Source organism: Kutzneria buriramensis (assembly GCF_003387475.1).
Classification (GTDB): domain Bacteria; phylum Actinomycetota; class Actinomycetes; order Mycobacteriales; family Pseudonocardiaceae; genus Kutzneria; species Kutzneria buriramensis.
The window spans coordinates 1-54,841 of sequence record NZ_QUNO01000003.1 but is presented as its reverse complement, the minus strand read 5'-3'; the positions used below and the strand labels follow the sequence as shown (position 1 = coordinate 54,841).

Here is a 54,841-nt window from a genome sequence, read left to right as displayed (position 1 = left end):
GGCGGCGGGGCCGGTGGCTCGAACTCGATCAACGTGCTGATGGTGAACAACCCGCAGATGGTTGACCTCCAGAAGCTCACCGCCGACAACTTCACCAAGCAGACCGGCATCACGGTCAACTTCACCGTGCTGCCGGAGAACGACGTCCGCGACAAGATCAGCCAGGACTTCTCCAGCCAGGCCGGCCAGTACGACGTCGCCACCATCAGCAACTACGAGATTCCCTTCTACGCCAAGAACGGCTGGCTCGCGCCCCTGGACGACCACATCGCCAAGGACACCGCGTTCGACCAGAACGACATCCTGGCCCCGATGCGGGTCTCGCTGACCGCCGACGACGGCAAGGTCTACGGCGAGCCGTTCTACGGCGAGTCCTCCTTCCTCATGTACCGCAAGGATGTCTTCGCGGCCAAGGGGCTGACCATGCCGGCCAACCCGACGTGGCAGCAGGTCGCCGACCTGGCCGCGCAGGTCGACGGCGCGCAGCCGGGCATGAAGGGCATCTGCCTGCGCGGCCAGCCCGGCTGGGGCGAGGTGATGGCCCCGCTGGACACCGTCGTCAACACCTTCGGCGGCGCCTGGTTCACCAAGGACTGGCAGGCCCAGCTGACCAGCCCGGAGTTCAAACAGGCCACCCAGTTCTACGTGGACCTGGTCAAGGCGCACGGCGAGTCCGGCGCGCCGCAGGCCGGCTTCTCCGAGTGCCTGAACAACCTGGAGCAGGGCAAGGTCGCGATGTGGTACGACGCCACCTCGGCCGCCGGATCCCTCGAGGCGTCGGACTCCCCGGTCGCCGGCAAGCTCGGCTACGTGCCCGCGCCGGTGATGAAGACCAAGTCCTCGGGCTGGCTGTACACCTGGGCGTGGGGTGTGCAGAAGGCGTCTTCAAAGCAGGACAACGCCTGGAAGTTCATCTCGTGGGCGTCGGGCAAGGACTACGAGAACCTCGTCGGCAAGCAGCTGGGCTGGTCCCGGGTGCCGGCGGGCAAGCGGTCCTCCACCTACGACAACCCGGACTACGTCAAGGCGGCCGGCCCGTTCGCGTCGCAGACCAAGGACGCGATCAGCAACGCCGACCCGAAGAACCCGGGCGTGCAGCCGCGTCCGACGCTGGGCATCCAGTTCGTCGACATCCCCGAGTTCACCGACCTGGGCACCCAGGTGTCGCAGCAGATCAGCTCGGCGATCGCCGGCTCGACCACCGTGGACGCCGCGCTGACGGCGGGACAGGCGCTGGCCGAGAAGGTCGCGACCAAGTACCAGGGCAAGTGACATGACTGCCCAGACCCTGGAACGACCGGTCGCCGGTGTTGTCCGTGGCGGGCCCAAGCGGGCCGCGGAGTGGGCCCGCCGGGCGCCGCTGCTGCCCGCGCTGGTCTTCACGATCATCATCACCCAGCTGCCGTTCGTGGTGACTCTGATCATCTCCTTCCTGCGCTGGAACGCGTTGGATCCGACCAATCGCGGGTTCGCCGGTCTGGGCAACTACACCGCGGTCGCCACCGACAGCGCGCTGCGCTCGTCGGTGGTGTCCACGGTGATCCTGACGGTGTCCGTGGTCGTCGTCAGTCTGCTGCTCGGGCTGGGGCTGGCCCTGCTGCTGGACCAGAAGTTCCGCGGCCGGGGCTTCGTGCGGACGATGCTGATCGCACCGTTCCTGGTGGTGCCGGTGGCCGCCGCGCTGCTGTGGAAGCACGTGCTCTACAACCCCGAGTACGGCCTGCTCAACGGCGCGCTGTCGTGGATCTGGGGGCTGTTCGGCGGGGCGAACCCGCCGCAGCCGGACTGGATCTCGACCATGCCCAAGATCGCCGTCGAGGCCGCCCTGGTGTGGCAGTGGACGCCGTTCATGATGCTGATCCTGTTGGCGGGCCTGCAAAGCCGGCCGGGCGACGCCATCGAGGCGGCCCGGATGGACGGGGCCACGCCGTGGCAGGTCTTCCGCTACCTGACGCTGCCGCACCTGCGGCAGTACCTGGAGCTGGGCGGGCTGCTCGGGTCGATCTACATCGTGCAGAACTTCGACGCGGTGTTCACCATCACCTCGGGCGGGCTGGGCACCGCCAACCTGCCGTACACCATCTACCAGACCTTCTTCCAGGCCCACGACTACGGGCAGGCGTCGGCGGCCGGCGTGATCGTGGTGATCGCGTCGATCATCATCGCCACCTTCGCGCTGCGCGTGGTGTCGTCCTTGCTGCGTAACGAGGTGAAGCGATGAGGGCCCGCAAGGCGTGGCGGCCGTGGGGCGTGTTCGCCTGGCTGGCCGGGATCCTGTTCGCGCTGCCCGTGCTGTGGATGGTGCTGACGTCGTTCCACAGCGAGTCCGACGCGGCGACCAACCCGCCGTCCCTGCTGGCGCCGCTGACTCTCTCGGGCTACCAGGAGTTCTTCGGCGCCGGCAGCGGGGCCAGCCCGTGGCCGCCGCTGATCAACTCGGCCAGCGCCAGCATCGGGTCCACCGTCATCGTGCTGCTGCTGGCCATTCCCGCCGCGTACGCACTGTCGATCAAGCCCGTGCGCAAGTGGTCGGACGTGCTGTTCTTCTTCCTGTCCACCAAGATGCTGCCGGTGGTCGCCGGCACTCTGCCGATCTACCTGTTCGCGCAGTTCTCCGGGCTGCTGGACAACATCTCGTTCCTGACCATCCTGTACACGTCGATGAACCTGCCGATCGCCGTGTGGCTGATGCGGTCGTTCCTGGCCGAGGTGCCGGTGGAGATGCTGGAGGCCGCCGCGCTGGACGGGGCCGGCCTGATCACCACGCTGCGGCGGGTGGTCGCCCCGGTGGCCATGCCCGGCATCGCCGCGACCTCGTTGATCTGCTTCATCTTCAGCTGGAACGAGCTGCTGTTCGCGCGGGTGCTCACCGGCGTGGTCGCCGGCACCGCGCCGGTGTTCCTCACCAGTTTCGTCACCAGCCAGGGGCTGTTCCTGGCCAAGGTGTGCGCGGCGGCGACGGTGATCTCGTTGCCGGTGCTCGCCGCGGGGTTCGCCGCCCAGGACAAGTTGGTCCAGGGCCTGTCGTTGGGAGCCGTGAAGTGAAGGCAGCCGTCATCAGCGGGGTCGGCCAGGTCGAAGTGACCACCGTGGACGATCCGGCGCCCGGGCACAGGCAGGTCGTCGTGGACGTGTCCGCCTGCGGGCTGTGCGGCACCGACCTGCACATCCTCCAGGGCGAGTTCGCGCCGACGCTGCCGGTGATCCCCGGGCACGAGTTCGCCGGCGTGGTGGCGGAGGTCGGCTCGGACGTCACGGAGGTCTCGGTCGGCGACCGGGTTGCGGTGGACCCGTCGCTGTACTGCTTCGAGTGCCGGTACTGCCGGTCCGGGCGGAACAACCTGTGCGAACGCTGGGGCGGCATCGGGGTCTCCACCGCCGGCGGGGCCGCCGAGTACGCGTTGGCACCCGTCGCCAACTGCGTCAAGCTGCCCGATCACGTCCGGACCGAGGACGCCGCCCTGATCGAGCCGCTGTCCTGCGCCGTACGGGGCTACGACGTGCTGCGGTCGCAGCTCGCGACGTCCGTGCTGATCTACGGCTCCGGGACGATGGGGCTGATGATGCTGGAGCTCGGCAAGCTCACCGGCGCCGCGTCGATCGAGGTCGTCGACCTGAACGAGGAGCGCCTGGCCACCGCCCGTCAGCTCGGTTGCACCGGGGTCGCGACCAGCGCCGACGAGCTGGACCGCCCGGCCGGGTGGGACGTCGTCATCGACGCCACCGGCAACGCCCGGGCCATCCAGGACGGGCTCGGCCGGGTGGCCAAGGGCGGCACCTTCCTCCAGTTCGGCGTCGCCGACTACGCGGCCCGGGTGGAGATCGACCCGTACAAGATCTACAACCAGGAGATCACCATCACCGGCTCGATGGCCGTGCTGCACAGCTACGAACGCGCCGCCGACCTCTTCGCCGCCGGCGTCCTGGACCCCGAGGTCTTCATCAGCGACCGCCTCCCCCTCGACGACTACGCCGCCGCCCTCGAACAGTTCAAAGCCGGCAAAGGCCGCAAAATCCAGGTCCTCCCCTAACCCCCAGGAAGGCCTGAACCCCCGCGAGTCGCGCTCTGGGGCACACCGAATGTCAGGCTCAGGCAGAACGAGACGCCAGGCTCGTTTCTGCCTGAGAACGTGTTTCGGTGTGTCTGTGAGCGCGACTCGCGGGGGTTTCTCACGGGGCGGCGGGTTCGGTTGTGGGGGTGGGGGTGGGGGCCCGGCGAGTGGTGCGCATGGCGAGGGCGGCGAGGGCTCCCAGCAGGAGAAAGGCGGCCGGGAGCCAGAGGGTTTGGCTGGCGGCGATGGTGAGTCCGCTGTGGATGGCGTCGGTGACCTGCTGCCGGATGGGCTCCGGCACGGAACTGAGGTCGGGAGCCCCACCCTCGACGTTGGCGCCGCTGGAGATGCCGGCCCGAACCTGCGCGGGCAGGTCGGCGGTGGATGCGGTCAGCGCGGCGGTGATCCGCGCCTGGAGCAGCACGCCGACGGCGGCGCTGCCGAGCACGCCGCCGACCTGACGGGCGGTGTTGTAGATACCGGAGGCGGAACCGGTCAGCTCCCGCGGCACGGCGCCCATCGTGACGGTGCTCATCGGCGAGAAGATGAACCCGATGCCCAAGCCGCACAACAGAAGCGCGGGGATCAGCGCCAGCGGCGGGGTGGACGGCGTGACCTGCAAGGCGATCCATCCCAGCCCGGCGGCCAGGGCGACCAGACCGAACGTCAACAGGTACTTGGCGTTCACCTTGTCCGACAGGCGACCCGACACCGGCGCCACCGCCCCGGACAGCAGCGACATGGGCGCGGTGAGCAGGCCGGCGTGCAGCGGCGTCATCCCGAGCACGGTCTGGAGGTAGATCACGATCGGGAAGAACATGCCGGTCATGGTGAAACCGACCGTCACGGACGCGAGCACGCCGCTGGAGAAGTTGCGGTTGCCGAAGATCCGCAGCGGCAGCAGTGGCTCCCTCTTGTTGAACCACTGCCACACGGCGAACGCGACCAGCAGCACCACCCCGGCCGCGATGATCTCGTAGACGGTGATGCCGCCCCACACCTCGCCCCAGTTGTACTGCTGGCCGTTCTGCAACCCGAACACCAGCAGCAGCAAACCGGCCCCGGACAACAGGATTCCCGGCACGTCGAACGAGTGCGCGGCCCCCGGCCGCCAGTCCGGCACCAGCGCCATCGTCATCACGACCGCGACCGCGCCGATCGGCACGTTCACGAAGAAGATCCACTGCCAGCCGAAGTTGTCCACCAGCACGCCGCCCAGCAGCGGTCCGGTGACGGTGGCCAGGCCGGCGATGCCGCCCCACACGCCCATCGCCGCCCCGCGCCGCGCCGGCGGGAACAGGAAGCTGATGAACGCCAACGTCTGCGGCGTCATCAGCGCCGCCCCGATGCCCTGCACGCCACGCGCGGTGATCAGGGTGCCCACGTCGCCGGCCAGCCCGCACCACAGCGACGCCAGCGTGAACAGCACCAGGCCGACCAGGAACACGCGCTTGGGCCCGAACCGGTCGCCGAGCCGGCTGGTGAACAGCATCGGCACGGCGTAGGTGAGCAGGTAGATGCTGGTCACCCAGACCACGGCGTTCAGGCTGGCGTTCAGCCCGCGCAGCATGGCCGGGATCGCGATCGACACGATGGTCGCGTCCAGCAGGATCATGAAGAACCCGATGCACAGCGCGGCCAGCGCGCCCCACGGGTTGCCAGGTCTCTCGTTCACGCCTCGTCCTCGGATACGGCGGGCACCCATGCGACCCTGCCGGTGGTGATGTCCTCGATCAGCCGGTTGGTCCACGCCAGCTCGAACGCCCGCCGATCGGCGAGGAACTTGACGTCCAACCAGTAGATGGCCGGCAGGGGCTTGGCCGCCAGGTTCTCCATGATCACCTGGTCGGCCGCGTCCTCGGCCCGCAGTCGCAGCGCTCGGGTGCGCAGCTCGTCCAGCGCCTCCTCGCGGTCCAGCTCGTTCAGCGCCGACAGGCCGCTGACGTATTCGGGGAACTCCGGCGCGATCGTGCCGATCATCGCCTTGGCCCGCTCGACGAAGGCGTCCCGGCCGGCCTCGGTCACGCCGTACACCGTGCGCTCCGGCCGGCGGCCCTCGCGCTGGGTGTCCACGACCTCGATGTGGCCGTGCGCCTCCAGCCGCTCCACCGCGTGGTAGAGGGAGCCCGGCTTGACGTTCGCCCTGGCCTCGATGTTCCGGGTGCGCAGCACCTGGGCCATCTCGTACGGGTGCATCGGCTTCTCGATCAGCAGCTCCAGCACGGCCATGGCCAGCGGGGTGAGCTTCACGTCGTCCTCTCGGGTGACCTCGCTTTGATTGTTCAAGCGTTGACTATAGCTGACCGGCGGGGATGAATTTGACGGTGTTCCGCGTTGCAGAATGGAAGAGCGTTTGTACGGCTGCGTGGGAGGTAGCGGTGGCACGGGATCCGGAAGACCTGGTCGAGGTCGACTCGGACACGCCCGACCTGGACGGATCGGTCCTGCTGGTCAACTTCGACGGCTTCGTGGACGCGGGCGGCGCCGGCAAGCTCGTCGTCGACCACCTGCTGGAGCGGTTCGAGAACCGGGTGGTCGCGACCTTCGACGTGGACCGGCTGATCGACTACCGATCGCGCCGGCCGCTGATGACCTACAGCACGGACCGCTGGGAGAGCTACCAGACGCCGAAGCTGGAGGTGCGGCTGCTGCACGACACCGCCGGCACGCCGTTCCTGGTCCTGTCCGGCCCCGAGCCGGACCACGAGTGGGAGCTGTTCGCCGAGGCGGTCATGGCGCTCATGGACCGCTGGGGCGTGCGGATGCTCGCCAGCTTCCACGGCATCCCGATGGGCGCACCGCACACACGGGCCCTGGGCGTCACCGCGCACGGCACGCGGCCCGAACTGCTCGGCGACCACCAGCAGATGCCCAACACGCTCCAGGTGCCGGCCAGCATCGCCGCGCTGCTGGAGTTCCGGATGGGCCAGGCCGGCCGCGACGCCATCGGCTTCGCCGCGCACGTGCCGCACTACCTGGCCCAGACCAGCTACCCGACGGCCGCCGTCACGCTGCTGGAGAACGTCGCCAAGGCGACCGGCCTGGCACTGCCCGACGAATCGCTGCGGGAGGCCGCGCGCCGCGCCGCCGTGGAGATCGACCGCCAGGTCAACGAGTCCGCCGAGGTCGCCGACGTGGTGCGGGCGCTGGAGCGCCAGTACGACACGTTCGCCGAGGCCGCGGGCAAGCCCAGCCTGCTCAGCGACGTGCTGGAGCAGATGCCCACCGCCGACGAGCTGGGCGACCAGTTCGAGCAGTTTCTCGCCGAACAGCGTCCCAACGACTGAGGGGCTCCACCGACCGATGGCCACCTTCGTGACCTTCCAGGCCCATCCCGACGACGAGTCGATCACCGTCGGCGGCACCATGCGCAAGGCCGCCGACGCCGGGCACCGCGTGGTGCTGGTCGTCGCGACCGGCGGCGAACTCGGCGAGATCCCCGAGGGGCTGCTCGCCGAGGGCGAGACCCTGGTCGCCCGCCGCGCCGCCGAGACCCGCGCCGCCGCCGACGTGCTCGGTGTGAAGCGCCTGGAGTTCTTGGGGTACAAGGATTCCGGCATGATGGGCTGGGAGCAGAACAGCGCGCCCGGCTCCTTCTGGACCGCCGACGTGGAGGAGGCCGCGGCCAAGCTGGCCGCCATCCTCGTCGAGGAGCGGGCGGACGTGATCACCTTCGACGACGACAACGGCGGGTACGGGCACCCCGACCACATCCAGGTGCACCGGGTCGGCAAGCGCGCCGCCGAACTCGCCAGCACGCCGCGGGTGTACCAGCACACGTCCAACCGCGACGAGTCGTTCGCGCTCTGGAAGCGGTACGCCGAGGCAACCGGCGCCGAGATCCCCGACTTCGACGGCTTCGAGTTCGGCAAGCCCGCCGAGCTGCTGACCGGGCGGGTCGACGTGCGCGACGTCATCGAGGCCAAGCGAGCTGGCATGCGGGCGCACCTGAGCCAGATCCCCGAGGAGTCCTGGTTCCTGTCCATGCCCGACGAGTGGTTCGCCCAGGCCTTCGGCACCGAGTGGTTCATCCGCGAGGGCCAGGGGCCCGGCATCACCGAGACCGATCTGCTGGCCGGCCTGGACTGAGCAGCAGGCCGTCGAGCGCCTCGGCCGTGCCGGTGCCCGGCACGAAGGTGAACAGGTGCTGGCCGTTCGCCCCCTGCACGACGTGGAAGTTCAGCTCGCGCAGCATGCCGATCGCCTCCTCGACGATGCCGGCCCGGTCGTCGTGCAGGGCGCGCGCGGCCGGGTCGAACAACAGCCAGCGGATGACGATCCGGTCGCGCGCGCGCATCGCAGGGGAGTCCGCGAATGCCAGGCGGGCGTTGCGGTTGGTCGCGAGCACCTCGTCCGATGCGGTCAGCTGGCGGCCTTCGGGAAATCGCCGAGTCCGGAGCCCGTCATCCGACGCCCTTCCGTTGTGTGCCAAGGCTACGACAGCGGAGCCGTCGCGGTACCCGGGCGCGGACCGCCGGCCTGGATTCGGCTGCCCCTTCGACCGGCCGATCCCAGGAAGGACAGCTCCTGGCTGAGCCGATTCCGGCGGCTGCGGATGTGCTTGTCATGAGATACGACTACGTGGGCGGCGGCACGGCCGGCTCGATGCTCGCCTCGCGGCGAATTGTCAGCCCCCGGTGGTTGGATTGCTGTGTTGAATCTTGTGGGGGAGGCTGCTCAGCACCCAGGATCATCCTCATGGACGCCGTCTTCCGCCTGGCCGGACCGGCCGACACCGGCCAGGTCCGGAGCGTGCTCGACGACGCCACCGCCTGGCTGTACGCCCGGGGCATCACCAAGCAGTGGCCGGAGCGCTTCGACGCCGACTGGGTCGCGAAACAGGTGGCCCGGGGAACAACGTGGCTGGTGAGCGTGAACGGCGTCGTGGCGGGCACGGTCGCCATCGAGTCCGAGGATCCCCTGTGGCCGGACGGCGAACCGGCGGCGTACGTGCACCGCCTGGCGGTCCGCCGCACGGCCTCCGGCCTTGGCACCCGGATCCTCGACTGGATAGCGCAAAGCGCCCCGAGGATCCGCCTGGACTGCGTGCGGTCGAACGAACGGCTCCGCCGCTACTACGAGGGCCGCGGTTTCGAGCACCGCGGCGACGTGCAGTTCCACACGTACTGGATGAGCCGCTACGAACTCGCCACCAACTCCACCTCGAACCCGTCCTCGTCGACGAGATAACCGGCGTAGTGCGCGGGTCCGCCGGCATACGGGTGCTGGTCGGGAAACAGCAGCGTCCAGCCGTGCGAAGGCGCGGCGGCCACCAGCGAATCCACCCGGTCACCGACGTGGAAGGCGAGGTGGTTGAGCCCGGGCCGCCGGCGGTCGTGCACGTCGGACGTCAGCGCGGGCGACTCCTCGACCACGATGTACGTCTCGCCGAGCCGCCAGCTGCGGCCGGCCCGCGCCAGGTCGGGCACCCACAGCTCGACGTGGTGCAGCCCGCCGATCACGTGCGCCGCAGCACGACGACCGGGATCTCCCTCGCCCCGGCCTTCTCCTGGAAGTCCCGGAAGAACGGCCGCGAGCCGGCGATCGCCTCCCACAGCCGGGCCCGCTCGGCGCCCTGAGCGACGACCGCCGTCGCGGCATAGGTCGACTCGCCGTCCTCGACCGTGACGGACGGGTTCGCCACCAGGTTGTGGTACCAGGACGGGTGCCGCGCGCTGCCCCGGTTCGCGGCGACGACCACGACCTCGTCCCCGACCCGGAAATGGCCCAGCGGCGTGGTCAGCGTCCGGCCGGTCCGCGCCCCGGTGTGGGTGACCAGCACGAGCTCCGCGCCCGCCAGCGGCCCGCCGACGCGGCCGCCGTTGGCCCGGAACTCCTCGATCACCGACCGGTTGAAGTCCTGCTGCTCCGACATGCCCGTTGTCTACCACGCCGAGTTTGTTCACCAGCCGGTCGCCTGCCGGACGAGCGACGTCCACCTGGCGTGATGAGACTGCCGCGGTGAATCGCAACCGGATCGCCGCGACCGCCGGCGTCGTCGCCCTCAGCATGCTCGCCGCCGGGGTCGCCGACGCCAGCCCGGACAACGGCTACCGCACACACCGCGGCCACCCCGTGACGGTGAACGCGAGACAGACGGTCGTCTCGCACACCGCGCCCGCGCACGGCACCGTCACCCGCAACCAGGACGGCTCGCTGCGCTACACCCCGGCCGCCGGCTTCACCGGCACGGACTCCTTCACCTACACCGAAACCGACGCGGTACGGCTGTACGACACCACACTGCCGCCGTTAGCCGTGATCGGCGGCGTGCCGGTCACGGCCGGCGGCTACGGCTCCTCGCTGGCCCCGGCCCCGGGCAGCTGCGACGAGTACTACGGGCTCACCGACCGCGGCCCGAACGTGGACGGCCCGGGCGGCGTCAAGGTCGAGCCGCTGCCGACCTTCGACCCGGCGATCGGCAAGTTCCGCCTGGTGAACGGGAAAGCGGTGCTGGAGCGCGCGATCCCGCTGCGCGCCGCCGACGGCACGCCGTACTCGGGCCGGGTCAACGCGCAGGCCGGCACCGGCGAGAAGATCGTCGACCTGAACGGCGACCCGCTGCCCGCCGACCCGAACGGCTACGACTCGGAGGGCCTGGTCGCGCTGCCGGACGGCACGTTCTGGGTGTCCGACGAGTACGGGCCGTTCATCACCCACTTCGACCACAACGGCCGTGCGCTGCAACGGCTTTCGCCGTTCGACGGCTCGCTGCCGGCGGAGCTGGCCAACCGCGTGCCGAACAAGGGCATGGAGGGCCTGACCGTCACGCCGGACGGCCGGACGCTGGTCGGCATGATGCAGTCCGCGCTCCAGCAGCCGGATCTGACCAAGAAGCCGAGCAACGTGACCACGCTGCGCATCGTCACCTACGACCTGCGCACGCACGCCACCCACGAGTACCTGTACCTGCTCGACGACCCGAAGACCAACAGCGGCGCGGTCAGCGAGATCACCGCGCTGACCGACACCACGTTCCTGGTGGACGAGCGGGACGGCAAGCCGGAGCCGGGCGCGTACAAGAAGCTGTTCAAGATCGACCTGACCGGGGCGACCGACGTCGGCCCGTCGGCAGCCGGCTACAACGGGGCCAAGGGCGGCCTGCTGGTCGGCCCGAACAACGCCACTATCGACGCCTTCGTGGCGTCGGACGACACGAAGACCGCACTCGCGGACCTCGCCAAGGTCGGCATCACCCCGGTGAGCAAGGCCCTGGACGTCGACCTCGGCGGCCTGCTGACCGGCCTCGACCCGACCGGAGGCTTCTTCGGCCACGACAAGATCGAGGGCGTCGCCACCACCGACGGCGGCCGCACGATCGTCGTCAGCAACGACAGCGACTTCGGCATCGACGGCGTCACCAACACCGCGCCGCCGTTCCAGCTGCACGCCAAGACGACGCCGGCCGGTGTCCAGGACGACGGCGAGTACCTGGCGATCGACACGCGCAAGCTGCCGGCGCAGACGCGAACGGTCACCGTGAACGTGGTCGTGCGCTAGGGGCCCGCGTTATGCAGGGAAGGACGCCTTACCCGCGTTCAGCGAGGGTAAGGCGTCCTTCCCTGCATTCGGGGTTGCCCGATCATCCCTCGGGTTGCAACCAAGGCGGCTACCCGGACGGGAGTTGACGCCGGATTCGGACGGGATGTGGCCGGATGCGTGGTGTGGCCGGGATTTCCCGCTTGCCGCCGCCTAGGGTCGCCGCCATGAGACGAAGAGCAGGCGTGATCGCCGCCCTCGTGCCGCTCGCCCTGCTGGCGCCGCTGCCCGCGGCCGCCAGCACCGGGACGTGTTCGTCCCTGCCCGTGGCGGCACCGGCCGGCACCACCGTGGAATCGGTGACCGCCGTGCACAAACCCGGCGGCACCGTCACCTTTCCCGACAGTCCACTCGGTCCGCAGCCGCCGATCACCGGCGTGCCCGCCTACTGCGAATTCACCGTCACACTCAACCACCCCGGTGCCGACGACCACGTGCACACCACGGTCGACGTGCCGGACACCGGTTGGACCGGACGGTTCCAGGCCGTCGGCGGAAGTGCTTACGCCGCCGGCGATTTCGTCGGCAACGGCCTCGTGCAGGCGGTGAAGGACGGTTACGCCGCCGGCACCACCGACGCCGGCCTGCCCGGCAATCCCATCGACGCCGGCTGGGGCCGAGCCGTCAACGGCAAGGAGTTGCTGACCGACTTCGCCTACCGGTCCGAGCACGACCTCGCCGTTGTCGGCAAGGACCTCACCGCGCGGTACTACGGCCATCCCGTGACGTACTCGTACTGGAACGGCTGCTCGACCGGCGGCCGCCAGGGGTACGCCGAGGCACAGCGTTATCCCGGTGACTTCAACGGAATCAACGCCGGCGCGCCGGCCGTGTTCTGGGCACAGTTCGCCGTGGCCACGCTGTGGCCGGCGGTCGCGATGAACCAGGAGCACGACATCCTCAGCGGCTGCGAGCTCGCCGCGTTCAACGCCGGGGCGGTCAAGGCCTGCGCCGGGCCGGACGGCTTGATCGACCGGCCCGACCAGTGCGGCTTCGACCCGCGCAGCCTGATCGGCACGCAGATCGTGTGTGACGGCAAGCAGATCACCATCTCCGCGCGCGACGCCGACGTCGTCCGCAAGATCTGGAACGGCCCCACCGACGAGCACGGCCGGCGCCTCTGGGGCGGCCTGCCCAAGGGCGCCGACTTCGCCGGCATCGCCGGGACCGTCGCCGCTCCCGACGGCTCGCTGACCGCCCCCGGCTTCGTCGTCGCCGACCAGTGGGTGCAGAACTTCCTGCTGCGCCAACCGGCCCTGGACGTAACCAAGATCACCTACGCCCAGTTCGACGCCCTGTTCCGGCAGTCCGTGGCCCAGTACGACAACATCATCGGCACCGCCGATCCCGACCTGTCCCGGTTCCGCGCCGCCGGCGGCAAGCTGCTGACCACCGTCGGCACCGCCGACCAGCTCATCCCCACCAGCGGCCTGTTCGACTACCGCCGCCAGGTGGACCGGCTTTTCGGTGGCACGCAACGGGTCGACGACTTCTACCGGCTGTTCGTCGTGCCCGGCGGCTTCCACTGCGTCGGCGGCGCCGGCGCGACGCCCACCGACCCGCTCAAGGCCCTGGTCGACTGGGTCGAGCACGGCAAGGCGCCCGCCACTCTGCCCGCCGCCAACGCGGACGGCAGCGTCACCCGTGACCTCTGTCGCTTCCCCAAGGTGTCGCGCTACCTCGGCCACGGAGACCCCGCCGCCGCCAGCAGCTACCGCTGCGCCTGACCGGTGCCGGCCGTGCCCCAACCCCTCGGGCGCGGCCGGCGCCTCCCGTCCTGAGCACGCAGCTCATCGCGAACATTGCGCACGGCTTTGCCCCCCGACGATTCGACCCAGCCAGCGGGAGCGGTCCGCATGCTCGGCGAGCAGTCGGGGGTCGTCGCCGAGTCGCTCGACCATCGCCGCCATCACCTCCTGGTCGAATTCCGCCAGCGCGGCCAGGAACTCCTTCAGCGGCACGGCCGTGACGACGTCGGTGCCGTCCTCCCGCCACCAGATCTTGACCCGGTTGTGGATCCGGTGCAGCCGCAGCGAAGGCGCCCCTCGGATGTAGCCGAGGTTGAAGTTGTGCGGGACGCCGGCGAGCAGGTCGTGGGTCGCGTCGAGGAGGTCCTCCCAGAACCGGGCCACGTAGTAGTCCATGTACGGGACATCGTTCTCGCACAACAGTTTCTCGCCGAAGAGCTCGATCCAGTAGGTGCCGTCGCTGAGCCCGAACCAGTGCGGCCAGTATTCGCTCGCCCACGGCCTGACCTGATCCAGTGGCGTCAGCGCGAAGTGGAACCTCATGGCGGTTCACGCCGCCGGCATCATGGGCATGCTGACCAGTGAAACAGGACCCACCAGCGATTTACGCAAGGTGAAACCTCCGGGTTGCACTCGCGGTCGATTAGGTGCAACCTGTAGGTAGCACCTGAGGAGGAGAAGCGAGTGGACGACATCGAGCGCGAGATCGTCATCGACGCACCCGTCGCGAAGGTCTGGGGCCTGGTCAGCGAGGCCGGCTGGTGGATCGGCGACGGCGATCGGAGCAAGCAGACGCGCACCCGCGAGGCCGACGACGTCGACGTGGTGACCGACCCGAAGTACGGCAGCTTCCGCATTCGCACCGAGAAGAGCGATCCGCCCCGCTATGTTGCGTATCGTTGGCTGGACGACGGCGACGAGCGGGCGACCACGCTCGTGGAGTTCTGGCTCAGCGAGGCCGATGGGGCGACCACGCTGAAGGTCGTGGAGAGCGGCTTCGTCTCCGCGGATCACCGGGAGGGCAACGTCAAGGGATGGCGCATGCAACTGGACGTCGCGAAGGCCGAATGTGAGCGTTGACGCCGTGCTCGGCGCACTGGCCGACCCGACCCGCCGCGAGCTGCTGGACGTGCTCGCGGAGCTCGGGCAGGCCAGCGCGACCACCCTCGGCGCCCGTCTGCCGGTGACCCGGCAGGCGGTGATGAAGCACCTGCTGGTGCTGGAGCAGGCCGGCCTGGTCAGCAGCTGGCGGGCCGGCCGTCAGGTGCTCTACCAGGTGGAATCCGGCCCGCTGGAGGGCGCGTCCCGCTACCTGTCCGGCCTGGCCTCGTCCTGGGACCGCCGGCTGGCGATGCTCAAGCGGGTCGCCGAGCAGTGAGCGGCTCGCACGCCGCGAGCCACGCCGCCGGCACGCCGTCGAGGCCGGTCCGGGCCGCGACGATGCCGCCCACGATGGCGCAGGTGGTGTCCATGTCGCCGCCGGCGGAAGCGGTCGCCCACAGCGCCTCGACCAGGTCGTCGAGGTGCCGGGCGGCGCACCAGATCGCGAACGGCACGGTGTCGGCGGCGGAGATCCGATAACCGCAGCCCAGCGTGCCGGCCGCGTGCCGCGGATCGAGCGCCGGCCGCAGCCGCGTCGCGCGGCGCAACCCGGTCGCCACTTCGCCGTTCGGGGTCCGATCCAGTACGGCGTCGAGCAGGCCCTCACCGCCGTTGACAGCGGTGGCCGCCGCCACAGCGACGGCGATCGCCCCGGCCACGGCCTCGGGGTGGGCATGCGTCACCAGCGCCTGCAACCGCGCCTGGTCGACGACGGCGTCCAGGTCGGCGGCGAACCACGCGCCCAGCGGCGCAACGCGCATCGCCGCGCCGTTGCCCCACGAGCCCTGCCCGTCGAACTGGCTGGTCGTCACGGCCCGCCACGGCTCGCCGGCGAGGATCGCGGTCAGCACGCCGTGCATGGAACCGCCGTACGCGCGATTCGGGTCCGCCTCGTACGCCGACGCGAACTCCGCCGCCAGGGCTCCCTGCTCGACCGTGCCGCGGGAATCCAGGTGTGCCAACAGAACCTGCGCCATCGCGGTGTCGTCGGTCCACGGCCAGACGCCCTCCGCGACGCGGCGCTCGGCCATGGAACTGTCCACTTCGGACGTCGGTCGCAGGAACCACTGCTCGCCGAAGGCGTCGCCCAACGCGAGGCCTCGCAGCGAGTTCCACACGGTCATCCGCCGATGCTCGCGAACCGGGCGATCACCGGCAATCGCATTTCCCAGGTGAACGTACGTTCATCTAGAGTCGGCGGCGACCGGCGAAGCCCAGGTCCTCGCGGTGGTACCAGGCCAGCTCCCGGTCGCCCTCCAGCCAGCACAGCAGCACCGGCACGCCGTCCAGGTCGGCCGGGAAGTCGACGAGCAGCGGCGCGAGGCCCTTCAGCTCGGCGCCGGTCTGCTGCACGACGGTCATCAGCTCGTCCAGCCGGGCCTGTGACGCCTTCCACTCCGGCAGCCCACCGAGCGGGGTCGGCCGGCCGCCGGGGGCGAGCGAGGCGGCCAGCTCGGCGGCGTCGGCCCGCAGCGCGACCAGCTCGTCCAAAACGGGCATCAGCGCCGCCAATTCCTCCCGCGCCTGCTCGATCGTGAACAATCCCATGCGGGCAGCCTCTCAGATGGTGCATTCTGCGAGCATGTCGCGTGTCTCGCCCCGGGTGCTCGCGTTGGCGGCGTTGCTGCTGCTCGCGGTGGTCGCCGCGCGTGGCGCGACGTCGTTCACGCTGGACCCGTTGCGGCTGACCGGCCGCGCCCAGAACCAGATCCTGCAGACAAACCAGGACCAGCTGCGCGGCAACGCGGCCACCAACCCGATCCCGTACGTCAGTCTGCTGCTGACGGTCACCGGCCTGCTGCTGACCGTCGCCGCGGTGATCTCGCTGCTGGCGATGATCGCGCGCCGCAAGCGGGTGCGCATCACGGCCGTGCCGGGCCGCGAGGAGACGGCGGAGGGCGGCGCGTACGGGTCGCTCGCCCCGCTGGTCCGGGCCGGTCGCCAGGCGCTGGCCCGGCTGCGCGCGCACGAGGGCGGCCCGCCGTCGGACCGGGTGATCGCGGCCTGGCTGAGCCTGGAGCACGCGGCCATGGAGACGGGCACCGAGCGGCAGCCGCACGAGACGCCGACCGAGTTCGTCGGCTCCGTGCTCGCCGGCCACGAGGTCAACCGCGAGGCGCTGGACCGCCTGCGCCGCCTCTACGGCCGGGCCCGGTTCGGCGTCGAGGGCGTGATGACCGAGGCCGACGCCGAGGCCGCCGGCGACGCGCTCGACCGGATCATCACGGATCTGGAGGCGGTCCGATGAGCTGGTTCGTCACCGGCGTAGCCGCCGTGATCGGCTTCGCCGCCACCTACATCCTGGTCGGCGTGCCGCTGCTGCCGTGGACGCTGCTGATCACGCTGGTCATCGCGGTGCTGGCCAACCTCGCCAGCCGCCTGCTGCCGCCGCTCGACCCGAACTGGCATCCGCTGCCCACCGGCTCGTCCGCGCCGATCGCCACGTACGCCAGCTCGCTCGGCGCCCGCATGGCGGACGCGGAGGCCGACCGGCACCGGTTCGCGAGCCGCATCCGGCCGCGGCTGCAAGCACTTGCCCTGGGCCGGATCCGCCGGCATCCGGGCCTGGCCGATGCCGGACTCGGCGACCCGGCCGTCCGTGAGCTGCTGGGCGTCGACCTGCACCGGCTGCTGACCGATCCCGCCGCGACCATGCCGGATCCGGCGCGGTTCGCGACCTTGCTGGCACGACTGGAGGAACTGTGACCGCTGTGGCCACCGCGAGCGAAGCGGTGCTCGAGGCCGTCGGAGAAGTCGTCGTGGGCGGGCGCCGCACGCTGCGGCTCGCCCTCGCGGCGGTGCTGGCGGGCGGTCACGTGCTGCTGGAGGACGTGCCGGGCCTGGGCAAGACGCTGCTGGCGCGCAGCATGGCGCAGGCGCTGGGCCTGGAGTTCCGGCGGCTCCAGTGCACGCCGGACATGCTGCCCGCCGACGTCACGGGGTCTTTCCTCTACGACCCGGCCACCCGCGAGTTCACCTTCCGGCAGGGCCCGATCTTCGCCGGCCTGCTGCTCGCCGACGAGATCAACCGCACCCCGCCGAAGACCCAGTCGGCGCTGCTGGAAGCCATGCAGGAACGGCAGGTCACGGTCGAGGGGCACACCTTCCCTCTGGCCAAGCCGTTCCACGTGCTGGCGACCGCGAATCCCGTTGAGTACGAGGGCACCTATCCACTGCCGGAGGCGCAACTCGACCGGTTCCTGCTCCGGCTGGACGTCGGCTATCCGGCGGCGGAGGAGGAGATCGAGGTGCTGCGCCGGCGGCTGGCCCGGCAGCGCGAGGAGACCGAGGTGGCGCCGGTCGTGGACGCCGCCGGGTTGGCGGAACTCCAGGCAGAGGTCGAAAAGGTCGCCGTCGACGAGAGCATCCTGCGCTACTGCGTGGAACTCGTTGCCGCGACCCGCGCGCACCCGGCGGTCGAGGTCGGGGCGTCGCCGCGAGGCTCGCTCGCGCTGACGTTGGTGGCCCGCGCGCTGTCCGTCGTGGACGGGCGTGACCACGTTCTTCCCGAGGACGTCAAGGAATGCGCGATCGCCGCGCTGGCGCACCGGCTGGTGCTGCGGCCCGAGACGTGGACGTCGGGCGTCACCGGCGTGCAGGTGGTGACGGAGCTGCTGGGCAAGGTCCCGGGGCCGGCGAGCACGCGATGAGCAACCGCGCGGAGCGGATCCGCCAGGCGCTGATCGGCGGCCGCAACCAGACGTGGCACGGCACGGAGACGTTGCGCCGCGGCCTGTTCCTCGGGGCCGCGCTGGTGGTGACCGGCGTGATCATGCACTATGTGGACCTGGTGCTGATCGGCGCTCCGCTGCTGATCTCGGGTGTGCTGGCGACGCTGGCCGCGCCGTCCGGCGAGCCGCGGGTGCGGGTGACCCCGCCGCCGCGCACGGCCGAGTCCACCGACGCGGCCTCGGTGGTCGTCGAGATCGAGCCGGGGGAGAACGCCGAGCTGCTGGCGATTCGCCTGCCCACAGCGGGAGTCGGCGGTCCGGGGCCGGTGCATCTGCTGCCCGCCTCGGTACGGCGGGTGGCGGCCCCGCTGCGCCGCTCGGCGTGGGGCGAGGGCGTGGACGTGCGTGTCGATCACCTGCTCGCCGGGCCCGACGCGATGATCGTGCACGGTCCGATGGTCGGCATCGATATGAGCCGAACTGTGTTGCCACCATTGGACAAGCTGCCGGTCGGACCGCTGCCGCCACGGCCGGCCGGCCTGGTCGGCGCGCACCGGTCGCGCCGCCCCGGCGACGGTGTCGAGCTGCGTGACATCCGGCCGTTCCAGCCGGGGGACCGGCTGCGGCGAATCGACTGGCGGGTTTCGTTGCGCAGCACCAACGGCGAGTTGTACGTGCGCGAACGACACGCGACTGCCGACGCGGACATCCTGCTGGCGCTGGACACCCGCGCCGATGTGGTGCCGGAACTCGCCGAGTGGTCGGTGTCGCTGCCCGGCGCGACCGTCCGGCCGGGCGGCAGCCTCGACACCGCCGTGCGCGCCGCCGTCTCGCTCGCGGCGAGCTACCTCCGGCTGGGTGACCGGGTCGGGCTCGTGGACCTCGGCCGGCCGCAGCTCGGCCTGCGCCCCGGCGTCGGCCGGCGGCAACTTCTGCGGCTGCGCAACCAGATCGTGGTGTGCGCGTCGGCCGCCGGCTGGTCGCCCGCGCCGGTGCTGACGGAGCACCAGGTGCCGCAGGGCGCGGTCGTGGTGGTGCTCTCGCCGTTCCTCGACGACGCGATCGTGCAGGCGGCCGTGCACGCGGTGCGACGCGGGAGCCGGGTGCTGGCGATCAACGTGCTGCCGGAGGCGCTGATCGCCGACCGCAGCGACCGGTGGGGCGAGGCCGTGCGGCGGATGTTGCTGCTGGAGCACGGCGCCCGGCTCACCGCGCTGCGGGACCGGGGCATCTTCGTGATGTCCTGGACCGACGGGGCGTCCATCGCCGAGCTGCTGCGGCGGATCCGCCGATGACCCTCGAGCTGAAGCCGGGACGGCCGGCGTGGTGGCTGCGCGCGGCGATCGCCGCGATCGGCGCGGCGGTGGTCGGAATCCTTGCCCTGCAAGGACTCGGCTTCGGCCTGATGATCGTGTTCGCGGTGCTCGCCGCGGTCGCGGTGGCCCTGCCGAGCTCGCCGGGCATGACCGTGTTCATCGGCGCCACCGCGCTGGCCACCGCGTTCCTGGACGGGTCTTCCGTCGGTGTGGCGGCGGTGCTGCTCATTCCGTTGCTGCATTTGGGGCACGTGCTGGCCGGAATTGCCGGCGTGATTCCGATCGGCGCGCGGCTGCATTTGTCCGCGTTCCGCCGCCCGCTGCGCCGTTACCTGCTCGTTCAGGTCTCGGTGCTCGCGTTGGTGGCCGTCGCCGTGCTGCTGCCGGCCGGTCGGATCGATCCGATCGTCGAGGTCGCGGGGCTGCTTGCGGCGGCCGGGATCGGGCTGCTGGCCCTGCCGCGCCGTTGACAGGTGCTGTCCATCACACTAATTTCTCCGCCAGGTTTCAAAATTGTGAAACGTGTTCATATATATGAACGGAGGCGGGGATGTCGATCAACCGCAGGGACCTGCTCCGATACGGCGTCGCCGCGGGCGTCTCCACGGCGGCGGTCGGCACGCTGACGGGAGCGGTGGGATCCGGCGTCGCCGTCGCCGACACCGCGCCGGTCAGCGACGCTGAGAAGATCATTGCCGCGTACCGCGAGCTCCAAGTCGGACGCAACCTCCCGTCGCCGGAGAGAACCGGCGCGGTGAAGGCCCTCGACGAGGTCGCCCTCCAGTACGACTCGACCATGAACGTGGCCGTCGACCAGCTGTGGACGGACCTGCCGGTCGGGCCGGGCAGCAACTACTTCCCGACGATGTGGTACCGGCTGCGCACCATCGCGGTGAACTTCGCGACGCCGGGTTCGGCGCTGTCGACCAAACCCGGTCAGGCGCAACGGATCGCGACCGCCATCGAAACCCTGTACCGCACCGAGTACAACGAGAACACCGCCGAGATCGGCAACTGGTACTCGTACGAGATCGGCGTGCCGTACTGGGTGATCCAGACCCTGGTCTGCATGCGCGACCAGCTCGCGCCGGCCGACCTCCAGCGCTACCTGAAGCCCGTGCTGCGCTTCAACGTCGACCCCAACATGCGCACCGCCACGCCCGGCCTGGTCGAGACCGGCGCCAACCGCGCCGACAAGTCGCTGATCAGCATCGTGGCCGGCGCGCTGGCCGGCGATTCGCAGCGGATCGTCAACGCCATCGCGGCCGTCACCGACCAGGCCGGCGGCGGCGCGGCCAACCTGGTCGCCCGGGTCACCACCAGCGACGGCTACCACACCGACGGCTCGTTCATCCAGCACGGCGTCGTGCCCTACCCCGGCCACTACGGCCTGGTGCTGCTGACCGCTGCGGCCGGCATCATCCACGTCACCGAGGGCACCGCGACCCAGCTGTCCGCCGACGTGAAGCAGAAGTTCTTCGACACCGTCGCTGACGTGTATGCGCCATTCGTGGCGTCCGGCGCCATGATGGAGCCCGTTCGTGGCCGCATGCTCTCCCGGCAGGGCGAGACCGGCTACGACGCCGGCCACCAGCTCACCGCGGCCGTCGTGCTGCTGGCCCGGCACGCCACCGGGGCGACGCAGAAGCAGCTGGTGTCGCTGGCCACCAAGTGGATCAAGGAAGGCCTCTGGGCCCCGTACTTCAAGGTGGAGAACTTGGTGCGGTTCTCCGGCGGCCTCCAGGCGGTCGGCGTGCCCGAGGTCGAGTTCGCCAAGGAACTGTCCACTCGGGACGCCGCGCACACCGTGTCGACGCACCGGGTCTTCCCGCAGCAGGACCGGATGGTCCACGTCACGCCCACCTGGTCGGCCTCGCTGGGGGTGGGGTCGACCAGGATCACCCGGTACGAGGCGATCAACGGGCAGAACCTGCACGGCTGGTACACCGGCGACGGTGTGCTGTACACGTTCCTGCCGGGCGACCAGGCCGCCTACAGCGACGCGTACTGGCCGACGGTCGACGCCACCGCGCTGCCCGGCACCACCGAGAAGGACGCCACCCCGCCCACGCTGCTGGGCACCACGCCGCTGACCACCACGGCGTGGGTCGGCGGCGCGCGCTGGGACGACCGGCACGGCGCGTTCGGGCTGGACTTCATCTCTCAGGACGGCACCCTGTCGGCCAAGAAGTCCTGGTTCTTCACGCCCGACGGCGTCGTCTGCCTCGGCGCCGGCATCACCGACGCCAGCGGCGCACCCGTGCGCACCACCGTCGAGAACCGCAACATCGGCGAGAACGGCACCAAGCGGCTCACCGCCCAGCGGCACTGGCTGCACCTCGAGGGCGTCGCCGGCTACGTGCTGCTCGACGACGCTTCCGTTGTCACGTCACGGGAAGACCGCACCGGCACCTGGTTCGGGGTGGACACCGGCGCCAACACGCACGGCACCACCGTGCCGTACACGCGGCGGTTCCAGAAGATCCTCATCAACCACGGGGCCAATCCCAAGGGCGCGTCCTACGCGTACGCCGTGCTGCCCGGGGCCACCTCGTGGGAGACCGCGGGGGCGCGCGGGCGGTTCTGCGTGCAGGCCAACACCGTTGGCGTGCAAGCGGTTCAGCTCGACGACGTCACGGCCGCCAACTTCTGGGCCGCCGGGTCCGTCGGCCGGGTGACGGTGTCCGCGCCGGCGTCCGTGCTGTGGTCGCGGGGCTGGGGCGGCTGGAACTTCGCCCTGTCCGACCCGACGCAGTTACAGACGTCGATCACCGTCACGGTGGCCGGCGTCGGCAGCAAGACCGTCGACGTCACCGGCTCCCTCGGCGCCACCCACACCTTCAAGATCGGCTGGTGACCGTCAAGCTTCTGATGTTCGGAAAGGACCATTCCTCACGTTGAACGTCAGGAATGGTCCTTTCGCATCACCAGGCGACCGGGCCGTTCTCGTCGAAGAAGCCGCCGTTGGGGCCGTCCTCGCCGATCGTCGCCATCGTCACCGCGATCTCCGCGCCCTGCTGCGGCGTGCGGTGCCCGGCGAAGCCGTTCAGGTCGGTGGCGCACCAGCCCGGGCAGACGGCGTTGACCTTGACGCCCTGCTTGCCGAGTTCCTTGGCGTACTGCACGGTGATCGCGTTCAGCGCCGTCTTGGACGGGCGGTAGGTCAGCGAGAAGAACGGCGACGGGTCGTCCGGCGACGCCATGTGCGCCAGCGAGCCGACCGAGCTCGACACGTTCACGATGCGCGGCGCCGACGACCGCAGCAGCAGCGGCAGGAACGTGTCCGTCACCCGGATCACGCCGAACACGTTGGTGTTGAACACCTTCTGCACGGTGGCGACGTCGTTGTTGCCGCGGCCGCCGGTGATGCCCGCGTTGTTGACCAGCACGTCCAGCCGGCCGTGCTCCTCCTCCACCAGCTTCGCCGCCGCGGCGACGCTGGCGTCGTCCGTCACGTCCAGCACGACCGGTCGCGCGCCCAGCTCGTTCGCCGCCGCCTCCACCAGCTCCGGGTTCCGCCCCGCCAGCAGCACGGTCACGCCCCGCGCCACCAGCTGCGCCGCGATCTCCCGGCCGATTCCCTTGTTGGCCCCGGTGATCAGGGCGATGGTGTTGTCGGTCATGGCACGAGTCCACCAGCTGCCGGCCGTGCTGGCCAGGACCGACTCGATACCCGGCTATACCTTCACGGTATCGGTGAGGAAGGCCCGGTAGTCGTCCTTCATCGGCAGCTCCCGCTCGACCCGGACCCGCCGGCGCGTCGCCACCACGTCCTCGCCGGTGATCGGGTCGTGGCCCGGGCGCTCGAATTCCTCCAGCCACAGGCCGATGCCGCGCCGCTGCCAGGCCGGCACCTCGTTGAAGTTGATGCCCTCCTCGTACAGGAGCTCGTTCTTGGCGGCCGCGTTCTTGCCCTCGATCGCCTTGTCGGCCTGCCGACTCGTCCTGCCGGCCTTGCGCAGCGTCCAGTAGCACCAGCCGTTCAGCGCGCACCGCGTCGCGTCCGCCTGCCGCCACGAGAAGTAGTCCAGGACGTCGCCCCGGTTGTTGCCCAGCCAGATCCGGCTGTCGAACGTCGCCGGCTCGCCCATGCCGTGCGTGAACACCGCCGACGCGAGGCCGGCCGTCAGCGACACGATCTTCTCCACGCCCCGCCCGAACACGTTCGTATCGGCCGGCAGCAACAGCGAGATCTCATCGCTCTCGGTGTACACGTACCGCGCCCCGAACTCCGTCAGCATCGCCCGGGCCGTGTCCACCATCAACCGCGAGAACCGCTCGTCGAACGGCTTGTCGAAGCGCTCCTCCGTGAAGTTGGAGAAGCCCCTCCCGTCCACCCTGATGATCGGCCACGAGCCGCGCGGCACCACCAGCCCGTGGAACCACTCCCGCTCCCGCTGCCGCGCCTCGAACTCCCGCCCCCGCATGCCCCGAACGGTACCCGCCGGCGTGCGGAGCGGCCCCTAATTTCTAACTCGGCCCGTGACCCAGTATGGCATCCAGTTCAGCTCGGCGTCGTCGTATCCACTTCGCTTGGATCTGCCATGCCCATGCGACGCGGCGAAAGTGGCGCGAGCTTCGACGGTCGCCTGCTGCGGCGAAATCGTTCGCGAACTTTGCCATCAGTCTGGCGAACTCCTCGTGAGCCGTTGCCAGCGGGTCCATGCTGGCCACAAGCTGAACGTTCAGATCATTGATCCGGTCAAGCAAAGGGCTCGCTTCGCGCCACAATTCGACTTCCTCGCGGAGCGCGCTCGCCAGTTGCGTGTCCTCGATTGGAATGGTGGCCATCAAGGCATTTTTTGATTCGATCAGGAATGACAATGTGTCGGCGGTGCTGACAATGGTTTCAAGGTTGGGATCGATTCGCAGGTGAGCTGCGATTTGTTCCAGTTCGGCTGCCACTCGGTCGATCTGGCTGAGCTCGGCGGATGTTGATCTTTTGTGGCGGAAGACTTGCAGCAGGCGTGGGCTAGAACTGGTTGATGTGGCGAGATTCCGGGCGTGCGCCCGCACCGCAACGGCGAGATTGGAGATCAGTCGAGCCCTCTCTAGGCAGAATATCTTCGTGCGAGAGCCGTTCTTGTGTTCGGCAAGAATGGATTCCGAGCGCTGGTAGTGGATGTGGGCGTAAAGTGACATATAGAGCCACACTCGGCGCGGATTTAGTGACGGTCCCCGCAGGCTGGTCTCGATCGCTTCCACGACGTCGCGTTCGTTGCCTAGCCACGCCGCCGCACGCCGGGCCCCGGATTCGTCGCCGTGAAGATCGCGAACTGCCTGTTGGGTGGCTCGGACGTAGTAGACGACGAGCCGCTGCGCGGCGGCCCCTGATTCGACGTCGTGCAGGTCCTCCGCGGCGCGGTCGGCGGCGAAGAGGCGGATGAGGTCGTGCATTCGATACCGTCCTGCGCTGACGGATTCCAGCAGGTGGGCGTGGTGCAGCTCGCGCATCAGGCGGGCGATTTGCCGTGTGGTGGCGGTGCCGTCCAGTGCCATCGCCGCGTCGACGCTGATCTCGGGGCCGGGGTGCAGGCCTAACAGCGTGAACATGCGGCTGGGCTCATCGGGCAGGGCGCGGAAGGACAGTTCGAAGGCACTTCGCACCGCCAGGTCGCCGGCCTTGAGCTCGGCGAGGCGTTCTCGCTCGTCGCCCAGCGCCGCGGCCAGATCGGCTACGGTCAATCCGGGTTCAGTCTCCAGCAGTCGGCCAGCGATTCGTACGGCCAACGGCAACTTCCCGCACCGGATGTTCACCTGATGTGCGGCCTCGGGCTCGGCTGCCACCCGCTGCCGGCCGGCGGTGGTGGCGAGCAGGTCTAGGGCCTCCTCCTCGGTCAGTACGTCCAGCGGCATCCGCTGAACGCCGTCCAGGCCGGCCAGCACGTGCCGACTGGTGACGATCACCAGCGACGAGCCAGACGCCGGCAGCAGCGGTCGGACCTGGTCCTCACGCCGGGCGTTGTCCAGCACCACCAGTAGCCGCCGCCGGCTGACGATGTCACGGAAGGCGGCGGTCCTCGCCTCGGCCTGAGTGGGGATGTCCTCGGCCGGTATTCCGAGGCTGTGCAGGAATCCGGCGGCGACGTCGCCCGGCGTCGCCGACGTCCGGCCCACGGTGTAGCCAAGCAGGTCGGCGTACAACTGGCCGTCCGGAAACTGGTGCTTGACCTGGTGGCCTGCGTGGACTGCCAGCGCGGTCTTGCCCACGCCGGCAGTGCCCTCGATCGCCGTAACGACAACGGCGGCGCCGTGGCCGGCGAACTCCACGAGTTGTTCGATCTCGGCGGTACGGCCGGTGAAGTCCTCGACCGGCCGGGGCAGTTGCGCTGGGAACGACGTCGGCTCTCGCAGCAACGCGGTGAACGTGGAGTTCTGGATGTTGTGGCCGAGGATCGTGGCGTGCTCGCCGACAGAAGCGTGATCAGCGGGCTGGCCCACTGCCGCCGCCAGATACCGTGCCGCTGATGGTGCTGTTCTGGATGTTGTGCCCATGGATCGTTGCGTGGTCGCCAACCGAGGCGTACGAGCCGGGGGAGAGCTCTTCGACCCAGGGGACCAGCGCCCGGGCGAAGCCTGGATCGGCCGCGTGCTGGTGAAGGTGATCGGCGAGCGTGCGGATCGCCTCCTCGCTGGTTGGCGATGCCTCGGCGGTGTCCAGCGCATTCGTCGCGGCAGTGTCGCTGCTGAAACGTCCGCGGACCAGGCCGGACAGACCGGCCCAAGCCTGCTTGCCTGCCTCGCTGGCGGCGCCCTCGGCAATCTTGCGGGCCAGCACCAGGGCAATGGCTAGGGTGATAGTCACGGGTTCAACCATCGGTCCTCCGTACGTCGACGTGCTACCCGTGACTGTCGGACCGCACCGCCTCGGAGTTACGCGGCAAGATGGACGGCGTGAGGGCGGTGGAGTCGGAGGACATCAGGAAGTTCGTGGCGGTGGCCGAGGAGCTGCATTTCGGTCGGGCGGCGCAGCGGCTGGGGATCGCGCAGCCGCCGCTGTCGAGGGCGATCCGGCAGCTGGAGCAGCGGCTGGGAGTGGAGCTGCTGATCCGCAACAGCCGGGGCGTGCGGCTGACGGAGGCGGGGGAGGTGCTGCTGCACGAGGGGCGCAAGGCGCTCGACGGGGTGGCGGCGGCGGTGCGCAGGGCGCAGCGGGCGGGTAGGCCGGACCGGCAGCTGGTGGTGGTGATGAAGCCGGGCGGGGACGGGGGGCTGCTGAGCGGGATTCTCGAGGCGTACGAACGGGATCCGGACGCGAGCCCGGTGGATCTGATCATCTGCGGCATCGGGGAGCAGGCCGGGCTGCTGCGCGACGGTCGGGCGGACGTGGGGTTCCTGCACCACCCGCACGACGACATGAGCGGCTTCGACACCGAGGAGTTGCTGACGCTGCGGTCGGTCGCGGTGCTGCCGAGCACGCATCGGTTGGCCCGCAAGCGAAGCCTCCAGCTCGCGGACCTCGACGGCGAGACGATGCCGCGCTGGCCGGGCATGTCCGGCGGCGGCCCGGAGGTGCGCGACTCCGCCCAGCTCATGCAGCTCATCGCGTTGGGACGGACGATCGCGGTGCTGCCGGAGTCGGTGCGCACCAACCTGAACACCGGCCTGGTGGCGATTCCGGTGCTGGACGCGAGCCCCACCACCGTCGTCCTCGCCTGGCCCGAACGCTGCCGCTCCCGTTCCGTGGCCGCCTTCGTCCGCGCCGCCACCGACGGAACCAGGGCCGCCGCCAGCTGAGGTGGGTTCGTGCCGGTCGCGCGGGGCGCGACCGGCACGGGGGCGGCTCAGAGGCCGATGGTGTTCCAGTACTGCTTCCAGCCGCCGACGCAGTCGGACTGCGCCAGCAGCAGGCCGTCGCTGGTGTTCCAGCCCGGCAGTTCCACGCACTTGCCGCTGTGGAAGTTCACCAGCCAGGCCGACCCGCTCGCGTTGGGGAACGGGTTCGTCTCGAACCGCCACTGCTGCCAGGCGTCGGCCGCGAAGCAGGACTGTGTCACGATCAGCGCGCCGGCGAGGTCCGAGTGGCCGTCCACGCTCATGCACTTGCCGGTGCGCCGGCTGACCAGCTGGATGGTGCCGTTGGTCAGCAGCACCGGCGACCACTCCTGGTTGGAGACGTTGTCCTTGCACGACCACTGCTGGACATGCGGGGTGGCGCTGTCGGCCTCCTGGTCACGCAGGTCCATGCACTTGCTGCTCCATTTGCTGGAGATCTGGTAGAAGTCCGTGTCGGCGCTGGCCTGGGTCGCGGTCAGCATCATCACCACGGCCAGCAGCGGCATGGTGACCAGGCCCAGTCGCCTCAGTCGAGACACAGCTACACGATCCTTTCCGACGGGGGCAGCGGGATTCGCTGCTGGGGAAAGGTTTTCAAGCCCGTCCGGCGCGCACCATTCGTAGAACTGCGTATGGCTGGGTGGGTGAACAAAGGCGCCCCACCTCCGAAGGAGGTGGGGCGCCCGGGTGGTGCCGGTTACTTGGTCAGCACCGCGCACTGGCCGGCTGCGGGGCCGCGGACGGTGTCGGGCAGACCGTTGTCGGACGGGGCGGGGGAGTTGCCGGAGCAGGCCAGCGGCCCGCCGACCGAGGTCGACGTCACGACCGTGCCGGCGTTGTCGACCAGCGAGACGGGACCGTCGACGGTAGCGGTCTCGATGCTGGTCTCACCGGTCGTGCCGACGATGCTCGCCGGACCCGACACGTGCGTGCCGAGCAGGACGACCGCCGCCGCGTTGCTCGACGAGACCGGGCCGCTGATGGACCCGCCGAAGGCGTAGAGCGACGCGCCCGGCGACACGGTGACCGGCCCGTTCACGGTGCCGGTCAGGCAGGTCACGCCCTTCACGGTCAGCGGACCGTTGACCGAGCCGTCGATGGTGGTGCCGCACACCGGGTTCGGCTTGCCGAGAAGCTCCACTTCGGACAGTGTCGCCGACGAACCCAGCTCCAGCCGGTAGTAGCTGTACCGGCCGACCTTGGCCACGCTGAACGCCTTGGTCTGCTTGGCATCGGTGAACTTGACGCCGCTGCGCTGGTCGATGGTCGTCCACGTCTTGCCGTCGTACGAGCCCTTCAGCGCCCAGCTCGACGGCGCCGACGACGCCGTCGAGCCCGAAGTGAGCGTGTACATCTGCACCCGCTGCGTGGCGTCGGACGGCTGCATCTGCACCGGACCGTCCACAGTGGCCTGGGTGTTCGAGGTGTTGTCGAACAGGGCGCCCTGCTTCGGGTCGGTCAGGTCGTGCAGCGGCTGCGCCACCGCGGACCCCTGCGTGATCGACGCCGGCGCGTCGCCGTCGGCGCTGCCCCACTTGGACGGGTTCGGCCCCATGTCGAAGTCCAGCGTGCCGCCGGACTCCAGCAGGCTCTGCGACAGGGTCGTCTTGTCGTACGCCTTGCCGTTGACCTTCAGCCCCTGCACGTAGACGTTCTTCGCGCTGTTCTTCGGGGCGTTGACCACCAGCGACTTGCCGTTCTCCAGGTGGATCGTCGCCTGGGTGAACAGCGGCGAGCCGACGGCGTAGTTGCCCGAGCCCATGGTCAGCGGGTAGAAGCCCAGCGCGCTGAAGATGTACCACGCGGACATCTCGCCGTTGTCCTCGTCGCCGGGGTAGCCCTGGCCGTTCTCGCTGCCGGTGTAGAGCCGGGACAGCGCCTCCCGCGCGTACGCCTGCGTCTTCCACGGCTGGCCGGCGTAGTCGTACATGTAGATGATGTGGTGCGACGGCTGGTTGCTGGCCCCGTACTGGCCCATCCGCACGTCCCGCGCCTCGACCATCTCGTGGATGGTGCCGCCGTAGGAACCCGGGAACTTGGCGGTCTCCGGCGTGGAGAAGAACTGGTCGAGCTTGGCGGCCAGCTTGTCCTTGCCGCCGTACAGGTTCGCGAGGCCCTGGCCGTCCTGCGGCACCGAGAACGCCATGTTCCAGCCGTCGGTCTCGGTGTAGTCACCGCCCCACACCCGCGGGTCGTAGCTCGCGGTCGGGGTGTGCTCGCTGCCGTCGGGATTGCGACCCTGGAAGAAGTTCACCGTCGGGTCGAACAGGGTGACGTAGTTCTGCGCGCGGCTGAGGAAGTACGTGTAGTTGTCCGAGTACTCCTGCCGGCGCGGGTCGTTCGGCTTGGCCTTGTCCAGCAGCGCCTTGGACATCTGCGCGATGCCGTAGTCGTTGACGTAGCTCTCCATCGCCCAGGAGAAGCCCTCGCCGGTGGCGGTGGAGGTGTAGCCGAGGAAGTTGGAGGTGTCCAACCCCTTGCGGCCGACGCCGGAGCTGGTCGGCACGACGGTGGCGTTCTTCACCGCCGCGTCGTAGGCGGCCTGCACGTCGAAGTTGTCGATGCCCTTGACGAACGCGTCCGCGAAGGCGACGTCCGAGCTGGTGCCGGTCATCAGGTCGGCGTAGCCCGGTGAGGACCAGCGCGAGGTCCAGCCGCCGTCCTTGTACTGGTTGACGAACCCGTCGATCATCTTGCCTTCCATGGAAGGCGTGAGCAGCGAGTACGCGGGCCAGGCGGTCCGGGCGGTGTCCCAGAAGCCGTTGTTCACGTACATCGTGCCGTCACTGATCTTCGCGCCGGTCCGCGTCGCCGTGTCCTGGCCGACCTCCGGCACGACCGGGCTCGCGTACTGGTACTTCGGGCTGGCCACGGTGCCGGTGTTCTCGTACGCCTCGTTCGGGTACAGGAACAGCCGGTACAGGTTGGAGTACAGCGTCACCAGCTGGTCCTGGCTGGCGCCCTGCACGGTGATCACGCCGAGCTGCTTGTCCCACGCCGCCTGCGCCCGCGCCCGCACGGTGTCGAAGGTGTCGGTGCCGGAGATCTCCTGCTCCAGGTTGGCCTTGGCCTGGTCGACGGAGATCAGCGAGGTGGCGATCCGCATCGTGACGGTCTTGTCCGAGCTGGTGTCGAACTGGAAGTAGCCGGTCACGTTGTCGCGTCCGGTCCCGGTGAGCTTGGCGCCCGCGGTGACCGGCTTGTCGAACGTGGCGTAGACGAACATCCGGGTGGCGCCGGTGGACAGCCCGCTCTTGACGTCGGAGTAGCCGGTGGCCACACCGTTGGCGGCGTCGAGGGTGAGGCCGCCGCCGTTGTTCACGTTGTCGAAGTCCACAGTGGACTGGTTGCCGGTGAAGGTGAACCGGAACACCGCCGCGTGGTCGGTGGGCGTGATCTCGGTGCGCATCCCGTTCTGGAACTTGACCGAGTAGTAGTCCGGCTGCGCCACCTCGTCGTCGTGGCTGAAGGCCAGCGCGCGGGCGTTGCGGTCGGCGGTCGGCGCGCCGCTCTCGGGCATCACCTGGAACGTCTGGCGGTCACCCATCCACGGGCTCGGCTCATGGCTGGCCGCGAACGCCTGCAGCGTCGGCTGGTTCTGCGCGTTGTTGGCCTTCGCGTACTGGTACAGCCAGTCCTGCGAGCCGGCGTTGGTCATCGGGGTCCAGAAGTTGAAGCCGTGCGGGACCGCCGTGGCCGGGTAGTTGTTGCCGCGCGAGAAGGAGCCGCTGGCGTTGGTGCCGCGCACCGTGCTCACGTAGTCGGTGAGGTGGGCGTAGTTCGGCTGCGCCGGGTTGCCGGCGATCTTGATGTCGTCGATCCAGCCGGAGAACGCGCCCGGCCCGGTCGGCTTGTCGTAACCGATCAGGACGCGCTTGATCACCTTGCCCGCCGCGACCGTGCCGATGGTGGACGCGATGTGGTTCCACTGGTTGGTGTACAACGACTTCGAGTCGCCCTGGGCCTGCGGCGACAGCCCGAAGCCGTGCTGGTCCTGCGCGCCGAGCTGGCTGAGGTAGGTGCCGTCGCTGAAGGCCAGGTCGACCGCCGCGTACGTGCTGGTGTAGTTCGGGTCGTCGCCGATCAGCTCGGGGAAGATCTGGTACGACAGCTGGGTCTTCGGCGTGACCGCGAGGTCCACGTCGAAGATCTTGTTGTACGAGTAGGCGTGCCCGGCGACCAGGTGGCTGCCGACGTAGCGGAACGCCTTCACGCCGGTGAAGCCGGCGTTGGCCTTGGCGTTGTAGCCGCCGGTGGGGCCCTTGCCCTCGTAGCTGCGCATGGTGGGCGGCGGCGGGGTGTCGCCGACGGCCTCGATCAGCTGCACCTCGGCCAACTGCACGATCGGGTCGCCGTGGTTGAGCGTGATGTCGAGCCGGTAGTACAGGTACGGCGTGGTGTTGCCGATCTTGTACGTCTTGGTCTGCTGCCGGTTCTCGAAGCTCTGCCCGGTCTGGGTGTCCAGCGTCGTCCAGGTCTTGCCGTCCTGGGAGCCGGAGAACGTCCAGTTCTGCGGGTCGCGGCCGGGCGCGTCGTTGGCCGAGGCCAGCGCGTACTGGACGACCGCGATCGGCTCGGACAGCTGGAACTGCGCCCAACCGGTGGGGGTGAAGGTCAGCCACTTGGTGGCGACGTTGCCGTCGACCAGGTTCTCCTTGACCTCGCCGGCACCGTCGTTCTCCGCGTTGGCCTGCACGTCGACAACCTTGTCATCGACGTTGCCGGGGATCGTGGAGGCGTCCGCGCCGTTCACGCCGGCCGACTTCGGAGCCCCGCTCGGGTTGGTCTCGACGGTATCGGTCCAGTTCGGCTGCGGATCACTCGCCTCGAAGGACGAGGCGAAATCGGTGTTCCCGGCGGCCAGGGCGACCGCCGGGACCGTTGCTGTGAGCCCTGCTATCAATGCCGTGCTGAGCAGCAGTAACCACAGTCGTCTCATGCGTCGAGTCCCTCCCGGAGCGCCGTTGCCTGGGCGACAGCGAAACCGGGTGTGACATCGATGTCAAGAATCTGTCCTGTTTCCTGTCCGGACGTTACTTCTTCTTGAGGTGTGGCAGCATCCCGGCCTCGACGATCGCCCGGGACAGCGGTTTTCCGAGCTCCACCAGGCGATTCACGCCGGATTCGCCGAGCGCCGAGTACGCCGGCTCGGCCAGCCGGTCGGTGTGGTCCTCGATGCCCTGCCGCAGCGCCGCTCCGGCCTCGGTGAGCGCCAGTTCCTCGCCCTGTTCAACGATTTTGCGTTCCTGGAGCACGGTCACGGCCGCGGCCCACTCGTCCTCGCTCCACTGCCGCGTCTTGCGCAGCGAACTCGCCGGCAGGTAGCCGGTCGCCGCGTGCACGACCAGCGCCTCCAGGCCGGTCAGCTCGGCCGTGAGCAGCGCGGCGAGGTGGCCGTCGCCGCGGAACTCGCGCAGCAGCGTCTGCGCGTGGAACAGCTGGAGGTGCGGCTCGGTCGGCCACGGCAGCGCCGCGTGGGCGGCGAACAGCGGCCGGCCCTCCAGACGTTCGCATGCCGCCTCGGCTGCCTTGCGGGTCAACGCCGCCAGCTCGACCAGCTCGTCCGAGGCGACCAGGTCGCCCAGGCCGCGCCGCAGCGCCGCGTCGGCGGCCTCCAGCCGGGCCGCCAGCACCTGTGCCGGCGACGCCTTCTCCCACGCCGCCGGGATGCAGCGGCGGATGAAGGCCGGGTTGAAGTTGTAGAACGTGGCGATGACCGTCTCCGCCGAGGCCTCGCCGAACGCCGCCGACCTGGACGCGAAGTAGCCGGAACCGGCGTCCAGGCCCAGCGCCTCGAACCGGTCCTTCGCCTCCGGCACGAAGTAGATCATCGCGTGCAGCGGCTCGATCGCCTGCCAGGCACTACGCCCCAGAGTCATCCCAACCCCTGTGTTCATGCCGCCCGGTCCGGGCGGGGGCGAGGTCGCTCCGGAGACCGGCGCGACCTCGCATACCGACTGGTCGGTACCAGGCTATCGGGCGCGTTTGCCCCTGGCTATCTCGGTGGCCAGGGCGTCCAGCGGCTGCCGCCAGAACCGCCGGTAGCGGTCCAGCCAGCCGTCGATCTCCCGCAGCGGCGTCGGGTCGACGGAGTACAGCCGGCGGGTGCCGTCGGCCCGTACGGTGGTGAAGCCGTTCTCCCGCAGCACCCGCAGGTGCTGGGAGACGCCCGGCTGCGAGATGCCGAACTCGGCCCGGATCACCTCGGTGACCTGGCCGGAGGTCAGCTCGCCGTCGGCCAGCAGCTCCAGGATGCGGCGGCGGACCGGGTCGCCGAGGACGTCGAACGCGTGCACGCCCCCGACGATCGCACCGGCCGCTTATATAACGCAAGGCGGGTATTACGGGCGGTCGCCGACCTTGGCCACCGGTCCCGACGCGAGGATCGAGACCGAGCCGGGGTAGCTGCCGGCTTCGCCGAGGAATCCGTGCGTCGACCGGTCGAACACGAGCATGAGGCGATAGAGGAAGCCCGCCGTCGTGCGGGCGACGCCGACGCCCGGCCGGCCGGCGCTGTCCGTCGCCTGCTGCGTCGCCTGCACGCCCGGAATGGTCAACAGCACCCGATAGAGCGCCTGCGCGAGAGGCTGCGGCGCCCGTCCGGTCCGCAGGCCCGCGTCGATGACGAGGAACGCCTGCTGATCCAGGTCCGGCGAGTAGTAGACGCCACCGCGCACCCCGTCGGGCGGTTGGATCGCCTGCCACTGCCTGGCCTGCTCGTAGACCTTCGTCCGGAGCTGGTCGACGTCCGTCGGCAGCGCCCGGAACTGGTCGACGCTGAGGTTGCCGAGCGGCTCGTCCGGCGTGTAGTCGGCCACCCAGCCGACCCCCGAGCCACCCATGGGATGACACCGGTACGGCATTCCCGTCACCGCCCCGTGGTCGCACGCGGGGTGCCACGGCTGGACCGGATCGGCGCTGCCGACCGGGTACCACAGCTCCAGAGTGCCGGATGGGCTGCCGCCTCCGCCGTGGGCCTCCTTCACGTAGTAGTACTGGTCGTGCGCGGCGGCGGTGAGCGCCGAGCTGCCCGGCATCACCACCGCGATCGTCGCCAACACCGCGACGGCCGCGGCCGCCGCGATCAGGGTGCTCCGCCGCGACCGGTGGTGTTCCCACGACCGCCGGGGCGTTCGCTCCAGCAGCGCGGTGCGGGTGGCGGCCAGCCAGTACGGGGACGGGTCGTCGACGTCCGGCCGCAGCCGTTCGATCTGGTCAAGGTCGGTCATCGGAAGCCTCCATGAGCGCGGTGCGCATCTTGGTGCGGGCACGGTGCAGGCGGGATCGCACGGTGCCGAGCGGGACGGACAGCGCGAGCGCCACTTCCTCGTAGCTGAGGCCTTCCCATGCGACCAGCAGCAGCACATCCCGTTCGTTGGCGTTGAGCCCCGCCAGGCCGGCAGCCAGCTCGCGGCCGGCGGCCTCGGCGCTGACCCGGTCCGAGACGTCCTCGTCGTGCCGCGCCTCCAGCGGATACGGGTCGAGCTTGGACAACGCGCGCAGGTGGCGGACCGAGGCCCGCGCGTGCCGGCGCAGCACGTTGGTGGCGATGCCGTAGAGCCAGGGCAGCGCGGAGCCGTGCGCCGGGTCGAAGCGCCGACGGGTGTCGAAGGCGGTGAGCATCGTCTGCGCGGCGAGGTCGTCCGCGAGCTGCGCGCCGACGCGGCGGGCCAGGAACCGGTGCACGGCGACCGCATGCCGGTCGTAGACCTGGGCGAACAGCTCGGGCTGGGTCAGCGATTGGACGATCACCTCGGCGTCGTCGACGGGCGGCGCCTGGGATGCGGTCATCCGCGACCTCGTGAGCACGTCGCCATGGTGTCCCCCTTCGGGTTTCGGTGGGCCTACACCCCGTCTTTGCCCGGTCGGGCCAGTCCGGTTCCCGGACACCACTGAGCCGAACGAGTGACATCGACTTAATTGTTAGAGAACTTTCCTAACAATATTGACTTCACCCGTCCCAGGAGTGAGTCTTCGTCCACCCCGCCGCCGCGTCCGCCCTGACCCCGGAGGCACCATGAGTCGGCGCAGGCTCGTCACGTCCGTGGCGACCGCTGTCCTCGTCGTCTTGTCCGCGCTTGCCGCGCTGTTCACCAGCTCGGCGGCCGACGCGGCGACCACCGATCAGACGTTCCTGACCTTCTACGGCTGGTGGGACAACACCCCGCCGGGCGGCGACATCTCCTATCCGCAGATCCACAGCACCGCCGGCGGCACCGGCACGTACAGCGACCCGATCACGTTCGCCACCGACAGCGGCGAGCTCGCGCCCGGCACCAAGGTGTGGGTGCCGCGGGTGCGCAAGTACTTCATCATGGAGGACAGCTGCGAGGAGTGCAGCGCCGACTGGAACGGCAAGGGCCCCAACGGCGGCCCCAAGCTGCACCACCTGGACCTGTGGCTGGGCGGCAAGGGCGGAAACGCCATGGACGCCATCGACTGCGAGGACGCGCTCACCCACTACAACGACGACAACACGCCGACCATGGAGCCGGTGGTCGTCGACCCGCCGTCGAACGAGGACTACGACTCGACGCCGATCTTCAACATCAACACCGGCGCCTGCTACGGCGGCGCCAAGCCCAACCAGACCGTCGGCTCGTACAAGAACAACTCCACCGGCCTGTGCATCGACGACCCGGGCAACAGCTCCTCGTCCGGCACCACGCTGAAGATGGCCGCCTGCAACGGCTCCGCCGAGCAGACCTTCACCTTCCACGGCGCGTTCCTCGTCATCAACAACCAGTGCGCGACGATCTCCGGCAGCACCGTCAAGCTGGGCAAGTGCGACGGCGGGCCGAACAGCCAGCTGTCGATCAACCCCGACGGCACCATCAACGACATCCAGACCGGCAAGAAGTGCTTCCGCGACTCCAGTGGCACGCTGGGGACCGGCAGCTGTTCGGGCACGGTCAGCAAGTGGACCTTCAGCCCGGCCGGTGGCCAGACCGGCCTGTCGGTGGCGGTGAACCCGGCGTCGGCCACGGTCAAGCCCGGCGCCTCGACCACCGCCACCGTGACCGTCGGCGGGGGAACGGGGACCGTGGCGCTGTCCGCGACCGGCCTGCCCTCCGGCGTGACGGCCTCGTTCAGCCCCGCTTCGGTTTCCGGTAGCGGCACCTCGACGTTGACCGTGACGGCCTCGGACACCGCCAAGTCCGGCACGTTCAACGTGGTCGGCACGGCCGGCTCCGACAGCAAGTCGGCGGCGTTCGCGCTGACCGTCAGCACCGGCGGCGGCACGGCAACCCTGCTGTCACAGGGGAAGACGGCGACCGCGTCCTCTGTGGAGTCTTCGACGTACGCGGCGAGCAAGGCCTTCGACGGCAACCTCACCTCGACCCGCTGGGGCAGCAAGGAGGGCTCCGACCCGCAGTGGCTCCAGGTCGACCTCGGCGCCACGCACAGCGTCAGCGAAGTGAAGCTCACATGGGAGGCGGCGTACGGCAAGGCGTACACCATCCAGGTCTCCGACGACGCCCAGAACTGGACGACCATCTACAGCACCACCACCGGCAACGGCGGCGCCGACGACCTCACCGGATTGGCGGGATCCGGCCGGTACGTGCGGATGGACGGCACCAAGCGGGGCACCAGCTACGGCTACTCGCTCTACGAGATGCAGGTGTACGGGTCCTAAGTGCACAGTTGAGTGCCTGATCGTCCTGCCCGGGCTCGGGCGGCGCGGCGCGCCTGATTTGGTGGGATCAGCCACCAGTCGAGGAGTGCCGCGTTGCCCGAGTACCTGATCTCCCAGCACGACCCGCGCGGCGAGCGGGCCGACCAGCTCGCCGCCGTGCGGCGTGAGTACCGCTACACCATGGACTTCGGCTTCCCGGTGTCGTCCACCCTGGGCGCCGAGCACGAGCCGGTGGCGGCGTGGCAGCTCAAGGCGCTGGCCAAGCAGGAGGAGCTGCGGCTGAACCTGTTGCGGCTCAAGCGCCAGGGCAAGTGGAACTTCGTCAACGACCTGCAGCCGCTGGCCCCGCACAAGCTGGCCACCATGGTCCGTGAGGGCGACATGGGCGGCATCGTCGAGTACTTCATGCCGCTGCCCGGCGGCGTCACCGGCGACCACCACGACAAGACGATCAAGGCATTCCAGGACGTGTTCGCGCGGGTGGAGCAGCCGCCCGCGACCGTGGACTTCCGGACCGACGAGTACTTCGCCGAGGTGATGGTCGCCGGCCCGGACCCGACCCGCCTGGAGCGGATGGACCGCGTGCCGGGGAAGTTCCCCTTGACGTCGGATCACCTGGCCTCGGGGCACCTGGGCGAGGACCTCGACCACGCCATCGCCGCCGGCCGGGTGTACTGGATCGACTACGAGGCGATGTCCGCTTTGGACAATGGCACGCATCCCCAGTCGCCGAAGTACATGTACGCGCCGATGGTGGCGTTCGTGGTGGCCCGCGGCGGCGGCCCGTTGAAGCCGTTCGCGATCCAATGTGGACAGAATCCGGTCGGGCGGGACGTCTACACGCCGGCCGACGGCTATTCGTGGCAGCTGGCCAAGAACTGCGTGCTGGCCGCGCACAACACGTACCACGAGGTGTTGACGCACCTGGGGTTCACGCACCTGATGAGCGAGCCGGTGCTGATCGCGGCGGTGCGCAACCTGGCGGCCAACCACCCGGTGGCGGTGCTGCTGCGCCGGCACTTCGAGGGCACGATGTCCATCAACAAGCTGGCGGTGGAGCTGCTGATCCAGCCGGGGCGGGCGGTCGAGTACCTGATCGGCTCCGACCTCAAGAGCACCTATCCCTGGCTGGCCGAGCACCGCTCGAAGCGCTCGTTCCGGGACAACTACCTGCCGACCAAGCTGGCTTCCGCCGGCGTGGACAGCGTGTCCGCGCTGCCGCACCACCCGTACCGGGACGACGGCCTGCTGGTGTGGAACTCGATCTATCGCTGGGTCAGCGACTTCGTCGGCGGCTACTACAAGTCCGACGCGGACGTGGTCGGCGACCACGAGCTCCAGGCGTGGGCGGCGGAGGTGGCGTCGGCCGAGGGCGGGCAGGTTCGGGACTTCGGGGCGACGCCGGGGCAGATCCTGGACCGCAACGACCTCGTCGAGATCCTGACCATGGTGGTGTGGACCGCCGGCCCGCAGCACGCCGCCGTCAACTTCACGCAGGCCGACCACATGGCGTTCCTGCCGGCGAATCCGCTGGCCGGGTACACCGAGGAGCCGAAGGGGCTGGGGCACAGCGAGGCCGACTGGCTGGCCAACCTGCCGCCGCTGGACGTCGCCGTGCAGCAGTTCTGCGTGATGACCTTCCTCGGCTCGGTGCACCACGGCGTGCTCGGCGACTACGGCGACGACTTCGCCGGCAGCGCGGTTTCGGCCCCTCACAAGCGGTTCCGGTCCGAGCTGGCCGCCGTGGAGGACGAGATCACCGCGCGCAACCGGCGGCGGTCGCGGCCCTACACCTACCTCCGGCCGTCACTGATTCCCAACAGCACCAACATCTAGACGGCGTCGACGTAGACCCACTTGCCGTCTTCACGGAGGAAACGGCTCCGTTCGTGCTGGACACCGCCGGTGTAGTGGGCGTTGAACTCGACAATGCCGTCGGAGTCGAACAGGCCGCCCTTGTCCTTGTCGAGGATCTCCAGCCGGGTCCACTCCGTGTCGTCCAGGGTGAGCCGTCGGGGCCGGGTCGTGCTGTGCCACGTGCGCAGCAGGTAGGCCCGGTCGCCGACGGCGAACGCCGTGTACCGGGAGCGCATCAGCAGCTCGGCGGTGGGGGCGTTGCCGCCTTGGTGGAACCGGCCGCAGCAGTCAACGTAGGGGCCGCCGAGGCCGCAGGGACACGTCATGGCCGCATTCTGACACCCGCCGCGAAGTCGCGGCCCGGGGTGGCGACGATCTTGGCCACGCGGTCGCCGGCGAAGGTGAGCCGGAGCACGGCGAACTCCTGGCGGTTGAGGTAGGCGAGCAGGACCGGGGGAGCGGAGACGACGGTCGCCCGCCGGAGGAACCGGAGCAGGCCCTCGGCGACGTCGGCAGCGCCGTGACGCTCGGTGCTCGGGCCGAACGTCCCGAGGCCCCAGACGTCGGGATGCAGCACGCCGACCAGCGCGTCGAGGTCACCGGTGGCGCAGGCGGTGATGAACCGCTCGGTGACGAGCTGGTGCTCGTCGGCGGCGATGTCACGGGGCACAGGCCGGTCGGCGGCGATGTGCTGCCGGGCCCGGCGGGCGAGCTGGCGGCAGGTGGCGACCGGCCGGCCCAGGGACTCGGCGACCGACTCGAAGGGCATGCCGAACACGTCGTGCAGCACGAAGGCGACCCGCTCGGCCGGCGGAAGCCGTTGCAGCACCACGAGAAGCGCCAGCCGCACCTCGTCGTCGAGGGTGATCCGGTCGGCGGGGTCGGCCGGCGGCGAGCCGGCCAGCGGGGTGTCCGAGTCGGCGACGGCGCCGGGCAGCTCGCGGCGGGACCGGGCGGACCGCAGCTGGTCCAGGCACAGCCGGCTGGTCACCACGGTCAGCCAGCCCCGGTCGTCGGCCACGTCGGTGGCCGCCGACCAGCGGGCGAACGCCTCCTGCACGACGTCCTCGGCCGCGCCGACGTCGCCGAGCATGCGGTACGCGAGGTTCACCAGGTACGGGCGGTCGGCCCGCCACACCTCACCGAAGCTGGTCACAACGGGTACGACGATACGGCTCCGCGAAAAGTGACATGTCACTTTCGGCGGCGCTGCGCCGTCGTGAGTACATGATCCTGATAACCGGGGCGTCCGGCACGGTCGGCCGCCCACTCGTGGAACTGCTGGTCGACGCCGGGGTGAAGGTGCGCGCGGTGGCGCGGAACCCGGCGGGCCTGCCGCGCATCGTAGAGGTGGTGGACGAGCCGGTGCTGGAGGGAGTCACCGGCTTGTTCACCAATCCGAGGGCCGTCGGCGACACCATCGACGGTCTGCTGGCCGAGTCCAGGGCCGCCGGGGTGCGGCGGGTGGTCACGCTGTCGGCCGCCAACGTGGACGACGACCTGGAAGACCAGCCGTCACGCTTCCGCGGCGACCGGAATCGCGAGGTCGAGCGGGCGGTGACGGCCAGCGGCCTGGACTGGGTGGCGCTGCGGCCGAACATGTTCGCTGCGAACGCGTTCGGACTGTGGGCGGAGCAGATCCGCCGCGGCGATGTGGTGCACGGCCCGCACGCCCGGGCCACCTCGGCGCCGATCCATGAACGCGACATCGCCGAGGTCGCCGTCCGGGCCCTGCTGGACGACGACCTGCTCGGCACCCGGCCGGTGCTGACCGGCCCGGAGTCGCTGACCCAGGAACAGCAGGTCCAGGGGATCGGGGCGGCGATCGGCCGCGACCTGACGTACCGCGAGGTGCCGCCGGAGGCAGCCCGGCAGGCGATGCTCGGACGCGGCTTCCCGACCGGTTTCGTCGACGGGCTGCTGGGCATCCAGGCCCGGTCGGTCGGCGTCCCGGCGGTGATCACCGACGAGGTGCGCCGCATCCTCGGCCGGCCCGCGCTGAGCTTCGCCCGCTGGGCCGCCGACAATGCCTATGTCTTCCGGAGCATGCCATGAGAATCACCGTCTTCGCGGCGACCGGCGGCATCGGCCGCTGCGTCCTGGACCAGGCGATCGCGGCCGGCCACGAGGTGACCGCCGTGGTGCGGGATCCGAGCAAACTGCCATCGACCGTGCACACCGTCCGCGCCGATCTGTCCGCTGTGGATCCCGCGGCGCTGGAGACTGCCGTCGGCGGGGCGGACGCGGTGCTGTCCGGCCTGGGTCCGCGCAACGCGCGACTGGCGGGGATCACCTCCGCCGGCACCAGGGCGATCGTGGCGGCGATGAAGGCCACCGGCGCGCGGCGGATCGTGGTGGTCAGCGCCGCCCCGGTGTCGACGGTGCCGTCGCCGGACCGCCCGAACCCGCCTCGGCACGACCCCGGCGAGGGATTCGTCATGCGGAACGTGTTGACCCCCATGGTGAAACGCGTCCTCCGCGCCCACTACGCCGACCTCGCGATCATGGAGGACGTGCTGCGGGCCAGCGGCCTGGACTGGACGTCGGTGCGGCCGCCCCGGCTGACCGACAAGCCGCTGACCGGTGTCTACCGCGTGGCGCCGGAACAGAACATCCGGGGCGGCGCGCTCATCCCGCGCGCCGACGTCGCCCACTTCATGCTGGCCGCGGTGAACGACCCCACCACCATCGGCCACGCGGTCGGGATCGCCACCTGAACCTCGGCCGAAAGTAAGAGATCGAATCCGTCCATCGACAGAGGCGGCGGCCGCGCCTCTGTCGACAGGATGGACGCCATGAACAAAAGCCTTCCCGTGCTCGCGATCCTCGCGGCGACCGGGCTGCTCGCCGGGTGCAGCGGCAAGAGCTACACCTACGAGGTCTCGCTCCAGGTCGCCGGCCAGGGCAGCGCCGAGGTCACCGTCGTCTACCCGACGGGCCCCGACGACAAGTCCCCCAAGGGAAAGCCCACCACGACCACCCAGACGGTGACGCTGCCGTACAAGCAGAAGGCGCTGGCCATCGGCCTGGGCCACGTGTCGATCGCGGCGAAGTCCGCCGACGGCAAGGCCCTCACCTGCGCCATCACCGTGGAGCAGGAGGACACCGTGCGCAAGGACGGCACGGGCTCCGCCCAGTGCGAGGCGGACATCACCGAGGACACCAAGAACTAGCGCTCGACGATGCCCGACCGCCACGCCCACATCGCGATCTCGACCCGGTTGCGCGCGGACAGCTTCGCCTGCACGTTGCCCAGGTGCGTCTTCACGGTGCCGAGCGAGATGAACAGCCGCTCGGCGATCTCCGTGTTGGTCAGCCCCTTGGCCACCAGCTTGACCACGTCCCGCTCCCGGGCGGACAGGTCGGCCGGCGGGGCGGAGGACGGGGAACTGAGCTGCCGCAACAGTTTCACGGTGATCGCCGGGCTGACCAGCGCCTCCCCGGCGGCGGCCGCGCGGACCGCCTCCACCAGCAGCGCGGAGCCGGAGTCCTTGAGCAGGAAGCCGCACGCGCCGCCGCGCAGCGCCTGGTAGACGTACTCGTCGTCGTCGAAGGTGGTGACCACGACCACCTTGGGCGGGTCGACCAGCCCCGGCCGGGTCAGCTGCCGCAGCGCCTGGAGGCCGTCCATCCTGGGCATCCGGATGTCCATCAGCACCACGTCCGGCGCCAGCTTCCCGGCCAACTCGACCGCCTGCATCCCGTCCACGGCCTCGCCGACGACCTCCACGTCGTCCTGCGCGGCCAGGATCATCGCGATGCCGGCGCGGATCATCGCCTGGTCGTCGGCGATCAACACCCTGATCGGCACGGGTCAGTCCCTCTCCACGGGCAGGCTCGCCTCGACCATCCAGCCGCCGGCGGCGCGCGGTCCGGCCTTGATGCTGCCACCCAGCGCCGTCACGCGTTCGGTCAGCCCCCGCAACCCGAAACCGGCACGGCCGCCATGGCGCCCGCGGCCGTCGTCGGCGACCCCGACGTTGATCCACTTGGCCGCCCGCGACACCAGCACCCGGACGTCCCGCGCGCCGTCGGAATGCTTGCGCACGTTGGTCAGCGACTCCATCACCACTCTGTGCACAGTGGACTGGATCTCGGCCGGCAGCCCGTCGAAATCGCCGTCCAGCTCCAGCCTCGCGGTCGGCCCGAACTCCGTGACGAGCTCCTGGACGTCCGCGATCGTCGCAAGTGGACTGAAGTCGGCGGCCGCGTCGGCGTCCCGGAGCAGGCCGACCATGCGCCGCATGGTCGCCATCGCCTCGGTGCCGGCCTGCTCGATCCGTTCCAGCGCGGGCAGCACCAGCTCCGGCTGCTTGTCCGCCATCGCCCGCGCGCCCTGCGCCAGCAGCACGATGCCGGTCACGTGGTGGCCGACGTAGTCGTGCAGGTCGCGGGCGAACTCGGCGCGCTGCGCCAGTCGGATCGCGTCCGCCTGCCGCGCCCGGTTCAGCCCGACCAGCCGTGCCGACACCCCGGCGGCGATCGCCACCAGCACCAGCAGCGGCAGGGCCAGCGCGGCGATCGTGGTGATGCCGCTTCCCTGTGCCCACAGGGGTTGCAGCACGATGGCGGCGGTCAGCACCGGCACGGTGATCGCGGCCAGCACGGTCCGCGCGCGCCAGGCGATCAGCGCGATCAGCCAGCACAGCGACGCCGTCGCGGCGAACGCCAGCGGCGCACGGTGATCCGCCGACGTCGCGCCCAGAAACGTGGCGGCGAGCGAGGTTCCCGCCGGCACAAGCGCGACCAGTGGCAGCATGGCCGGGCCCAGCGCCGGGCCGACCAGCGCGACCAGGCACGCCAGCATGCCGGAGCCGAGCTGGAGCATGCCGAGCTGGTCGCTTCGGATCGTGCCGGCGAGGTAGTCGACGATGCCGAGCGTGACCAGCAGCGCCGCGCCGGCCAGCCAGCACAGGGCCCACAGGTAGCGCATGTGGGGCAGCCTAGCCAGTCCGGCCGGCTCCGCAGGTCGGCCGAAAGTCAGAGCCGGACCGGTCCCTGGACGGAGGCCGCCGACCGATCGACCTGACGGCGTCCGATGTGGACACACATCGGCGGCCACCGTCCGACCAGCTCCGAACGTCTACAGGTCGGGCAGCGGGTCCGGCGGCAGCTCGCCGGCCCCGCGCTCCAGGTCCGCCGCGTTGATCACGGCCACGTACTCCTCGTCCACCTCGTACCGCAGCCCACCGAGCGTGAACGTCGGCTCGATGCTGTCGGTGTCGACCGGGCCGAGCCGGGTCTGCCGGGGGTACTCCACCTCCAGGCCCGTCGGCGGCCCGCCCCAGCGACCGACGGTCAGCACCTTCACCGCCAGCTTGCTCACCACGACCACCACGTACGGCCGCGAGCTCATCACGAGCGTCGCCGGGAACACGTAACGGATCTCGTCGTCGGGATCGAGGAACCCGCGCGCGGCGGCGCGGACGGTTTCGGAGACCGGCATGCCGGCAGCGTAGGACCGTGCGAGGCTGGTTGTCGTGGAAACGGCGCCGATTCTTCGCCAGGTCGTCCTGGACACCACCGACGCCCGCGCGCTGGCCGAGTTCTACCGCCGCCTGCTCGGGATGCGCTACCGGCCGGGCGACGAGCCGCCGGCCGCCGGCGAGCCCGATCCGCGCGGCCGCGACTGGCTGGTGCTGCGCGACGCCGCCGACCGGCCGCAGGTCGCGTTTCAGCAGGTGGACGAGCTGCCGGCGGCGACGTGGCCGACCGGACCGCACCCGCAGCAGCTGCATCTGGACCTCACCGTGCCGACCGTCGAGGATCTCGACGCCGCGCACCGCAACGCCCTCGAACTGGGCGCGCGCCTGCTGTACGACCGTTCGTCCGATCCCGAGGAGCCGCTGCGGGTCTACGCCGATCCGGCCGGCCATCCGTTCTGCGTCTTCGTGGCCCCGTGATTCCTAATCGGACAATCGTGACGCCATCAGGCGCAACGCGGCGGTGATCTGCTCGGCCGAATGGCCCCGCGTGTGCCGCTGGAACCAGTACACCTCCGGCGCCAGCGGGGCCAACACCATGTCGCACAAGGTGTCCGGATCCTCCGCGCCGGCCTCGGCGAGCAGCAGCCGGACGTGCGACCGCCACAGCGCGTAGGCCCCCGTGGTGTAGCGGGCGTGCCCGGTCTCCGCGCCCAGCGCGAGATGCAGATGGCGCTCCAGCAGGTCGGCCAGGGCCGCGAGGAACGCCGCCAGCCGCTCGCCGGGGGTCGCGCCCGGGCCCAGCGGCGGCGCGCCGGAGATGATCTTCGCCTGCAACTCGCGCTCGTGCTCGTCCAACAGCGCCAGCGCGATCGAGCGGGTGTCCGGGTAGCGGCGGTACAGCGTGGCCCGGCCGATGCCGGCGGCCTTGGCGATCTCGTCCATCGTCACGGTGTCGGTGCCCGCCTCGGCGAACAGCCGGGCGGCCGCGGCCAGCACCTTGGCCCGGTTGCGGGCGGCGTCGGCGCGCTCGATGGACATGACGTCACCCTAAACCATCTGGACACTGTGTCCGCTTCTCGACTAGGGTCGCTAACCGGTCACTGTGTCCACTTAGGGGGTGGAGGATGGTCTTCGCGCTGTCGGCGCTGCTCATCGGGGGTCTGCTGGCGATCCAGGCCTCGGTCAACGTGCAGCTCACCAGGGCGGTCGGCACGCCGTACGGCGCGTCGACGCTGCAACTCGGGGTGGCCGCCGGCGTGCTGGTGCTCGCCACGGTCGCGATCGGCGGCCTCGGCGGCCTGACCCAGCTCGCGCACGCCCGGCCGTGGCAGCTGCTCGGCGGCCTGGCCAGCCCGATCTACATCACCAGCGGCATCCTGCTGTTCCCACGGCTGGGCGCGCTGGCCGCCGGCGGGCTGTTCGTGACGGGTCAGATGATCTCGTCGCTGGCCATCGATCTGCTGGGGCTCTTCGACATTCCGCGCCGGCCGGTCAGCGCCGGCATCGCCTTCGGGGTGGTCGCGCTGCTCGCCGGCATCGTGGTGATCATCCGCGGCCAGGGCGGCGTCGTGGCTCGCGGCGGGATTCCGTGGCTCCTGCTCGGCATCGTCGGCGGTGGCGTGCTGCCGATCCAGGCCGCCGTCAACGCGTCGCTGCGGGAGATAGTCGGCAATCCGGTCACCGTCGACATGATCAGCTTCCTGGTCGCGGTGCTGACGATCTTCGTCGTGCTGGTGGCGCTGCGGCTGCTGGGTCGGACTCCCGCGCCGAAGTTCGCGCCGCTGCGGGAAATGCCGTGGTGGGGCTGGCTGGGCGGGATCTGCGCGTCCGTGTACGTGATGGTGACGTTCCTCGTCGTGCCGGCCATCGGCGCCGCCGGCACGGTGGCGCTCACCGTTACCGGGCAGCAGATCGCGTCGGCCACCGTGGACGGCCTCGGCCTGTTCCGGATGGTCCGCCGCAAGCTCACCGCGCCCCGGCTGGTCGGTCTCGGCCTGCTGGTACTCGGTTCGGTGCTGATCCAGTTCGGGTGACCTCGGGGGCGGCCAAGCTCGACCGCCCCCGAGCCGTCACTCGTACGCGCAGTGCCGGAGCTGCGCCTCCACGGCGTTCGCCATCAGCCGGTAGCCGGACGGGTTCGGGTGGATGTTCGGCCCCACCGGCGGCGCCGCGCACATGTACGTGTCGGCGCAGATGGTCGCGACGTTCAGCGGCGGCGTGGTCGAGGTGAACTCGGTGGTGTGGAAGGCGGTTTCCACGTCCGCGACCTTCGCGCCGGCCTTGGTGTAGGCGGCGGCGAGGATGCCGTTCACCTGCTGCGTCAGCGGCACCGACTGGCGGGCCAGTGCCTGGCCCTGGTCGCCCTGGACGAAAGCGGCGAGGAACGGGTCGTACAGGTTCACGCCGACGAACCGGGCCCCGGTGTTCGGGGCGGCCGCCTTGAGACGGTCCAGGATCACCGGCAGGTTGGCCTGGATCGCGCCGACGCCCTGCCCGACGCAGGCGAGGTCGATGCCGGTCGGCGTGGCGCAGTTCTCCACGTCCGTCGCTCCGATCACGATCGTCACCAGCGCGACCTGACCCCGGTGCGCGGACAGGAAGTTCACCGCGGCGTCCAGTTGCGACTTCGCGCCCGGGTAGGCGCAGACGCCGCCGTTGATCATGCTGGTGGTGGTCTCGGCCGGGCAGCCGAGCTCGGTCAGCCGCACCGAGTGGCCCAGGTCGGCCTGCACGTCGTGGTCGAATCCCTGGCCGGTCGGATGGCCGACGCCCTGCGCGTCGGGCTGGAAGCCGACCGAGAGCGAGTCGCCGAGGGACAGATAGTACGGCGCGGCGTGCGTCGAGGCGGAGGCCGCCGCGGCCGAGCCGATCATCAGCGCGGCGGCCGTCGCCGGCGCGATCAGCCACTTTCCTGGCATCAAAACCCCTTTCAGCGCAACTGAAAGCACGCTAGGTGGGCTGCGTGGGGGCCAGCAAGCGATCTGTTTCATCGGGCAGGGATTTGACGGCGGGGACGGCGATTGCGGCCAGCGCGACAACTTCCGTGAACGCGAGGCCGCGTTCCATCAACCCCAGCGGAATGAGCTCCCACCAGTTCCCGCCGACCGCGACGCCCACCGGCACCGCGGCCAGGATGGCGGCGAACCAGCCGAGCGAGGCCCAGCCGAGCAGTCGGGCCAGCGTCCGGCGGTGTGGCGCGTGCGGGAATGCCCTTGCCGCGGCGAGGAGAACGGCCACCGGCAGGCTCACGAACGCCACCACGCTGGCGATGCGGTGCAGCGTGCCGGTGGCACTGGTGGTGGCCTCGATCGCCCAGTTCGTCTTGGGAAACGCCACGATCACCAGCAGTCCGACCGTCCACAGTGCACCGAGGACGGCCGAGCTCGCCGGCAAACGCTTCTGCGCGTGGAGGATGCCGAAGATCCCCGCCGAGCCGAGCGCCACCAGGATCACTGCGACGTTGAAGATCCAGCGGTTGTCGGTCAGGCCGTACTGGCTGATCGTCTGCCGCAGCGCGCTGACCGGGCGGTCCGAGGGGAGGAAGCCCAGCAACGCGATCAGCGCGGCGCCGACGGCGAGTGCTCCAATGCCCAGTCGGGAGACGGTGGCGGTCATGCCACCACAGTCGCCACCGATCTTGAGCGTTTGCTCGGCGGAACCTGTCGGCGAGCTGTCGCGTTCCGGCCGTGTCGGGATCGCGATCGTTCCTGGCGGTTTCGCCTCTGCTGCGCCGCCGTTCGACGGCCTAGTTTTCGGTGCAGTCACCCGAGGAGGAAAGAAATGCCGCTGCTCACCGCGTCCACGACCCCGGACGGGTTCGTCGAGAAGACGATTCAGGTCAACGGAATCACGGTCAACTATGCCATCGGCGGCGGCGGTCCCGCGGTTGTTCTGCTGCATGGATATCCGGAGACCTGGTATTCGTGGCGGAAGGTCATGCCGGCGCTCGCCGAGCGGTACACCGTGATCGCCCCCGATCTCCGCGGTTCCGGCGGCTCGGACGCGCCCGAGAGCGGATACGACAAGGCCACCCTGGCGGAGGACGTGCACCAGCTGCTGGTCGCGCTCGGGCTCGACGAGCAGGTCAACGTCGTCGGGCACGACATCGGGACCATGGTCGCCTACGCCTACGCGGCCGCCCATCGGAGTTCGACGCGACGCCTGGCGCTGTTGGAGGCGCCCCTGGTCGACGAGCTGGCGTACGAGCTGCCCGCGTGGACCCGCAACGGGCCCGGCCTGTGGAACTTCGGCTTCTTCACGCTCGACAACGGCCTGCCGGAGAAGATCGTCGTCGGCCGTGAGGACATCTGGATCGAGGGCTTCATCGGGTGGATGGAACTGGTGAAGGGCGGCGTGGACGAGCAGGCGCTCGCCGAGTACGCGCAGTCCCTGCGGCGCCCCGGATACCTGCGCGCGTCCTACGAGTACTTCACCACGTTCCCCCGTGACGTCCAGGACACCATCCGCAATCGCGGCACGGCCCTGACCATGCCGGTGCTGGCCATCGGCGCCGAGGGCGCGCTCGGCGAAATCGTGCCCGACCAGGCTCGGAAGTATGCCCACGACGTGACCGGCGCGGTGATTCCGGGCGGGCACTGGATCCCCGAGGAGGCGCCGGAGATCCTGCTCGAACACATGCTGCCGTTCCTCGCCTATTAGGGCGGCCCTCTCAGCCGCGAGGGAATTGGTCGCAATGACGGCGCGGAATGCCCGCTCCGGACGATATTCCGTTGCTAGGGTTTTTCGCCATGGAGATCGCTGTCCTGGTGTGTGACGGTGTGTTCGACCTGGGACTGGCCGCCGTTCTCGACGTGTTCGACACCGCCAACGGGTTGGCGGAGGAGCTGTCCGAGGCTCCGCGCTGGGCCGTGACGACCGTCGGGTTCTCCCCGTGGGTGCGCACCTCCGCCGGGCACTTCGTCGACTGCGCGCCGGTGGCGCGCGCGGAGTCGGCGGACCTGCTGGTCGTGCCCGCAGTCAACGAGCGCCGGCCCGAGCGCGTGGTCGAGTTCGCCACCGGCGAGCATTCCCGGCCGGCGCGGGACCTGATCGCCAGGACCCGCGCCCGCCGGGGCGCCATCGCGTCCGCGTGCGCCGGCACGTTCCTGCTGGCCGAGGCCGGCATCCTCGACCATCTGCGGGCGACGACCACGTGGTGGCTGGCGCCGGTCTTCCGGGCCCGCTACCCCAATATCCAGCTCGACCAGGGCAGCATGGTGGTCCAGGAGGACGCGATCACCACGGCGGGTGCGGCCTTCGGCCACCTGGACATGGCGTTGGCGTTGGTCCGCGCCGGCAGCCCGGCGGTCGCCGACCTCGTGGCCCGCTACCTCGTCGTCGACGAACGGCCGTCGCAGGCCCCGTACATCATGCCCAGCGCGCTGGCCCAGAACGACCCCACCGTCGCCGCCTTTGAACGGTGGGTGCGGGACCATCTCGCCGGGCCCATCAGCGTTCCCGACGCCGCCCGCCGGCTGGGCGTCAGCGAGCGGACGCTCCAGCGGTCCGTGCAGCGGATCATGGGCACCTCGCCCATCCGCTTCGTCCAGGACCTCAGGATCGAACGCGCCACGCATCTGTTGCGCACCACCGATCTGTCGCTGGAGACGATCGCCCGTCGGGTCGGCTACGAACAGGCCAACACCCTTCGGGTGCTGCTCCGCGAGCGCACCGGCAAGACCACTGCGGCGCTAAGAACCGTGTGATCCTCAGTTCTTGGATGCGTCGTTGACGGGAATGACCGTCTGGCCGGGAAAGCGCGGAGTCACAGCCTCATCCACCATCGCGGCGGCCACGGTGGCGCGGCTGACGCCCGCCGGGAACAGGCGTTTCGGCGCCTCGGCCAACGTCAGGGTGCGGCGCTTGGGGCCGGACGGGCCGTCGCCGAGCGGGCCTGCATGGAAGACAGTCCCGCCAGCGGCGAGGACCGAGCCGTCGGCGGCGACCTTGTCGGCCAACTCGGCCCTCATGAAGACGCCGAGCAGAGTCCTGGTGAGGACGCCGGCCGCGCGGGCCGACTGCCCGCTCCCGTAGGCCCCCAGCCAGATCACCCTCGGCACACCCGAGGCGACCGCCGCCCTCGCGCCGGCGGTCAGCGTGCCCACCTTGTCGCCCTTGGCGATGCCGAGCCCGGAGAGCAGCACGTCGCTGCCGTCGACCGCGCGGGCGATCGAGTCCGGGTCGTTAACGTCCGCCCTGGCCTTGGTCAGACCTGGACCGTCGGGCACCGGGATGCGCGCGGGATCCCGCGCGATCGCCGTGACCTCGAGTCCCCGGTCGAGCGCCTCCTGCACCAGCAGGCGTCCGGTCGCGCCGGACGCGCCGAGCACTGCGACCCGCATGTCAGATCTCCCGCAGGATCGAGAGGAACGCCTCGTGCAGGCCCGGCGCCGCGGCGAGGATGTCGGCGTCGCCGGGCTGCCAGGCGGTGCCGCGCAGGTTCGTGACGACCCCGCCGGCCTCGGTGACCAGCAGCACGCCCGCCGCGACGCCGATCAGGTCGCACTCGTACTGCCAGTAGACGTCGACGTGACCGGCGGCCAGGTCCAGCTGGGGGAAGGTGCTCGGCACGGTCGAGCGCACGAACAGCGCGCGGTCGAGCAGTGCCGCCACCGCGGCACCGAACTCCCGGTTCTTCGTGCGTGGCTGGGTCATCGTGACGATCGCGGCATCGACGGCCTTCTTCGCGGAGACCCCGAGCGGCTGCCCGTTGACGTACGCGCCGCCGCCCCGCACGGCCGTCCAGGTGCGGTCGGGCACCGGCTCGTAGACCACGGCCAGCACCGGCACGTTGTCGCGGACCAGCGCCACGGTCACCGCCCACTGGTCCATGCCGTGCACGTAGTTGACGCCGCCCTCGATCGGGTCGACCGCCCACCACTCGCCCGGCGGCAGCACGGTCATCTCCTGGTCGTCGCCGACCCAGCGGGCGTCGGGCCGGATCGCCGACAGCGCCGGTTCGAGAATCGCGGTGACGATCGCGTCGAGATGGCGGCCGCCCCGGGCCATGTCGTTCCGGTCGGCCGGGCGGGCGCTCTCGGTGTACTCGGCGAGCAACGCCTTGCCGGCCCGGTGAACGGCGGCGGTGACGTCGGTGAGCAGCTCTTCCATGGCGGATTTCCTCTCCGTTGGGCCTGAAAACAGCCTCTCGGAGCCCATCGATTAAGTCCAGTGCACTCTGTTTAGGCTACGATTTACCGTCATGCAATTGGACCTGAACCTGCTCACCGCGCTCGACGCCCTGCTGGAGGAGGGCAGCGTGATGGGCGCCGCTCAGCGCCTGCACCTCTCGTCACCCGCGATCAGCCGGACGCTCGGCCGGATCCGCAAGCTGACCGGCGACGAGATCCTGGTCCGGACCGGCCGCACCATGACCCCGACGCCGTACGCGCTGTCCGTACGCGAGCAGGTCCGCGATCTCGTCCGGCAGGCCCAGGCGGTGCTCGTCCCGAGCCGGGAGCTCGATCTCGACGAGCTCGACCGCACGTTCACGCTCCAGGCGCACGACGCGCTCACCCTGTCGCTGGCCCCACCCCTGCTCAACGCGGTCTCCGCTCAGGCGCCGCACGTGCGGCTGCGCTTCCTGGCCGAGGGCGCGGCCGACACCGACGACCTGCGGCACGGCCGGGTCGATCTGGAGATCGGCGCCGACCTGCCGGACCGGCCCGAGTTCGGCGTCGAGACCATCGGCCACGACCGGCTCGTGGTCGTCATGCGCCGCGGCCATCCCCGCACGGGCCGAATGGACCTCGCCGCGTTCGCCGCACAGCAGCACATCCTCGTCTCGCGGCGCGGCCGTCTCGCCGACCCCGTCGACGATTTCCTGGCCGAGCACGGCCTGCGCCGGCAGGTGCTGGCCGCCGTCGGGACCACCGCGAGCGCCCTGCACGTGATCAGCCGTAGCGACTGCCTCATGACCGCGCCGGAGGCGATGTGCCGGCCGCTCGTCGATGCCTTCGGCCTCGTCACCGAGCCCCACCCGGCGGCCGTCCCGCAGCCGCCGGTCATCTGCACCTGGCACCAGCGGTACGACGCCGACCCGCCGCACGTCTGGCTGCGCTCGCAGGTCCGTGCCGCGCTGGCGGCCGTACTGCCGAGTCCGTGACCAGCTGTGACACAATCCGACCGTGACCCGCAAGGTGTGCCTGGCCCAGGAACCGGAAGCCGACGCGCTGCTCGCCGGCGACTACCTCGCGCTGCTCTTCGGTATGCTCCTGGATCAGCACGTAGCCGAATGTATGACTAGGGCATGGAACCGTTCGAACATGTGAGCCGTGCTCACTGGGGTGACCTGGAAGGCATGAACATCGCCGGCCTGGTCCGCCTCTCCTTCGAGCTCGACACCGGCGAGCCCGAGATCGATACCAGCCCGTACGGCATGACGGGTCGGGACATCAAGGGCAAGGTCGAGCAGGAGAAGGACTGCCGCTCCTATGTGGATCGTCGCAAAGGGAGCTACGTCTACACCTACGTCGAGCCATCGACCTCGGCGTGGAAGCGCAAGCAGGTGCCGATGCCCGACGGCACTTACGGCTACCGCGTCCGTCGCCCCATTTTCGAAGGGGCCTTGAAGGACCTCAAGCGCGGTGTGACGCCGGACGGCCAGAGGCTCGACGGCCTCGTGGTCTACGACATCGATCGACTCACCAGGGACAATCGACACCTCGAGGATGCCATCGAAGTCGTCCAGCTCTTCGGGCGCCCGATCATCGACATCACCGGCACGCTCGATCTGCTCACCGACAACGGTCGGACCGTCGCTCGGATGATCGTCGCGGCGAAGGGGAGCGACTCGGCGGCGACAGCCCGTAGGGTCAGGCGTAAGCACCGTGCGTTGGAACAAGCCGGAATTCCCACTGGCGGGCGTCGCCCTTTTGGGTGGAAGGACGACAAGCGGACACTGGATCCGTTCGAGTCCAGGGTGATTCGGGAGGCAGCCGAGCGGCTCGCGAACCGTGTCCCGATCGGCGTGATCACCACTGACTGGAACGACAAGGGCATCCTGACGCCGCTGGGCAACAAGTGGTGCGACCAGACGGTGAAGACGGTCTTCCGCAACCCTCGACTGGCTGGCTTCCGTTCCCGGGTGATTCGTCAGTTCAACCCGGAGACATGCAAGCAGTCCTGGCGCATCGAGATGGTCCGCCGCCCGGACGGCACCCCCGTCCTCGGTCTGTTCGACGCTGTCCTCACGCCGGATGAGTGGAACGACGTGATCTCCGTAATCGGCGACAACGTGATTTCCGGGCGCGGCAGGAATACACGAACGTACCTCATGACTGGCACGCTCCGATGTGGACGAGAGGGTTGCGGCGGGAAGATGCGGGCGTTGAAGGCCCACGTGTCTCGAGTGAAGGATCCGACTCGCTTCTACTACACATGTGAATCGAAGTCGAAGGGCGGGTGCGGTGGCGGCGTGACGATCGTCGGCCGTGAGGTCGATGAGTGGATCAGTGCCGCTGTGATTCGCAAGTACGAAATCGAGGCTGAGCGTCGGAATGCCCAAGTTGCCCCGGAGCCCTGGCCGAACGAGGGTGAGCTGGTCGAGGTCAGGGCCGACTTGGCCGAGCTCGCTGCTGCCCGCAAGGAGCGAAGGATTTCCGCTGGTCGGTACTTCGCGATGCTGCCCGAGTTGGAGGCGCAGGAAATTCGGCTGCTGCGTGACCAGGAGCGCTGGGCGGCCAAGACTGCCAAGTTCGATGGCGCCGGCGTGGCGTCGATCCGGGCGGACTGGTCCGGATTTTCGTTGATGCAGAAGCGGGCCTACATCGAGGAGGCACTAGCCGCGGTCATCGTTCTGCCAGCCAATGGCCGCCGCGGCTTCCACGCCGACCGCCTTGAGCTTGCGTGGCGCGGATGATCGCGGCAGCGACTGGTTCGGACTGCCCGACGCGGTCGCTACCTGTGGAGCGCATAGCCCGGGCGGTCACCGTGATCGTAGGTCTGGTCGTGGGATTGACCTTCCTGTTCGGCTTCGGCAACGTCCTGGACCTGGCTATGCGACTCGGCGTGCCGATCTGGATCGCGCCCCTGGTGGCGCCGGCGCTCGACCTGTCCGTCCTCGGACTCCTGCTCGGACTGCGCCACCTGGTCCTGATCGGTGCGACGGCAGAGCAGTTGCGACCCGCGCGACGTCTTCTCGTGTTCGCGAGCTTGGCGACGCTCGCGCTCAACGTGGCTGGCCCTCTGTCCACCGGTACCTACGGTCGCGCCGCGTTCGATGCTGTCGGACCGCTGCTGCTGATCGGTTGGGCCGAAGTCGGACCTACGTTCCTCCAGGCCTTGGTGTCGAGCACGGCTGACTCTCTGACGAGTCCGACTTCGGACGATTGCCCAAGTCGTCAAGAAGCGCTGACCGAGGATGTGTTGCTGGAGAGGGCACGCCGGGAAGACGCTCGCCACTGGGCCGAACATCAGCGACCCATCTCCGCTGAGACACTCCGCAAGCAGCTCAACGTGGGCGCGGCCCGATCGCGCCTGTTGGTTTCGCTCGTTCGGTCGGGGCGACCGCAGACCCCGTCGGCAACAAACGGAGGTGACGACGCCGACCTGTCAGTGTTGGGATCTGGACTGGAGTCGGGGAGCGGTGTCTGATGGTGGTGATCAATCCCGGAAGTGGGTCACTGACGTGATCTCGTGTGTCCTGAACGTGGAGGGGTGCTGATGTAGGTAGTCACTCGGAAGCGGTGCTGCGCGGGGGATGAAGGATCTTGGCC

The 54,841-nt window shown here is 69.9% G+C and carries 59 protein-coding genes (1 of these 59 cut by a window edge); 31 read left to right on the top strand and 28 right to left on the bottom strand.

Annotated features, from left to right (window positions below; all coding sequences use genetic code 11):
* The 4 genes in view from BCF44_RS08670 to BCF44_RS08655 are tightly spaced (at most 1 nt apart) and all read left to right on the top strand, a layout consistent with a single transcriptional unit that may run on beyond the window.
* Positions 1-1,272, top strand: the 3' portion of a protein-coding gene (locus tag BCF44_RS08670; RefSeq protein ID WP_116173678.1) for an ABC transporter substrate-binding protein. It extends 90 nt beyond the left edge of the window; the window shows 1,272 of its 1,362 coding nt (coding positions 91-1,362); the start codon falls outside the window, past its left edge; it ends in the stop codon at positions 1,270-1,272.
* Between the two features lies 1 nt (position 1,273).
* On the top strand, positions 1,274-2,221 hold the full coding sequence (locus BCF44_RS08665) for a carbohydrate ABC transporter permease (protein WP_116173677.1): 948 nt from the start codon (positions 1,274-1,276) through the stop codon (positions 2,219-2,221).
* Complete coding sequence (locus BCF44_RS08660) at positions 2,218-3,045, top strand: carbohydrate ABC transporter permease (RefSeq protein ID WP_116173676.1); 828 nt, start codon at positions 2,218-2,220, stop codon at positions 3,043-3,045. The genes BCF44_RS08665 and BCF44_RS08660 overlap by 4 nt, the downstream gene beginning before the upstream one ends.
* Entirely contained in the window at positions 3,042-4,031 is a 990-nt protein-coding gene (locus BCF44_RS08655; RefSeq protein WP_116173675.1) for a zinc-dependent alcohol dehydrogenase family protein, read from the top strand. Before BCF44_RS08660 ends, BCF44_RS08655 begins: the two co-directional genes overlap by 4 nt.
* A gap of 139 nt (positions 4,032-4,170) precedes the next feature.
* Here BCF44_RS08655 and BCF44_RS08650 read toward each other — a convergent pair whose 3' ends face one another.
* Both BCF44_RS08650 and BCF44_RS08645 read right to left on the bottom strand, forming a co-directional pair.
* Positions 4,171-5,727: a DHA2 family efflux MFS transporter permease subunit gene (locus BCF44_RS08650; RefSeq protein WP_211352956.1), complete on the bottom strand. Its 1,557-nt coding sequence runs from the start codon at positions 5,725-5,727 to the stop codon at positions 4,171-4,173.
* Positions 5,724-6,338 carry a PadR family transcriptional regulator gene (locus BCF44_RS08645; protein ID WP_246014901.1) on the bottom strand — a complete coding sequence of 205 codons (615 nt, stop codon included), beginning with the start codon at positions 6,336-6,338 and terminating at the stop codon, positions 5,724-5,726. The genes BCF44_RS08650 and BCF44_RS08645 overlap by 4 nt, the downstream gene beginning before the upstream one ends.
* Positions 6,339-6,430: 92 nt before the next feature.
* Here BCF44_RS08645 and BCF44_RS08640 point away from each other — a divergent pair, with 92 nt between their 5' ends.
* On the top strand, positions 6,431-7,339 hold the full coding sequence (locus BCF44_RS08640; RefSeq protein WP_116173673.1) for a proteasome assembly chaperone family protein: 909 nt from the start codon (positions 6,431-6,433) through the stop codon (positions 7,337-7,339).
* Between the two features lie 16 nt (positions 7,340-7,355).
* On the top strand, positions 7,356-8,141 hold the full coding sequence (locus BCF44_RS08635; protein ID WP_116173672.1) for a PIG-L family deacetylase: 786 nt from the start codon (positions 7,356-7,358) through the stop codon (positions 8,139-8,141).
* Here BCF44_RS08635 and BCF44_RS08630 read toward each other — a convergent pair.
* The gene (locus tag BCF44_RS08630; protein WP_170217415.1) at positions 8,107-8,400 is read right to left on the bottom strand and encodes an MmyB family transcriptional regulator; all 294 of its coding nucleotides are present in this window, start codon (positions 8,398-8,400) and stop codon (positions 8,107-8,109) included. The genes BCF44_RS08635 and BCF44_RS08630 overlap by 35 nt on opposite strands.
* A gap of 350 nt (positions 8,401-8,750) precedes the next feature.
* On the opposite strand from BCF44_RS08630, the gene BCF44_RS55380 reads away from it, so the two are divergent.
* Positions 8,751-9,242 carry a GNAT family N-acetyltransferase gene (locus BCF44_RS55380; protein WP_170217413.1) on the top strand — a complete coding sequence of 164 codons (492 nt, stop codon included), beginning with the start codon at positions 8,751-8,753 and terminating at the stop codon, positions 9,240-9,242.
* Here the strand turns inward: BCF44_RS55380 and BCF44_RS08620 are convergent.
* Both BCF44_RS08620 and BCF44_RS08615 read right to left on the bottom strand, forming a co-directional pair.
* A complete protein-coding gene (locus BCF44_RS08620) occupies positions 9,191-9,514 on the bottom strand; it encodes a VOC family protein (RefSeq protein WP_116173669.1) in 324 nt (107 codons plus the stop codon). The two genes, BCF44_RS55380 and BCF44_RS08620, sit on opposite strands and share 52 nt — an antisense overlap.
* Positions 9,511-9,927, bottom strand: a complete 417-nt coding sequence (locus tag BCF44_RS08615; protein ID WP_116173668.1) for a nitroreductase family deazaflavin-dependent oxidoreductase — start codon at positions 9,925-9,927, stop codon at positions 9,511-9,513. Before BCF44_RS08615 ends, BCF44_RS08620 begins: the two co-directional genes overlap by 4 nt.
* An 86-nt stretch (positions 9,928-10,013) precedes the next feature.
* Here BCF44_RS08615 and BCF44_RS08610 point away from each other — a divergent pair, with 86 nt between their 5' ends.
* Both BCF44_RS08610 and BCF44_RS08605 read left to right on the top strand, forming a co-directional pair.
* A complete protein-coding gene (locus BCF44_RS08610; protein WP_116173667.1) occupies positions 10,014-11,552 on the top strand; it encodes an esterase-like activity of phytase family protein in 1,539 nt (512 codons plus the stop codon).
* A gap of 206 nt (positions 11,553-11,758) precedes the next feature.
* Entirely contained in the window at positions 11,759-13,318 is a 1,560-nt protein-coding gene (locus tag BCF44_RS08605) for a tannase/feruloyl esterase family alpha/beta hydrolase (protein ID WP_116173666.1), read from the top strand.
* A gap of 63 nt (positions 13,319-13,381) precedes the next feature.
* Here BCF44_RS08605 and BCF44_RS08600 read toward each other — a convergent pair whose 3' ends face one another.
* Positions 13,382-13,882 (bottom strand): DUF5984 family protein, encoded by a 501-nt coding sequence (locus BCF44_RS08600; RefSeq protein ID WP_116173665.1) that lies wholly within the window; start codon positions 13,880-13,882, stop codon positions 13,382-13,384.
* Positions 13,883-14,023: 141 nt separating this feature from the next.
* Between BCF44_RS08600 and BCF44_RS08595 the strand changes: the two genes are divergently transcribed.
* The gene (locus tag BCF44_RS08595) at positions 14,024-14,419 is read left to right on the top strand and encodes an SRPBCC domain-containing protein (RefSeq protein ID WP_116173664.1); all 396 of its coding nucleotides are present in this window, start codon (positions 14,024-14,026) and stop codon (positions 14,417-14,419) included.
* Entirely contained in the window at positions 14,409-14,717 is a 309-nt protein-coding gene (locus tag BCF44_RS08590) for an ArsR/SmtB family transcription factor (RefSeq protein WP_116173663.1), read from the top strand. Before BCF44_RS08595 ends, BCF44_RS08590 begins: the two co-directional genes overlap by 11 nt.
* Here BCF44_RS08590 and BCF44_RS08585 read toward each other — a convergent pair.
* Both BCF44_RS08585 and BCF44_RS08580 read right to left on the bottom strand, forming a co-directional pair.
* A complete protein-coding gene (locus BCF44_RS08585) occupies positions 14,695-15,564 on the bottom strand; it encodes an ADP-ribosylglycohydrolase family protein (protein ID WP_116173662.1) in 870 nt (289 codons plus the stop codon). The genes BCF44_RS08590 and BCF44_RS08585 overlap by 23 nt on opposite strands.
* Positions 15,565-15,628: 64 nt before the next feature.
* Complete coding sequence (locus BCF44_RS08580) at positions 15,629-15,988, bottom strand: DUF2203 domain-containing protein (RefSeq protein ID WP_116173661.1); 360 nt, start codon at positions 15,986-15,988, stop codon at positions 15,629-15,631.
* Positions 15,989-16,022: 34 nt separating this feature from the next.
* Between BCF44_RS08580 and BCF44_RS08575 the strand changes: the two genes are divergently transcribed.
* The 6 genes from BCF44_RS08575 to BCF44_RS08550 all read left to right on the top strand — a co-directional run bounded on the left by BCF44_RS08575 (position 16,023) and on the right by BCF44_RS08550 (position 22,284).
* Positions 16,023-16,688 carry a DUF4129 domain-containing protein gene (locus BCF44_RS08575; protein ID WP_170217412.1) on the top strand — a complete coding sequence of 222 codons (666 nt, stop codon included), beginning with the start codon at positions 16,023-16,025 and terminating at the stop codon, positions 16,686-16,688.
* The gene (locus BCF44_RS08570; RefSeq protein ID WP_116173659.1) at positions 16,685-17,146 is read left to right on the top strand and encodes a hypothetical protein; all 462 of its coding nucleotides are present in this window, start codon (positions 16,685-16,687) and stop codon (positions 17,144-17,146) included. Before BCF44_RS08575 ends, BCF44_RS08570 begins: the two co-directional genes overlap by 4 nt.
* On the top strand, positions 17,143-18,090 hold the full coding sequence (locus BCF44_RS08565) for an AAA family ATPase (RefSeq protein WP_116173658.1): 948 nt from the start codon (positions 17,143-17,145) through the stop codon (positions 18,088-18,090). The genes BCF44_RS08570 and BCF44_RS08565 overlap by 4 nt, the downstream gene beginning before the upstream one ends.
* Positions 18,087-19,406 (top strand): DUF58 domain-containing protein, encoded by a 1,320-nt coding sequence (locus BCF44_RS08560; RefSeq protein WP_116173657.1) that lies wholly within the window; start codon positions 18,087-18,089, stop codon positions 19,404-19,406. The genes BCF44_RS08565 and BCF44_RS08560 overlap by 4 nt, the downstream gene beginning before the upstream one ends.
* On the top strand, positions 19,403-19,897 hold the full coding sequence (locus BCF44_RS08555) for a hypothetical protein (protein WP_116173656.1): 495 nt from the start codon (positions 19,403-19,405) through the stop codon (positions 19,895-19,897). Before BCF44_RS08560 ends, BCF44_RS08555 begins: the two co-directional genes overlap by 4 nt.
* A gap of 80 nt (positions 19,898-19,977) precedes the next feature.
* On the top strand, positions 19,978-22,284 hold the full coding sequence (locus BCF44_RS08550) for a polysaccharide lyase 8 family protein (protein WP_116173655.1): 2,307 nt from the start codon (positions 19,978-19,980) through the stop codon (positions 22,282-22,284).
* A gap of 67 nt (positions 22,285-22,351) precedes the next feature.
* On the opposite strand, the gene BCF44_RS08545 is transcribed toward BCF44_RS08550, so the two are convergent.
* From BCF44_RS08545 to BCF44_RS55375, 4 genes are read right to left on the bottom strand one after another with little or no spacing between them, the layout of a single operon-like run.
* Positions 22,352-23,050 (bottom strand): SDR family oxidoreductase, encoded by a 699-nt coding sequence (locus BCF44_RS08545; protein ID WP_116173654.1) that lies wholly within the window; start codon positions 23,048-23,050, stop codon positions 22,352-22,354.
* Positions 23,051-23,104: 54 nt separating this feature from the next.
* Positions 23,105-23,854, bottom strand: coding sequence for a tRNA(His) guanylyltransferase Thg1 family protein (locus BCF44_RS08540; protein WP_116173653.1), 750 nt, complete (start codon positions 23,852-23,854; stop codon positions 23,105-23,107).
* Positions 23,855-23,897: 43 nt separating this feature from the next.
* Positions 23,898-25,868 (bottom strand): NB-ARC domain-containing protein, encoded by a 1,971-nt coding sequence (locus tag BCF44_RS08535; RefSeq protein WP_170217410.1) that lies wholly within the window; start codon positions 25,866-25,868, stop codon positions 23,898-23,900.
* Positions 25,852-26,244: a hypothetical protein gene (locus tag BCF44_RS55375; RefSeq protein WP_170217408.1), complete on the bottom strand. Its 393-nt coding sequence runs from the start codon at positions 26,242-26,244 to the stop codon at positions 25,852-25,854. Before BCF44_RS55375 ends, BCF44_RS08535 begins: the two co-directional genes overlap by 17 nt.
* Positions 26,245-26,312: 68 nt before the next feature.
* Between BCF44_RS55375 and BCF44_RS08530 the strand changes: the two genes are divergently transcribed.
* Positions 26,313-27,164, top strand: coding sequence for a LysR family transcriptional regulator (locus BCF44_RS08530; protein WP_379798179.1), 852 nt, complete (start codon positions 26,313-26,315; stop codon positions 27,162-27,164).
* A gap of 47 nt (positions 27,165-27,211) precedes the next feature.
* Here BCF44_RS08530 and BCF44_RS08525 read toward each other — a convergent pair whose 3' ends face one another.
* The 6 genes from BCF44_RS08525 to BCF44_RS08500 all read right to left on the bottom strand — a co-directional run bounded on the left by BCF44_RS08525 (position 27,212) and on the right by BCF44_RS08500 (position 34,994).
* Entirely contained in the window at positions 27,212-27,742 is a 531-nt protein-coding gene (locus BCF44_RS08525; protein ID WP_147328440.1) for an RICIN domain-containing protein, read from the bottom strand.
* 158 nt (positions 27,743-27,900) lie between these two features.
* The gene (locus BCF44_RS08520; RefSeq protein ID WP_116173649.1) at positions 27,901-32,142 is read right to left on the bottom strand and encodes a GH92 family glycosyl hydrolase; all 4,242 of its coding nucleotides are present in this window, start codon (positions 32,140-32,142) and stop codon (positions 27,901-27,903) included.
* 94 nt (positions 32,143-32,236) lie between these two features.
* Positions 32,237-33,082 (bottom strand): SCO6745 family protein, encoded by an 846-nt coding sequence (locus BCF44_RS08515; RefSeq protein ID WP_116173648.1) that lies wholly within the window; start codon positions 33,080-33,082, stop codon positions 32,237-32,239.
* Positions 33,083-33,175: 93 nt separating this feature from the next.
* Positions 33,176-33,499, bottom strand: a complete 324-nt coding sequence (locus BCF44_RS08510) for an ArsR/SmtB family transcription factor (protein ID WP_116173647.1) — start codon at positions 33,497-33,499, stop codon at positions 33,176-33,178.
* Positions 33,500-33,544: 45 nt separating this feature from the next.
* A complete protein-coding gene (locus BCF44_RS08505) occupies positions 33,545-34,432 on the bottom strand; it encodes a hypothetical protein (RefSeq protein WP_116173646.1) in 888 nt (295 codons plus the stop codon).
* Positions 34,419-34,994 (bottom strand): RNA polymerase sigma factor, encoded by a 576-nt coding sequence (locus BCF44_RS08500; protein WP_116173645.1) that lies wholly within the window; start codon positions 34,992-34,994, stop codon positions 34,419-34,421. The genes BCF44_RS08505 and BCF44_RS08500 overlap by 14 nt, the downstream gene beginning before the upstream one ends.
* 226 nt (positions 34,995-35,220) lie before the next feature.
* On the opposite strand from BCF44_RS08500, the gene BCF44_RS08495 reads away from it, so the two are divergent.
* Together BCF44_RS08495 and BCF44_RS08490 are read left to right on the top strand one after the other, a co-directional pair.
* Positions 35,221-36,843, top strand: a complete 1,623-nt coding sequence (locus tag BCF44_RS08495; protein WP_116173644.1) for a discoidin domain-containing protein — start codon at positions 35,221-35,223, stop codon at positions 36,841-36,843.
* Positions 36,844-36,936: 93 nt separating this feature from the next.
* Positions 36,937-38,679, top strand: a complete 1,743-nt coding sequence (locus tag BCF44_RS08490; RefSeq protein ID WP_116173643.1) for a lipoxygenase family protein — start codon at positions 36,937-36,939, stop codon at positions 38,677-38,679.
* On the opposite strand, the gene BCF44_RS08485 is transcribed toward BCF44_RS08490, so the two are convergent.
* Both BCF44_RS08485 and sigI read right to left on the bottom strand, forming a co-directional pair.
* Complete coding sequence (locus BCF44_RS08485) at positions 38,676-39,026, bottom strand: YchJ family protein (RefSeq protein WP_116173642.1); 351 nt, start codon at positions 39,024-39,026, stop codon at positions 38,676-38,678. The genes BCF44_RS08490 and BCF44_RS08485 overlap by 4 nt on opposite strands.
* Positions 39,023-39,856: an RNA polymerase sigma factor SigI gene (gene sigI, locus BCF44_RS08480; protein WP_211352953.1), complete on the bottom strand. Its 834-nt coding sequence runs from the start codon at positions 39,854-39,856 to the stop codon at positions 39,023-39,025. The genes BCF44_RS08485 and sigI overlap by 4 nt, the downstream gene beginning before the upstream one ends.
* Positions 39,857-39,891: 35 nt before the next feature.
* Here sigI and BCF44_RS08475 point away from each other — a divergent pair, with 35 nt between their 5' ends.
* The 3 genes from BCF44_RS08475 to BCF44_RS08465 all read left to right on the top strand — a co-directional run bounded on the left by BCF44_RS08475 (position 39,892) and on the right by BCF44_RS08465 (position 41,873).
* Complete coding sequence (locus BCF44_RS08475) at positions 39,892-40,755, top strand: NAD(P)H-binding protein (RefSeq protein WP_246014900.1); 864 nt, start codon at positions 39,892-39,894, stop codon at positions 40,753-40,755.
* Positions 40,752-41,417 carry an NAD(P)-dependent oxidoreductase gene (locus BCF44_RS08470; protein WP_116173640.1) on the top strand — a complete coding sequence of 222 codons (666 nt, stop codon included), beginning with the start codon at positions 40,752-40,754 and terminating at the stop codon, positions 41,415-41,417. Before BCF44_RS08475 ends, BCF44_RS08470 begins: the two co-directional genes overlap by 4 nt.
* Before the next feature lie 78 nt (positions 41,418-41,495).
* Positions 41,496-41,873, top strand: coding sequence for a hypothetical protein (locus BCF44_RS08465; RefSeq protein ID WP_147328439.1), 378 nt, complete (start codon positions 41,496-41,498; stop codon positions 41,871-41,873).
* Here BCF44_RS08465 and BCF44_RS08460 read toward each other — a convergent pair.
* The 3 genes from BCF44_RS08460 to BCF44_RS08450 all read right to left on the bottom strand — a co-directional run bounded on the left by BCF44_RS08460 (position 41,870) and on the right by BCF44_RS08450 (position 44,146).
* Positions 41,870-42,511, bottom strand: coding sequence for a response regulator (locus BCF44_RS08460; RefSeq protein WP_116173638.1), 642 nt, complete (start codon positions 42,509-42,511; stop codon positions 41,870-41,872). The genes BCF44_RS08465 and BCF44_RS08460 overlap by 4 nt on opposite strands.
* A 3-nt stretch (positions 42,512-42,514) precedes the next feature.
* Positions 42,515-43,633, bottom strand: coding sequence for a sensor histidine kinase (locus tag BCF44_RS08455; protein WP_116173637.1), 1,119 nt, complete (start codon positions 43,631-43,633; stop codon positions 42,515-42,517).
* A 150-nt stretch (positions 43,634-43,783) separates the two neighbouring features.
* Complete coding sequence (locus BCF44_RS08450; RefSeq protein WP_116173636.1) at positions 43,784-44,146, bottom strand: hypothetical protein; 363 nt, start codon at positions 44,144-44,146, stop codon at positions 43,784-43,786.
* Positions 44,147-44,180: 34 nt separating this feature from the next.
* Between BCF44_RS08450 and BCF44_RS08445 the strand changes: the two genes are divergently transcribed.
* Positions 44,181-44,603 (top strand): VOC family protein, encoded by a 423-nt coding sequence (locus BCF44_RS08445; protein WP_116173635.1) that lies wholly within the window; start codon positions 44,181-44,183, stop codon positions 44,601-44,603.
* A 3-nt stretch (positions 44,604-44,606) separates the two neighbouring features.
* Here the strand turns inward: BCF44_RS08445 and BCF44_RS08440 are convergent, their stop codons facing one another.
* Entirely contained in the window at positions 44,607-45,164 is a 558-nt protein-coding gene (locus BCF44_RS08440) for a TetR/AcrR family transcriptional regulator (RefSeq protein WP_116173634.1), read from the bottom strand.
* A gap of 86 nt (positions 45,165-45,250) precedes the next feature.
* Here BCF44_RS08440 and BCF44_RS08435 point away from each other — a divergent pair, with 86 nt between their 5' ends.
* Entirely contained in the window at positions 45,251-46,159 is a 909-nt protein-coding gene (locus BCF44_RS08435) for a DMT family transporter (protein ID WP_116173633.1), read from the top strand.
* 36 nt (positions 46,160-46,195) lie between these two features.
* On the opposite strand, the gene BCF44_RS08430 is transcribed toward BCF44_RS08435, so the two are convergent.
* Both BCF44_RS08430 and BCF44_RS08425 read right to left on the bottom strand, forming a co-directional pair.
* Entirely contained in the window at positions 46,196-47,044 is an 849-nt protein-coding gene (locus BCF44_RS08430) for an SGNH/GDSL hydrolase family protein (protein WP_170217406.1), read from the bottom strand.
* A 31-nt stretch (positions 47,045-47,075) separates the two neighbouring features.
* Positions 47,076-47,741, bottom strand: coding sequence for a DUF998 domain-containing protein (locus BCF44_RS08425; RefSeq protein WP_116173631.1), 666 nt, complete (start codon positions 47,739-47,741; stop codon positions 47,076-47,078).
* A 165-nt stretch (positions 47,742-47,906) separates the two neighbouring features.
* Between BCF44_RS08425 and BCF44_RS08420 the strand changes: the two genes are divergently transcribed.
* Together BCF44_RS08420 and BCF44_RS08415 are read left to right on the top strand one after the other, a co-directional pair.
* The gene (locus tag BCF44_RS08420) at positions 47,907-48,785 is read left to right on the top strand and encodes an alpha/beta fold hydrolase (protein ID WP_116173630.1); all 879 of its coding nucleotides are present in this window, start codon (positions 47,907-47,909) and stop codon (positions 48,783-48,785) included.
* Positions 48,786-48,874: 89 nt separating this feature from the next.
* Positions 48,875-49,831 carry a GlxA family transcriptional regulator gene (locus tag BCF44_RS08415; protein ID WP_116173629.1) on the top strand — a complete coding sequence of 319 codons (957 nt, stop codon included), beginning with the start codon at positions 48,875-48,877 and terminating at the stop codon, positions 49,829-49,831.
* A 3-nt stretch (positions 49,832-49,834) separates the two neighbouring features.
* Here BCF44_RS08415 and BCF44_RS08410 read toward each other — a convergent pair whose 3' ends face one another.
* Positions 49,835-50,467 carry an NAD(P)-dependent oxidoreductase gene (locus tag BCF44_RS08410; RefSeq protein WP_116173628.1) on the bottom strand — a complete coding sequence of 211 codons (633 nt, stop codon included), beginning with the start codon at positions 50,465-50,467 and terminating at the stop codon, positions 49,835-49,837.
* Position 50,468: 1 nt separating this feature from the next.
* Entirely contained in the window at positions 50,469-51,236 is a 768-nt protein-coding gene (locus BCF44_RS08405; protein WP_116173627.1) for an inositol monophosphatase family protein, read from the bottom strand.
* 91 nt (positions 51,237-51,327) lie between these two features.
* Between BCF44_RS08405 and BCF44_RS08400 the strand changes: the two genes are divergently transcribed.
* The 4 genes from BCF44_RS08400 to BCF44_RS08385 all read left to right on the top strand — a co-directional run bounded on the left by BCF44_RS08400 (position 51,328) and on the right by BCF44_RS08385 (position 54,719).
* A complete protein-coding gene (locus tag BCF44_RS08400; protein WP_116173626.1) occupies positions 51,328-52,230 on the top strand; it encodes a LysR family transcriptional regulator in 903 nt (300 codons plus the stop codon).
* Between the two features lie 22 nt (positions 52,231-52,252).
* A complete protein-coding gene (locus BCF44_RS08395) occupies positions 52,253-52,396 on the top strand; it encodes a hypothetical protein (protein WP_246014899.1) in 144 nt (47 codons plus the stop codon).
* Positions 52,375-53,985, top strand: a complete 1,611-nt coding sequence (locus BCF44_RS08390) for a recombinase family protein (RefSeq protein ID WP_116173625.1) — start codon at positions 52,375-52,377, stop codon at positions 53,983-53,985. Before BCF44_RS08395 ends, BCF44_RS08390 begins: the two co-directional genes overlap by 22 nt.
* A 71-nt stretch (positions 53,986-54,056) precedes the next feature.
* On the top strand, positions 54,057-54,719 hold the full coding sequence (locus tag BCF44_RS08385; protein ID WP_246014956.1) for a hypothetical protein: 663 nt from the start codon (positions 54,057-54,059) through the stop codon (positions 54,717-54,719).
* Positions 54,720-54,841: the final 122 nt, after the last annotated feature.

Excerpts from the sequence above, each read along its gene's own strand:
- BCF44_RS08570 (WP_116173659.1), top strand. The coding sequence starts at position 16,685 with ATGAGCTGGTTCGTCACCGGCGTAGCCGCCGTGATCGGCTTCGCCGCC.
- BCF44_RS08550 (WP_116173655.1), top strand. The coding sequence starts at position 19,978 with ATGTCGATCAACCGCAGGGACCTGCTCCGATACGGCGTCGCCGCGGGC.
- BCF44_RS08520 (WP_116173649.1), bottom strand. The coding sequence starts at position 32,142 with ATGAGACGACTGTGGTTACTGCTGCTCAGCACGGCATTGATAGCAGGG.
- BCF44_RS08485 (WP_116173642.1), bottom strand. The coding sequence starts at position 39,026 with ATGACGTGTCCCTGCGGCCTCGGCGGCCCCTACGTTGACTGCTGCGGC.
- BCF44_RS08540 (WP_116173653.1), bottom strand. The coding sequence starts at position 23,854 with ATGCGGGGGCGGGAGTTCGAGGCGCGGCAGCGGGAGCGGGAGTGGTTC.
- BCF44_RS08515 (WP_116173648.1), bottom strand. The coding sequence starts at position 33,082 with ATGACTCTGGGGCGTAGTGCCTGGCAGGCGATCGAGCCGCTGCACGCG.
- BCF44_RS08400 (WP_116173626.1), top strand. The coding sequence starts at position 51,328 with ATGCAATTGGACCTGAACCTGCTCACCGCGCTCGACGCCCTGCTGGAG.
- BCF44_RS08405 (WP_116173627.1), bottom strand. The coding sequence starts at position 51,236 with ATGGAAGAGCTGCTCACCGACGTCACCGCCGCCGTTCACCGGGCCGGC.
- BCF44_RS08455 (WP_116173637.1), bottom strand. The coding sequence starts at position 43,633 with ATGCGCTACCTGTGGGCCCTGTGCTGGCTGGCCGGCGCGGCGCTGCTG.
- BCF44_RS08660 (WP_116173676.1), top strand. The coding sequence starts at position 2,218 with ATGAGGGCCCGCAAGGCGTGGCGGCCGTGGGGCGTGTTCGCCTGGCTG.
- BCF44_RS08390 (WP_116173625.1), top strand. The coding sequence starts at position 52,375 with ATGGAACCGTTCGAACATGTGAGCCGTGCTCACTGGGGTGACCTGGAA.
- BCF44_RS08560 (WP_116173657.1), top strand. The coding sequence starts at position 18,087 with ATGAGCAACCGCGCGGAGCGGATCCGCCAGGCGCTGATCGGCGGCCGC.
- BCF44_RS55375 (WP_170217408.1), bottom strand. The coding sequence starts at position 26,244 with ATGGTTGAACCCGTGACTATCACCCTAGCCATTGCCCTGGTGCTGGCC.
- BCF44_RS08440 (WP_116173634.1), bottom strand. The coding sequence starts at position 45,164 with ATGTCCATCGAGCGCGCCGACGCCGCCCGCAACCGGGCCAAGGTGCTG.
- BCF44_RS08615 (WP_116173668.1), bottom strand. The coding sequence starts at position 9,927 with ATGTCGGAGCAGCAGGACTTCAACCGGTCGGTGATCGAGGAGTTCCGG.
- BCF44_RS08475 (WP_246014900.1), top strand. The coding sequence starts at position 39,892 with ATGTCACTTTCGGCGGCGCTGCGCCGTCGTGAGTACATGATCCTGATA.
- BCF44_RS08420 (WP_116173630.1), top strand. The coding sequence starts at position 47,907 with ATGCCGCTGCTCACCGCGTCCACGACCCCGGACGGGTTCGTCGAGAAG.
- BCF44_RS08450 (WP_116173636.1), bottom strand. The coding sequence starts at position 44,146 with ATGCCGGTCTCCGAAACCGTCCGCGCCGCCGCGCGCGGGTTCCTCGAT.
- BCF44_RS08605 (WP_116173666.1), top strand. The coding sequence starts at position 11,759 with ATGAGACGAAGAGCAGGCGTGATCGCCGCCCTCGTGCCGCTCGCCCTG.
- BCF44_RS08580 (WP_116173661.1), bottom strand. The coding sequence starts at position 15,988 with ATGGGATTGTTCACGATCGAGCAGGCGCGGGAGGAATTGGCGGCGCTG.
- BCF44_RS55380 (WP_170217413.1), top strand. The coding sequence starts at position 8,751 with ATGGACGCCGTCTTCCGCCTGGCCGGACCGGCCGACACCGGCCAGGTC.
- BCF44_RS08435 (WP_116173633.1), top strand. The coding sequence starts at position 45,251 with ATGGTCTTCGCGCTGTCGGCGCTGCTCATCGGGGGTCTGCTGGCGATC.
- BCF44_RS08665 (WP_116173677.1), top strand. The coding sequence starts at position 1,274 with ATGACTGCCCAGACCCTGGAACGACCGGTCGCCGGTGTTGTCCGTGGC.
- BCF44_RS08410 (WP_116173628.1), bottom strand. The coding sequence starts at position 50,467 with ATGCGGGTCGCAGTGCTCGGCGCGTCCGGCGCGACCGGACGCCTGCTG.
- BCF44_RS08470 (WP_116173640.1), top strand. The coding sequence starts at position 40,752 with ATGAGAATCACCGTCTTCGCGGCGACCGGCGGCATCGGCCGCTGCGTC.
- BCF44_RS08505 (WP_116173646.1), bottom strand. The coding sequence starts at position 34,432 with ATGACCGACCTTGACCAGATCGAACGGCTGCGGCCGGACGTCGACGAC.
- BCF44_RS08500 (WP_116173645.1), bottom strand. The coding sequence starts at position 34,994 with ATGACCGCATCCCAGGCGCCGCCCGTCGACGACGCCGAGGTGATCGTC.
- BCF44_RS08555 (WP_116173656.1), top strand. The coding sequence starts at position 19,403 with ATGACCCTCGAGCTGAAGCCGGGACGGCCGGCGTGGTGGCTGCGCGCG.
- BCF44_RS08430 (WP_170217406.1), bottom strand. The coding sequence starts at position 47,044 with ATGCCAGGAAAGTGGCTGATCGCGCCGGCGACGGCCGCCGCGCTGATG.
- BCF44_RS08465 (WP_147328439.1), top strand. The coding sequence starts at position 41,496 with ATGAACAAAAGCCTTCCCGTGCTCGCGATCCTCGCGGCGACCGGGCTG.
- BCF44_RS08635 (WP_116173672.1), top strand. The coding sequence starts at position 7,356 with ATGGCCACCTTCGTGACCTTCCAGGCCCATCCCGACGACGAGTCGATC.
- BCF44_RS08545 (WP_116173654.1), bottom strand. The coding sequence starts at position 23,050 with ATGACCGACAACACCATCGCCCTGATCACCGGGGCCAACAAGGGAATC.
- BCF44_RS08530 (WP_379798179.1), top strand. The coding sequence starts at position 26,313 with ATGGACGGCGTGAGGGCGGTGGAGTCGGAGGACATCAGGAAGTTCGTG.
- BCF44_RS08575 (WP_170217412.1), top strand. The coding sequence starts at position 16,023 with ATGTCGCGTGTCTCGCCCCGGGTGCTCGCGTTGGCGGCGTTGCTGCTG.
- BCF44_RS08415 (WP_116173629.1), top strand. The coding sequence starts at position 48,875 with ATGGAGATCGCTGTCCTGGTGTGTGACGGTGTGTTCGACCTGGGACTG.
- BCF44_RS08495 (WP_116173644.1), top strand. The coding sequence starts at position 35,221 with ATGAGTCGGCGCAGGCTCGTCACGTCCGTGGCGACCGCTGTCCTCGTC.
- BCF44_RS08425 (WP_116173631.1), bottom strand. The coding sequence starts at position 47,741 with ATGACCGCCACCGTCTCCCGACTGGGCATTGGAGCACTCGCCGTCGGC.
- BCF44_RS08600 (WP_116173665.1), bottom strand. The coding sequence starts at position 13,882 with ATGAGGTTCCACTTCGCGCTGACGCCACTGGATCAGGTCAGGCCGTGG.
- BCF44_RS08585 (WP_116173662.1), bottom strand. The coding sequence starts at position 15,564 with ATGACCGTGTGGAACTCGCTGCGAGGCCTCGCGTTGGGCGACGCCTTC.